Source organism: Rhizobium sp. Root1204 (assembly GCF_001424965.1).
GTDB lineage: Bacteria > Pseudomonadota > Alphaproteobacteria > Rhizobiales > Rhizobiaceae > Pararhizobium.
On the sequence record NZ_LMCZ01000040.1, the window covers coordinates 112,932 to 170,602 of the forward strand.

Annotated in this window: 54 protein-coding genes (2 of these 54 cut by a window edge); 24 read left to right on the forward strand and 30 right to left on the reverse strand. The window is 59.4% G+C overall.

The window, feature by feature from the left end:
• Positions 1–94, forward strand: the final stretch of a protein-coding gene (locus ASC96_RS24925; protein WP_060505769.1) for a HupE/UreJ family protein. It extends 485 nt beyond the left edge of the window; the window shows 94 of its 579 coding nt (coding positions 486–579); its start codon lies off the left edge, out of view; it ends in the stop codon at positions 92–94.
• A 52-nt stretch (positions 95–146) separates the two neighbouring features.
• Here ASC96_RS24925 and queF read toward each other — a convergent pair whose 3' ends face one another.
• The 7 genes from queF to ASC96_RS24955 all read right to left on the reverse strand — a co-directional run bounded on the left by queF (position 147) and on the right by ASC96_RS24955 (position 7,527).
• Positions 147–611 carry a preQ(1) synthase gene (queF, locus tag ASC96_RS24930; RefSeq protein ID WP_060505770.1) on the reverse strand — a complete coding sequence of 155 codons (465 nt, stop codon included), beginning with the start codon at positions 609–611 and terminating at the stop codon, positions 147–149.
• On the reverse strand, positions 608–1,528 hold the full coding sequence (locus ASC96_RS24935) for a cation diffusion facilitator family transporter (protein WP_060505771.1): 921 nt from the start codon (positions 1,526–1,528) through the stop codon (positions 608–610). The genes queF and ASC96_RS24935 overlap by 4 nt, the downstream gene beginning before the upstream one ends.
• A 184-nt stretch (positions 1,529–1,712) precedes the next feature.
• Positions 1,713–3,902, reverse strand: coding sequence for an anthranilate synthase (locus tag ASC96_RS24940; RefSeq protein ID WP_060505772.1), 2,190 nt, complete (start codon positions 3,900–3,902; stop codon positions 1,713–1,715).
• Positions 3,903–4,011: 109 nt separating this feature from the next.
• Positions 4,012–4,056, reverse strand: coding sequence for a trpE operon leader peptide TrpLE (gene trpLE, locus ASC96_RS33480; protein ID WP_197065633.1), 45 nt, complete (start codon positions 4,054–4,056; stop codon positions 4,012–4,014).
• Between the two features lie 89 nt (positions 4,057–4,145).
• Positions 4,146–4,889, reverse strand: a complete 744-nt coding sequence (locus ASC96_RS24945; protein WP_060505773.1) for an SDR family NAD(P)-dependent oxidoreductase — start codon at positions 4,887–4,889, stop codon at positions 4,146–4,148.
• A gap of 75 nt (positions 4,890–4,964) precedes the next feature.
• Positions 4,965–5,399 carry a MarR family winged helix-turn-helix transcriptional regulator gene (locus ASC96_RS24950; protein ID WP_060506059.1) on the reverse strand — a complete coding sequence of 145 codons (435 nt, stop codon included), beginning with the start codon at positions 5,397–5,399 and terminating at the stop codon, positions 4,965–4,967.
• Positions 5,400–5,478: 79 nt separating this feature from the next.
• Entirely contained in the window at positions 5,479–7,527 is a 2,049-nt protein-coding gene (locus ASC96_RS24955; protein WP_244482309.1) for a TonB-dependent receptor, read from the reverse strand.
• Between the two features lie 377 nt (positions 7,528–7,904).
• Between ASC96_RS24955 and ASC96_RS24960 the strand changes: the two genes are divergently transcribed.
• Positions 7,905–8,780, forward strand: coding sequence for an extensin family protein (locus tag ASC96_RS24960; RefSeq protein WP_060505775.1), 876 nt, complete (start codon positions 7,905–7,907; stop codon positions 8,778–8,780).
• Positions 8,781–8,897: 117 nt separating this feature from the next.
• Entirely contained in the window at positions 8,898–9,407 is a 510-nt protein-coding gene (locus ASC96_RS24965; protein WP_060505776.1) for a DUF1993 domain-containing protein, read from the forward strand.
• A gap of 54 nt (positions 9,408–9,461) precedes the next feature.
• On the opposite strand, the gene ASC96_RS24970 is transcribed toward ASC96_RS24965, so the two are convergent.
• The 10 genes from ASC96_RS24970 to ASC96_RS25015 all read right to left on the reverse strand — a co-directional run bounded on the left by ASC96_RS24970 (position 9,462) and on the right by ASC96_RS25015 (position 19,910).
• Positions 9,462–11,141 (reverse strand): formate--tetrahydrofolate ligase, encoded by a 1,680-nt coding sequence (locus ASC96_RS24970; protein ID WP_060505777.1) that lies wholly within the window; start codon positions 11,139–11,141, stop codon positions 9,462–9,464.
• Positions 11,142–11,323: 182 nt separating this feature from the next.
• Positions 11,324–12,451, reverse strand: coding sequence for a DUF2333 family protein (locus ASC96_RS24975; RefSeq protein ID WP_060505778.1), 1,128 nt, complete (start codon positions 12,449–12,451; stop codon positions 11,324–11,326).
• A complete protein-coding gene (locus tag ASC96_RS24980) occupies positions 12,444–13,745 on the reverse strand; it encodes a DUF6638 family protein (protein WP_060505779.1) in 1,302 nt (433 codons plus the stop codon). The genes ASC96_RS24975 and ASC96_RS24980 overlap by 8 nt, the downstream gene beginning before the upstream one ends.
• 21 nt (positions 13,746–13,766) lie before the next feature.
• Positions 13,767–14,036, reverse strand: coding sequence for a type II toxin-antitoxin system RelE/ParE family toxin (locus ASC96_RS24985; protein ID WP_060511745.1), 270 nt, complete (start codon positions 14,034–14,036; stop codon positions 13,767–13,769).
• Positions 14,020–14,253 carry a DUF6290 family protein gene (locus ASC96_RS24990; protein ID WP_060505781.1) on the reverse strand — a complete coding sequence of 78 codons (234 nt, stop codon included), beginning with the start codon at positions 14,251–14,253 and terminating at the stop codon, positions 14,020–14,022. Before ASC96_RS24990 ends, ASC96_RS24985 begins: the two co-directional genes overlap by 17 nt.
• 87 nt (positions 14,254–14,340) lie before the next feature.
• A complete protein-coding gene (locus ASC96_RS24995) occupies positions 14,341–16,257 on the reverse strand; it encodes an AAA family ATPase (RefSeq protein WP_060505782.1) in 1,917 nt (638 codons plus the stop codon).
• 3 nt (positions 16,258–16,260) lie between these two features.
• Positions 16,261–17,409: a hypothetical protein gene (locus ASC96_RS25000; RefSeq protein WP_060505783.1), complete on the reverse strand. Its 1,149-nt coding sequence runs from the start codon at positions 17,407–17,409 to the stop codon at positions 16,261–16,263.
• Between the two features lie 187 nt (positions 17,410–17,596).
• Positions 17,597–18,685, reverse strand: a complete 1,089-nt coding sequence (locus ASC96_RS25005; RefSeq protein WP_060505784.1) for a hypothetical protein — start codon at positions 18,683–18,685, stop codon at positions 17,597–17,599.
• A gap of 164 nt (positions 18,686–18,849) precedes the next feature.
• Positions 18,850–19,227 carry a cytochrome c family protein gene (locus ASC96_RS25010; RefSeq protein WP_060506060.1) on the reverse strand — a complete coding sequence of 126 codons (378 nt, stop codon included), beginning with the start codon at positions 19,225–19,227 and terminating at the stop codon, positions 18,850–18,852.
• 101 nt (positions 19,228–19,328) lie between these two features.
• The gene (locus tag ASC96_RS25015) at positions 19,329–19,910 is read right to left on the reverse strand and encodes a thymidine kinase (RefSeq protein WP_060505785.1); all 582 of its coding nucleotides are present in this window, start codon (positions 19,908–19,910) and stop codon (positions 19,329–19,331) included.
• Positions 19,911–20,153: 243 nt separating this feature from the next.
• On the opposite strand from ASC96_RS25015, the gene ASC96_RS25020 reads away from it, so the two are divergent.
• The 6 genes from ASC96_RS25020 (at position 20,154) to ASC96_RS25045 (ending at position 25,609) form a co-directional block, all read left to right on the forward strand.
• Complete coding sequence (locus tag ASC96_RS25020; protein WP_060505786.1) at positions 20,154–21,101, forward strand: choline ABC transporter substrate-binding protein; 948 nt, start codon at positions 20,154–20,156, stop codon at positions 21,099–21,101.
• A gap of 99 nt (positions 21,102–21,200) precedes the next feature.
• Complete coding sequence (gene choW / locus ASC96_RS25025; RefSeq protein ID WP_037098811.1) at positions 21,201–22,052, forward strand: choline ABC transporter permease subunit; 852 nt, start codon at positions 21,201–21,203, stop codon at positions 22,050–22,052.
• Entirely contained in the window at positions 22,049–23,098 is a 1,050-nt protein-coding gene (gene choV / locus ASC96_RS25030) for a choline ABC transporter ATP-binding protein (protein ID WP_060505787.1), read from the forward strand. Before choW ends, choV begins: the two co-directional genes overlap by 4 nt.
• 83 nt (positions 23,099–23,181) lie before the next feature.
• On the forward strand, positions 23,182–23,925 hold the full coding sequence (locus tag ASC96_RS25035) for a HugZ family protein (protein WP_060505788.1): 744 nt from the start codon (positions 23,182–23,184) through the stop codon (positions 23,923–23,925).
• A 120-nt stretch (positions 23,926–24,045) separates the two neighbouring features.
• Positions 24,046–24,387, forward strand: a complete 342-nt coding sequence (locus ASC96_RS25040) for a metalloregulator ArsR/SmtB family transcription factor (protein ID WP_060505789.1) — start codon at positions 24,046–24,048, stop codon at positions 24,385–24,387.
• A gap of 154 nt (positions 24,388–24,541) precedes the next feature.
• Positions 24,542–25,609 (forward strand): Gfo/Idh/MocA family oxidoreductase, encoded by a 1,068-nt coding sequence (locus tag ASC96_RS25045; protein WP_162246392.1) that lies wholly within the window; start codon positions 24,542–24,544, stop codon positions 25,607–25,609.
• Here the strand turns inward: ASC96_RS25045 and ASC96_RS25050 are convergent.
• Complete coding sequence (locus tag ASC96_RS25050) at positions 25,604–26,749, reverse strand: Gfo/Idh/MocA family oxidoreductase (protein WP_060505791.1); 1,146 nt, start codon at positions 26,747–26,749, stop codon at positions 25,604–25,606. The two genes, ASC96_RS25045 and ASC96_RS25050, sit on opposite strands and share 6 nt — an antisense overlap.
• Positions 26,746–29,013: a glycoside hydrolase family 9 protein gene (locus tag ASC96_RS25055; RefSeq protein ID WP_244482311.1), complete on the reverse strand. Its 2,268-nt coding sequence runs from the start codon at positions 29,011–29,013 to the stop codon at positions 26,746–26,748. Before ASC96_RS25055 ends, ASC96_RS25050 begins: the two co-directional genes overlap by 4 nt.
• 265 nt (positions 29,014–29,278) lie before the next feature.
• On the opposite strand from ASC96_RS25055, the gene ASC96_RS25060 reads away from it, so the two are divergent.
• From ASC96_RS25060 to ade, 3 genes are all read left to right on the forward strand, one after another.
• A complete protein-coding gene (locus ASC96_RS25060; RefSeq protein WP_060505792.1) occupies positions 29,279–30,607 on the forward strand; it encodes an aspartate aminotransferase family protein in 1,329 nt (442 codons plus the stop codon).
• 282 nt (positions 30,608–30,889) lie between these two features.
• Complete coding sequence (locus tag ASC96_RS25065; protein ID WP_060505793.1) at positions 30,890–31,996, forward strand: branched-chain amino acid ABC transporter substrate-binding protein; 1,107 nt, start codon at positions 30,890–30,892, stop codon at positions 31,994–31,996.
• A gap of 191 nt (positions 31,997–32,187) precedes the next feature.
• Positions 32,188–33,885 (forward strand): adenine deaminase, encoded by a 1,698-nt coding sequence (ade, locus tag ASC96_RS25070; RefSeq protein WP_060505794.1) that lies wholly within the window; start codon positions 32,188–32,190, stop codon positions 33,883–33,885.
• Positions 33,886–33,894: 9 nt separating this feature from the next.
• Here ade and ASC96_RS25075 read toward each other — a convergent pair whose 3' ends face one another.
• A complete protein-coding gene (locus tag ASC96_RS25075) occupies positions 33,895–34,509 on the reverse strand; it encodes a glutathione S-transferase family protein (RefSeq protein WP_060505795.1) in 615 nt (204 codons plus the stop codon).
• A 121-nt stretch (positions 34,510–34,630) separates the two neighbouring features.
• On the opposite strand from ASC96_RS25075, the gene ASC96_RS25080 reads away from it, so the two are divergent.
• Positions 34,631–35,104 (forward strand): Lrp/AsnC family transcriptional regulator, encoded by a 474-nt coding sequence (locus tag ASC96_RS25080; RefSeq protein ID WP_060505796.1) that lies wholly within the window; start codon positions 34,631–34,633, stop codon positions 35,102–35,104.
• A 77-nt stretch (positions 35,105–35,181) separates the two neighbouring features.
• Positions 35,182–36,243, forward strand: a complete 1,062-nt coding sequence (locus tag ASC96_RS25085) for a pyridoxal-phosphate dependent enzyme (protein ID WP_060505797.1) — start codon at positions 35,182–35,184, stop codon at positions 36,241–36,243.
• Between the two features lie 56 nt (positions 36,244–36,299).
• On the opposite strand, the gene ASC96_RS25090 is transcribed toward ASC96_RS25085, so the two are convergent.
• A complete protein-coding gene (locus tag ASC96_RS25090) occupies positions 36,300–37,943 on the reverse strand; it encodes an alpha-glucosidase (protein WP_037098837.1) in 1,644 nt (547 codons plus the stop codon).
• Between the two features lie 245 nt (positions 37,944–38,188).
• On the opposite strand from ASC96_RS25090, the gene ASC96_RS25095 reads away from it, so the two are divergent.
• The 3 genes from ASC96_RS25095 to ASC96_RS25105 all read left to right on the forward strand — a co-directional run bounded on the left by ASC96_RS25095 (position 38,189) and on the right by ASC96_RS25105 (position 39,815).
• The gene (locus ASC96_RS25095; RefSeq protein ID WP_037098840.1) at positions 38,189–39,109 is read left to right on the forward strand and encodes a sugar kinase; all 921 of its coding nucleotides are present in this window, start codon (positions 38,189–38,191) and stop codon (positions 39,107–39,109) included.
• A gap of 65 nt (positions 39,110–39,174) precedes the next feature.
• Positions 39,175–39,429, forward strand: coding sequence for a type II toxin-antitoxin system prevent-host-death family antitoxin (locus ASC96_RS25100; RefSeq protein WP_037098842.1), 255 nt, complete (start codon positions 39,175–39,177; stop codon positions 39,427–39,429).
• Entirely contained in the window at positions 39,426–39,815 is a 390-nt protein-coding gene (locus tag ASC96_RS25105; protein WP_037098844.1) for a type II toxin-antitoxin system VapC family toxin, read from the forward strand. Before ASC96_RS25100 ends, ASC96_RS25105 begins: the two co-directional genes overlap by 4 nt.
• 21 nt (positions 39,816–39,836) lie before the next feature.
• On the opposite strand, the gene der is transcribed toward ASC96_RS25105, so the two are convergent.
• The 3 genes from der to ASC96_RS25120 form a co-directional block, all read right to left on the reverse strand.
• A complete protein-coding gene (gene der, locus ASC96_RS25110; RefSeq protein ID WP_037098845.1) occupies positions 39,837–41,255 on the reverse strand; it encodes a ribosome biogenesis GTPase Der in 1,419 nt (472 codons plus the stop codon).
• A 67-nt stretch (positions 41,256–41,322) separates the two neighbouring features.
• Positions 41,323–41,994 (reverse strand): tetratricopeptide repeat protein, encoded by a 672-nt coding sequence (locus tag ASC96_RS25115; protein ID WP_060505798.1) that lies wholly within the window; start codon positions 41,992–41,994, stop codon positions 41,323–41,325.
• Between the two features lie 118 nt (positions 41,995–42,112).
• Positions 42,113–42,700, reverse strand: coding sequence for an NnrU family protein (locus ASC96_RS25120; protein WP_037098849.1), 588 nt, complete (start codon positions 42,698–42,700; stop codon positions 42,113–42,115).
• Positions 42,701–42,836: 136 nt separating this feature from the next.
• Between ASC96_RS25120 and ASC96_RS25125 the strand changes: the two genes are divergently transcribed.
• Complete coding sequence (locus ASC96_RS25125) at positions 42,837–43,844, forward strand: hypothetical protein (RefSeq protein WP_060505799.1); 1,008 nt, start codon at positions 42,837–42,839, stop codon at positions 43,842–43,844.
• Positions 43,845–43,868: 24 nt separating this feature from the next.
• Here ASC96_RS25125 and sbmA read toward each other — a convergent pair whose 3' ends face one another.
• The 5 genes from sbmA to glpK form a co-directional block, all read right to left on the reverse strand.
• A complete protein-coding gene (sbmA, locus tag ASC96_RS25130) occupies positions 43,869–45,137 on the reverse strand; it encodes a peptide antibiotic transporter SbmA (RefSeq protein ID WP_060506062.1) in 1,269 nt (422 codons plus the stop codon).
• Between the two features lie 121 nt (positions 45,138–45,258).
• Entirely contained in the window at positions 45,259–46,458 is a 1,200-nt protein-coding gene (locus ASC96_RS25135) for an MFS transporter (RefSeq protein ID WP_082512261.1), read from the reverse strand.
• Between the two features lie 82 nt (positions 46,459–46,540).
• Complete coding sequence (map, locus tag ASC96_RS25140) at positions 46,541–47,290, reverse strand: type I methionyl aminopeptidase (RefSeq protein WP_060505800.1); 750 nt, start codon at positions 47,288–47,290, stop codon at positions 46,541–46,543.
• Between the two features lie 78 nt (positions 47,291–47,368).
• On the reverse strand, positions 47,369–48,427 hold the full coding sequence (locus tag ASC96_RS25145) for an LLM class flavin-dependent oxidoreductase (RefSeq protein ID WP_060505801.1): 1,059 nt from the start codon (positions 48,425–48,427) through the stop codon (positions 47,369–47,371).
• A 149-nt stretch (positions 48,428–48,576) separates the two neighbouring features.
• Positions 48,577–50,067 (reverse strand): glycerol kinase GlpK, encoded by a 1,491-nt coding sequence (glpK, locus tag ASC96_RS25150; RefSeq protein WP_060505802.1) that lies wholly within the window; start codon positions 50,065–50,067, stop codon positions 48,577–48,579.
• A gap of 224 nt (positions 50,068–50,291) precedes the next feature.
• Here glpK and xdhA point away from each other — a divergent pair, with 224 nt between their 5' ends.
• From xdhA to xdhC, 3 genes are all read left to right on the forward strand, one after another.
• Entirely contained in the window at positions 50,292–51,767 is a 1,476-nt protein-coding gene (gene xdhA / locus ASC96_RS25155) for a xanthine dehydrogenase small subunit (protein ID WP_060505803.1), read from the forward strand.
• A 169-nt stretch (positions 51,768–51,936) separates the two neighbouring features.
• A complete protein-coding gene (xdhB, locus tag ASC96_RS25160) occupies positions 51,937–54,279 on the forward strand; it encodes a xanthine dehydrogenase molybdopterin binding subunit (protein WP_060505804.1) in 2,343 nt (780 codons plus the stop codon).
• Between the two features lie 11 nt (positions 54,280–54,290).
• On the forward strand, positions 54,291–55,097 hold the full coding sequence (xdhC, locus tag ASC96_RS25165; RefSeq protein WP_060505805.1) for a xanthine dehydrogenase accessory protein XdhC: 807 nt from the start codon (positions 54,291–54,293) through the stop codon (positions 55,095–55,097).
• A gap of 3 nt (positions 55,098–55,100) precedes the next feature.
• Here the strand turns inward: xdhC and ASC96_RS25170 are convergent, their stop codons facing one another.
• Entirely contained in the window at positions 55,101–55,685 is a 585-nt protein-coding gene (locus ASC96_RS25170; protein ID WP_060505806.1) for a TetR/AcrR family transcriptional regulator, read from the reverse strand.
• A gap of 83 nt (positions 55,686–55,768) precedes the next feature.
• On the opposite strand from ASC96_RS25170, the gene ASC96_RS25175 reads away from it, so the two are divergent.
• From ASC96_RS25175 to ASC96_RS25190, 3 genes are all read left to right on the forward strand, one after another.
• A complete protein-coding gene (locus ASC96_RS25175; protein ID WP_082512262.1) occupies positions 55,769–56,782 on the forward strand; it encodes an alpha/beta fold hydrolase in 1,014 nt (337 codons plus the stop codon).
• Complete coding sequence (locus ASC96_RS25180; RefSeq protein WP_060505807.1) at positions 56,767–57,060, forward strand: antibiotic biosynthesis monooxygenase; 294 nt, start codon at positions 56,767–56,769, stop codon at positions 57,058–57,060. The genes ASC96_RS25175 and ASC96_RS25180 overlap by 16 nt, the downstream gene beginning before the upstream one ends.
• Before the next feature lie 350 nt (positions 57,061–57,410).
• Positions 57,411–57,671: the 5' portion of a LysR substrate-binding domain-containing protein gene (locus tag ASC96_RS25190; protein ID WP_060505809.1), read on the forward strand. Its footprint extends 648 nt past the window's final position; only the first 261 of its 909 coding nucleotides appear in the window; its start codon is at positions 57,411–57,413; its stop codon lies beyond the right edge, outside the window.

Genomic DNA, 57,671 nt, shown 5'->3' on the forward strand with positions numbered 1-57,671 from the left:
CCTCGGCATCGGCCGCCTGTCGTCCGGCCGGATCATTTCACGGATTCTCGGCGGCGTCACCGCCTTTGCCGGACTGGCACTGATCGTTAGCTGATCCTCATCGCATCAACGAAAAACGGCGGGCCAAAAGCCCGCCGTTTTTCGTTTCAGCCGCGGCCGCGATAGGGCTGAACGCCCTGATCCGGCAGCCACAGACCTTCCGGCGGCGCACCCGTCTGCCAGAAGACATCGATCGGGATACCGCCGCGCGGATACCAGTAGGCACCGATCCGCAGCCATTTCGGCGCCAGCAGATCGACCAGCCGCTTGGCGATATCGAGCGTGCAGTCCTCATGGAACGCACCATGATTGCGGAACGAATGCAGATAGAGTTTCAGCGATTTCGATTCGACCAGCCATCCATCCGGCACATAGTCGATGACGATATGGGCGAAATCCGGCTGGCCGGTCATCGGGCAAAGCGAGGTAAATTCCGGCGCCGTGAAGCGCACGACGAAATCCGTGCCGGCATGGCTGGTTGGCACGCGTTCAAGCACGGCCTCTTCCGGGTTTTGCGGCGAAGCCACGTTCTGCCCGAGTTGTGACAGACCGGAGACGTCTGTTTTTGTCATGATCTCAATCCTTCAATAACTTTGACGCGAATGCCATGGGCCTTTTCGCCCTCTGGCTCGACGTGGATGGCAATCTTGGCTCCGGCGTGAACCACACGGATGGCATCTTCAAGGCGGTCGCAGATGTCATGGGCCTCGCCCACCGGCATGGCCGCCGGAACCACCATGTGGAAATCGACGAAGATCACAGCCCCTGCTTCACGGGTCTTCAGGTCGTGTACGCCAAGCGAACCCGTTGCATTTGCGGCAATCGCCTTCTTGATCGCCTCTTCTTCCTCCACAGGAACGGCCTTGTCCATCAACCCGTTGATCGAACGGGCGATCACCTTCCAACCCTGATAGAGAATGTTGCAGGCGACGATCACCGCAAGCAGCGGGTCAAGCACCGCATAACCGGTGAGAATGGCCAGCACAAGACCGACCAATACGCCGATCGAGGTGACCACATCGGAGAGAATATGATGGCCATCCGCGGATAGCGCGGGAGAACGATAAGCGCGCCCCGCACGGATCAGCACATACGCCCAGATGGCATTGACAATGCCCGCCAACAGGTTGATCGCAAGGCCGAGCGCCGGTGCATCCGGCAGCTTCGGCGCCCAGATTGCCGGCAGGGCTTCGGAGACGATCAGAAGGGCTGCAACGACGATCAACACCCCCTCGATAACCGCTGAAAAATACTCCGCCTTGTGATGACCGAAAGGATGGCTGGCATCCGCAGGCTTGGCCGCATAGCCAATCACCGCGAAAGCAACGATGGCGGCAACGACGTTGACGATCGATTCCAGTCCATCGGAAAGCAGCGCCACCGAACCGGTAAACCACCAAGCGAGCATCTTCAGCCCCAGTACGGCAATGGAGATCGGGATGCTCCAGAAGGCGAGGCGCTGCACCGTTATTGTCTTTTGCCCTACCATCATCATCTCCTTGCATATGCGAATGAATTGCAGAAATCAGGGTCCTAGAACGCCAAAACCGCCGGAGCGCGAGGAGCGCTTCAGCGGTTTTGGATAGTCTGCATATGGATCAAGGCTACGGCTTTGTCAAAGCGTCCGTAGCGGGTCGGGCCCGGAATTTCCGTCTAAACTGACGAAACGCCTCTTATGCGGCCTTGATCTTCGCTCGCTTGGCCAGATGCGCCACCACGTTCTCGATCATCCGCATGCCGGCATCGCCACCCAGCGTCATGATCGATTCCGGGTGGAACTGCACGGCGGCAATCGGTTCCTTGGTATGTTCGATGCCCATGATCGTGCCGTCGTCGCTCTCGGCCGTGATCATGAAATCCCGTGGCAAGGTCGAGGGGTCGGCGAAGATCGAATGATAGCGGCCCACGGTGACTTCCTTGCCAAGACCGGAAAAGACGATGCCGGGCTCCAGCACGCGGATGCGCGAGGGCTTGCCGTGCATCGGCACGGCAAGCTGGCGCAGATCGCCGCCATAGGCTTCGGCCAGTGCCTGCAACCCGAGGCAGACGCCGAAGATCGGCAGATCATGGGCACGCGCCTTCTTGATCGTCGCCTTGCAATCGAAATCCTTTGGCGTACCGGGTCCCGGCGACAGGACGACGAGGTCAGGCTTGACCCGGCCGAAAATCTCGTCTGAGACCGGCGAACGTACCGTCGTCACCGTCGCGCCCGTCTGGCGGAAATAGTTGGCCAGCGTATGAACGAAGCTGTCCTCGTGATCGACGAGCAGAATCTTGACGCCGGTGCCAACCGGAGCGACATCGCGGCGAGCGCCGCGGCTGTTGGCGGATTTTGCGTCGCGGATCGCTGCGATCATGGCGGATGCCTTCAGTTCGGTTTCGGCTTCTTCTTCTTCCGGGTTGCTGTCATTGAGCAGCGTCGCACCGGCGCGCACCTCGGCAATGCCGTCCTTGATGCGGATCGTGCGCAGGGTCAGACCGGTATTCATGTCACCGTTGAAGCCGACCATACCGATGGCACCACCATACCAGAGCCGGGCGCTCTTTTCATGGCTTTCGATGAAGCGCATGGCCCACAGTTTCGGCGCACCGGTGACGGTGACGGCCCACGCATGCGACAGGAAGCCGTCAAAGGCGTCCATGTCATCACGCAGGCGCCCCTCGATGTGGTCAACTGTATGGATCAGACGCGAATACATCTCGATCTGGCGGCGGCCGATGACCTTGACGGAACCCGGTTCGCAGACGCGACTCTTGTCGTTGCGGTCGACATCCGAGCACATGGTCAGCTCGGATTCGTCCTTCTTGGAGTTCAAAAGCTTGAGGATCTGCTCGCTATCGGCGATCGGATCGTCGCCGCGCTTGATCGTGCCGGAAATCGGGCAGGTTTCGATGCGGCGACCGGAGACGCGCACGAACATTTCCGGTGAAGCGCCAACCAGATATTCCTGATTGCCGAGATTGATGAAGAAGGAATAGGGCGACGGATTGATCGCCTTCAGCCGGTTGGAAATTTCCGATGGCTTGCTTTCACAGCGTTCGTAGAATTTCTGGCCCGGAACCACCTCGAACAGATCGCCGCGGCGGAAGCTTTCCTTGGCCTTGGTGACGAGTTCGGCATATTCCCCAGGACGATGATCGCCATGCGGCGGGATGCTGTCGACGGTCTGGAACGGTTCCGGCGCAATATCGCCCGCCTTGCCTTCGGTCGTTTCGCCGTCCTTGGCGAAATCATAGCGGTCGATCCAGGCCTTGGCCGAATAGTGATCGACGACGAGGATTTCATCCGGCAGGAACAACACCATGTCGCGCTGGTCGTCAGGACGCTTCAGCTTCAGTTCGATCGCATCGAACTGAAAAGCCAGATCGTAGCCAAAGGCACCATAGAGGCCGAGATTGGCATCTTCCTGCGAAAAGAACAGGTTGGTGACCGCGCGCAGAACGGTAAACACCGTCGGCATCTTCGAGCGCTCTTCCTCGGTGAACACCCGGTCCGGCATGTTGACCGTGAGATCAAGACGGCGAGCCGTGGCAGAACCGAGCGTGATATCGGCGACATCGGCAAGATGCTTTGAGACCATCGCCAACAGCGCTTCGCCGCGCTCGTTATAGGCTTCGATCCACAGGGCGCGGCCGAACGAGGAAATGGCAAGCGGCGGATCGATGATCGCCGTGTCCCAACGGGTGTAGCGGCCCGGATATTCGTAGTTGGAGGAAAAGACCGCGCCCCGGCGTTCGTCGAGCCTGTCGACATAGCTGGAAATCGCTTCGCCATAAGGGGCCTCGCGCCGCCTTCGGGTGACGGAAATGCCGCCCTTGGTGGTATAGGCTTCCGCACCGTCTGCAAGAATAGTCGTCGCCATCTGTCGCTCCGTTCAGGCCCGTCATTCCTGCGGCCCGAATACAAAAAAGCCGCCTCGAAACTTCCGGGCGGCTTGTCGTCTCAATCACGCATGACTGGTCAAGGCCGCTTCAGCGAGCCCACCACCAGATTGCAATGTTGCGTGCGTTTGTCATGGCGGAATTGTTAGCGTGAGACAAAGGATTGTGCAAGCGGGCGTCGGCGGAAAAATGGAGATGCGATTTCCGCCGCGCCCTTCTGCATCTTATGCCGGAAGCCGGGTGGACATATGCGCCTGCACGCCCTTCGGATCAGCCGCAAACGCTGCCGCAACCGAACGGGTCAGTTCGCCCGGGAAAACCTCCTCGATGCCAGCCTCGACCGCATCGAGCGTTTCGCTGACGACATCCAACGGCTTCAGGCGGGGCTCCGGCAAACTGCGGCCCATATCGGTATCAACCTGCACCGGCATGGTGACGACAACTTGCGTTCCCTGGCCAAGCAGCTCCGCCCGGATCGAGCGGCTGGCCGCAAGACCTGCGGCCTTCGATGCCGAATAGGTGCCGGCCGATGGCAGCGTCACCAGAGACAGAAAGGACAGGACGTTCACGATGCTGCTTTGAGAAACCTTAGCAAGGATGGGCGCAAAAGCCTTCGACAGAGACAGCACGCCGAAATAGTTCACGTCCATTTCCTGCCGGGCGATCGAAATATCCGGCGCAGAAATAACCCCCTGCCCGCCGGCAAAGCCGGCATTGTTGATCAGCAAGGTCACATCGGACGCCGCCTTGGCGGCTTCAGCCACATCGGCAGGGTTGGTCACATCCAGTTTCAGCGGTACGAGACGCGCGGGATCAAGTGCAACGAGATCCGCAAGCGAAGCCGGATCGCGGGCGCCGAGATAGATTTTTCTGGCTCCGCGGCGCAGCAGTTCGGCAACGAATTCGCGGCCGATACCACGATTGGCACCGGTGACGAGAGCGACGGCATTTTCGATTTTCTGAGGCATCATTTCTTCCTTTGATATGTGCATATGCACTATATTGCTTACTAAAAAAGCCGGAGAAAGCCCGGCTTTGGGTTATCAGGCGGCCTTTCCGGACGGGATGGCGAGAAGCATCTCCCGCAGATTGTTAGCGCGCTCGGCTCCGACCAATTCCACATACTCCGCCTGCGCGGCATGCCAGCATTCGACGCCTTCCGACAGCTTCTGCTGCCCGCTGGCTGAGAGCGCCAGCAAGAGCTTGCGCGATCCTTTGCCTTCCGGTTCGCTGGTGACATAACCGTCGCGTTCCAGCGGCTTCAGGGCGCGCACCAATGTTGTGCGATCCATCACCATCGCTTCGGCCATCTCTGCCATTCCGGCCTTTCCCGCTTCGGCGATGTAGACCAGCAAAGAGAATTGTGCCGCCGTGATCCCTGCCCGTGCATAATGCCGCTCATAAAGCTGCGACACGAAACGGGCAGCCTGGCGAATGGCGAAACAGTTGCAGACGGTGATGGACGATTGTGTTTTCATGACGAAAACGTATATGTGCATATGCACTTTGTCAATAAAAAAGAAGGCGGCCTTTCAAGCCGCCTTCTTCATTCAGAGATTAGAACGTTGCCTTTGCCGTCAGCAGGAAGGTCCGTCCACGACCGGTGTCGACCGTGATGCTCGGCGAAGTGCTGAGAGCCGGCGTATATTCCTTGTCAAAGACGTTCAGCACACTGGCGGTTACCTCGAAACCGTTCTTGAACTTGTAGTTGGTGAAGATATCGACCAGCTCGTAGCCGTCCTGATAAGGTGATTGACCCGGAGCGACATTGACTTCGCCGATATAGCTTTCACTGACCGCATACAGGCGGCCGCCGACCGTCAGGCGATGATCTTCGAGGAAGCGCGCGCCAAGCGTCGCCGTGAAGATGTCATCCGGCAAATAGCTCTGCGCACCAAAACCGTTCACCTGGGAAGGCAGATCGGATTCCGTGTGGGTGTAGGAAACGTTGGCGAACACGAAACCGGCGTCATAGGCGCCTTCCAGTTCGATGCCCTGCACCTTGGTGGTCCCGGGAACATTGGCGAAATGTGTACCACCAATGAAGTTTGCAGTGATGTAATTGTCGACATCGTTATTGAAGTAGTCGGCCCTGAAGCGGAAACTGTCGCCGGCTGTCAACAGGTCGTCCACCTTGATATTGGCGCCGATTTCCCAGCCCTTGGAGATTTCCGGTTCAAGGAACGGATTGGGGAAGAAGAACTGTGGTGCGCCGCCGCCCGGATGCGTTCCACCGACGAAGGTCTCATTGACGGTCGGGCCACGCGAGGTCTCGGCGTATTTGACATAGGGCTGCAGCCAATCCACCGGATTGAGCGCGAAGGTGACGCTCGGATTAAGACGGCCTTCGGAACTGTCTACCGAGTAAGGGCCAGCCGGCATGCCGAGGGGATTGCCGGCGGAAACCTGGCCATTGCCCTTGAGATCGAAACGATCGTAACGCAGGCCCAGCGTCAGATCGGCCATGCCATAGGTCAGCTTGGTCGAGTTGAAGACACTCGTCGTCGAACTCTTGCCGCTGCCGTTGACACCGGAACTCGGCGCCAGCCTGCTGTTCACCACATCGTAATCGTCGGAGAAATATTCAACGCCATAGTTCGATGTGACGGCGACCGCGCCGAGATCGAAGTTAGACGTATTGGAGACGTCAAAGCCAAAACCCTTGTCGTCGACGACACGGCCGGCCGCCGAACCACCGCCTGGGATCATCGGGCTTTGGTCATATTTCATCTTGATGTCGTTGTAGTAAATGTTGGCGCGGAAATCGATCAGGTCGTTGCCGGGTGTATAGGCATAATTGGCGCTGTAGGTCTGCGCGTTGATTGTCTGGTCATAGGAATTGGCGATGAAATCATTGTTGTAGAGAATGCCGCTGAGCTTCAGCGAATGCTCGTCGTTCGGCGTGATCTCGGTTTTGAAAATACCGGAGATCAGGTCGGATTCAGTGTAGGGGACGACCTCACCATTGCCGTTCTTGTAATTGCCGGGATCCTTCTTGCTGATGCCGCCGAGGAAGGCAATGCTGTCATTGACCCGGTAGGCGCCGAGCGCCGATTCCGACCAGCCGGACCGGTTGCTGCCGAAGGACGCCGTGGCAAAGCCGCCGTAGTTTTTGCCATCCGTCAACAGGTCTTCGATGTTATAGGTGCGCATATTGGCAGCACCTGCCAAGGCCCCTGCCCCACCAACGCCGGACACTGCACCACGCGAAATATCGATACCGCTGATGAACGCTGGATCGATATAGGCAAAGCCCTGAGCCTCATGGCCTGTGAACCGGAAATTCTGGCGTACACCATCGATCATCATATTGACGCGGCCGGATCCTTCGAGACCGCGAATATTGACGGCGAGACCCGGGTTCTGCGGGTTGTCACGGGTAAAAGTCCCCGGCGTTGCACGCAGGGCATCGTCGATGTTCCTGTTGCCGAACTGCTCGACTTCATCGGCAGTGATGGTGCTGGTGGCAGCCGGTGTCGAATAGGGGTCACGGCCCGTTTTGCCGCCCGTCGCGGTGATGGTCTTCAGATAAGTCGCCTCACCGGCCGGTGCGGTTTCCTCCGCCTTCTTCTTCAGCGCGGCCAACTCCTCTGGAGTTTGCGCCAAGACGTGGCCTGCAGGAGAAAGCGTCAAAAACGCCGCGCATGCCAAAAGAGCCGCGCAGTGATGCCGGGTAATCATGAATCAATCCTTTGATAAAGTCACCGGGCTGGCTGCTGAGGCATTCGCTCAAGGGGCTGGCTGGGTATGGCGTCGAAGCATTTGGGAGCAGTTGTAATGGGCTGCTTGTATGCATCGGTTAAAAAACATGACACTTATTGTCAACAAATAATTGTCTTACTTTTGTCAGATTCTGACTTGCCCACGATTATGTGTTTCGATTTGGCAACGATCCGGTCCCTGGGGCTTCCATGCAACCCTTTTGCAGCCGAATGCGTTGTGAATTCGAACCCCTGCCGTCCCGGCAGAACCGGAGACCGTCAATGCCTCTTCGTTTCCTCGCCCCTCTCCTCTCCGCCGTCCTGCTGGCAAGCGCCGGTCTTCCTGAAAAAGGTCCGCTCCCAGAGGAAAAACCAGCAGCGACTGAAACTAAACAAGGCGGGAAGGTTGTGATACCGCAGGAAAAACCCGAAGCGAAATCCGAGGTGACCCCAGAGGTCAAACCGGAGAAAAAACCGCAGGCAAAGATTGATGAAAAGGCGCCAGCCGGTGAGGAAATTCCTGCAGACATAAAGCCTGAAACCGTTCAACCGCAGGTGAAACCGGCGCCGGAACCCGTTCTGACCATCAAGCCCGAGGACGACAAGGAATATGCCACCTGCCTTGCCGACCTGAAGGCCATTGGCGCCGTCTTCAAGGAAGAACCGCGAATAGACGATGGCAAGGGGTGCGGTATCGACAAGCCATTGACGCTATCGGCCGTACTGCCGGGCATTACGTTGAAACCGGAAGGCAAGATGCGCTGTGAAACGGCGCTGGAACTGGCGCGATGGACCAAGGACGCAGTCTTGCCCGCAGCCAGGGTTGCACTCGAAAGCGAGGGAGAGCTGACCACCATCAACCAAGCCTCGAGCTATATCTGCCGCCTGCGCAACAATGCGGCGACCGGAAAGATTTCCGAACATGCACGCGGCAACGCCATCGACATCGCCTCCTTCACGTTCAAAAACGGAAAATCGATCGAGATCCAGCCGCGTGACGAAGATTCGACATTGGCCGGCGCCTTCCAGCGGGCGGTGACGGCAACCGGCTGCCTCTATTTCGAAACCGTGCTCGACCCAGGCAGCGACGAAGCCCACGAAAACCACCTACATTTCGACGTGATCGAGCGCAAGGGCGGGTACCGTTACTGCCGTTAAGCGCACCCTTCAAAATTGGCCGGAGATCAGCAATGCAGCATCTTGCCCAAGGCTTCGTCCCGCCCCATCTGCTCAGGATATCCGGACCATCAACGGCACCCGTTCAAAGGATTTCTCATGTCCGTTTCCATGTTCAAATTGTCCGTCCCCGTCTTCATTCGCGGGCTTAACGTTCTCGCCGGCCTGCTCGACAAGGCCGAATCCTACGCCGCCGAGAAAAAGATGCCGCTGGACAACCTGTTCAACGCCCGCCTCGCGCCGGACATGCTACCGCTTTCCGCCCAGATCCAGCGTGTCAGCGATACGTCGAAAAATACCATCGGCCGCCTGATTGGCGTGGCAGCGCCCAGTTTCCCAGATAACGAGACAAATTTCGGCGAACTTCGCGAACGCATCGCCAAGACGATCGCCTACCTGGAAACAGTAAAGCCGTCGGATCTCGAGGCCAGCGATACCAGGGAAATCACTGTCACGTTCGGCAAGCTCAGCTTCACGTTTCCCGGTGACGACTATGTGCTGAAATTCGCCCTGCCGAATTTCTTTTTCCATGTCACGACAGCCCACGACATCCTCCGCAACCAGGGCGTGGCCGTCGGCAAGGTCGATTTTCTCGGCCCTTACAGCTGACCAGAGAATGGCCTGGCGGATCGCTGCAGGGAGCAACGGTCCGCCGGATTTTCGCTAGAAAAGCCCCTCGATATAGCCGTCTTCATTGAGAAAGATTTTCTCTGAAGAAGGCACTCTCGGCAGGCCTGGCATGGTCATGATCTCGCCAGTGATGACAACGATGAAACCCGCACCTGCGGACAACCGGACCTCGCGGATGGGGACGGTATGGCCGGTCGGCGCGCCACGCAGGTTCGGGTCTGTCGAGAACGAATACTGGGTCTTGGCCATGCAGACCGGCAGGTGGCCGTAGCCCTGCTCTTCCCAGGTTCGCAATTGGTCGCGCACCGATTTGTCGGCGATGACGGCATCGGCGTGATAGATATCCTTGGCAATCGTCTCGATCTTCTTGAACAGCGACATATCATCGGGATAGAGCGGCGAGAACTGCGAATGGCCGCTCTCGGCCAGCGCCACGACCCTGCGGGCCAGATCTTCGATGCCGGCAGAGCCCTCCGCCCAGTGCCTGCACAGAACCGCCTCGGCACCGAGCGTCGCGACATAGTCCTTGATCGCCTTGATCTCGGCCTCGGTATCCAGTGTGAAATGGTTGATCGCCACCACCACCGGAACGCCGAATTTCTTGACGTTCTGGATATGGCGGCCGAGATTGGAGCAGCCCTTCTTGACGGCCTCGACATTCTCCTGCCCGAGATCCTCCTTCTTGACGCCGCCATTCATCTTCATTGCGCGGGCCGTTGCAACAATCACCGCAGCATCCGGCTTCAACCCTGCCTTGCGGCACTTGATGTCGAAGAATTTTTCGGCCCCGAGGTCAGCGCCGAACCCGGCTTCGGTGACGACATAATCGGCAAGCTTCAGCGCCGTCGTCGTCGCCACCACCGAGTTGCAGCCATGGGCGATATTGGCGAACGGGCCGCCATGGACAAAGGCCGGGTTGTTTTCCAGCGTCTGGACGATGTTCGGCTGCATCGCATCCTTGAGCAACACGGTCATTGCCCCATCCGCCTTGATATCGCGGGCAAAGACCGGCGTCTTGTCGCGCCTATAGGCGATGATGATGTCGCCAAGGCGTTTTTCAAGGTCCTTGAGATCGGTGGCAAGACACAGGATCGCCATGACTTCCGAGGCAACGGTGATGTCGAAGCCGGTCTCACGTGGAAAGCCGTTGGCAACGCCGCCAAGCGAACCAACGATATGGCGAAGGCCACGGTCGTTCATGTCCATCACGCGGCGCCAGGCAACACGGCGGATATCGATATTCTGCTCGTTGCCCCAGTAGATATGGTTATCAATCAACGCCGACAGAAGATTGTGGGCCGACGTGATGGCGTGGAAGTCGCCTGTGAAATGCAGGTTGATGTCCTCCATCGGCACCACCTGCGCATAGCCGCCGCCGGCAGCTCCACCTTTGACCCCGAAACACGGACCAAGCGATGCTTCGCGGATACAGACGACCGCCTTCTTGCCGATACGGTTGAGGCCGTCACCAAGGCCAACCGTGGTGGTGGTCTTGCCCTCACCAGCCGGCGTTGGATTAATCGCCGTCACCAGGATCAGCCGGCCATCCGGGCGGCCTTTCTGCTGCGCAATGAACTCGGCGCCGATCTTTGCCTTGTCGTGGCCGTAAGGAAGCAGATGTTCGGGTGGAATTCCAAGCTTGGCGCCGATTTCGAGGATCGGTTTTTTCGTCGCTGCGCGGGCAATTTCGATATCAGACTTCACATCGGCCATATGGTGTCTCTCCCGTTCCACCTTTTTCTTGGTCTGAGAGCATATGAGCGTGAACCGAAGGCGCTTTCCATCATTTTGTTGAGAAATGGCGGCGAAAAACGCAAAATCTGGCGATTTTCTGAAAGAACAAACGAAAAAGACGGAGGAACAGCGTTCCTCCGTCTCCAAACAAGTGAAAAGGCTCAGCGCGCCAGAATGTCGCGCATTTCAACGAGGTTCGAGCGAACCCTGAGAACATAAAAGCCGAGCGTTGCCAGATGGGTCGGCATGATCCAGCCATCTTCCTGGCCATTGGAGATGATCAGCGGCTGGATGCGCAGGGCAGCACGCATCTGCTTGATGCTTTCATTCCAGATTGGCGCCAGACCGCGCTGGTTGATCACCCCGTCAAAGTCTGCGCCGGTTGCCGTCAGGATGCCGTAGTAGCCGTAAAGCTGACCGTAGGCGAACCAGAACCGGTCGTCGGCCCGCGTATCGAACCAGCCGCCGTTGAAGTTCTCGGAACGCTCGCGCAGCATGGCAGACGTGCTGCCGATCGAGCTCGAAACGCGGTCCATGAATTCGAGGAAATTGTCAGCGCGGGCATCGAAGGTGGCAGCGCACGTGGCCAGCTGATCGTTGAACCCGCGAAGGTCCTTCAAGGCAGCACGATACTGCGTCGGCGTCGGCGTCAGGAAGCCGAAGGGTGACAGGCCGAAATACCAGTTGGTTTCCTCGTACTGCATCTTGCTGCGCACGCTCTGCAACTGCGGATTGATGCCGGAGGTACCGCGCATACGCACCAGTGAATCGACCAGTTCGACAGTGGTGCGGCGGACGGCTTCATTGACGCCGCGCTGGAACGACGCCTTGTTGTCGAGCCATGGCGTGCGGTCCCAGTCCATCCCGAACAGGCCGGCTTTGTAGAGCACCATGGACGAGATCCACGCATTCTGGTTGACATTGTAGTCGATCAGATCGGCGGTGACATCGACGATGGCCGAACGCTCGCAGGCATTGGCCGGCGCCGTCTGGCCAGCGGCGACCTTGACCGGAAGGCCTGCATCATTCTTGCGCTCAGCAAGATTGTACCGGTTGGGATAGTCAGGATCGAAATTGGTCCAGACCTGCGTCTGCCAGATGAAATAGCCGTAGAGTGCGATCAAAACCAGGAGACCAAGACCGATCGGACCCTTGATGATCCACGCGCGCCCTCTGTACCAATTTGCAACCGCCATGAAGGGAAAAAGAATCCAGGACACCGCCAGGCCAATACCCCGGCCGATCGCTGCAAACACACGCTGGAAAAACGCAACGATCGGATCAAGCATTCGTGTTATCCTCCTTGAGGCCATAAAGGCGTTTGCGGAACGCCACCTTGTCCATGAGATATGTGCTGGTCAGTGTCGCGACAACATATTCCCTGAACTTTTCGCTGTAATGTTCATAGGCCGTATAAAACCCCTGCTTGTCAAAGACGAAGCGGGAAACGAAATCACTCGGGCAGAGCTGCGAGATCAGCCGGTTGGTCAGCCATTGGTCCGGATGATTGGGCGAGGCTCGCACCAGCAGAAAGCGGTTCTCAGGGCTTACATCCTGCATCTTGATGCTGCCCGACGCCGAAATCGTCCGGATCATCGTTTGCAGGAACGGATAGGTTCCATCCGAGGCGACCAGCGCCGAATTGCGGTGGAGCCAGGTCTGCAACCAGATTGAATCGATCGCGTTGATATCCGTCGTTGGGTCCGCCTGATTAACCAGGCTGCGCAGGATCATGTCGGCCCGATGCTGATAGAGGCCGGAATCCTGTACCCAGGACGCTTGCGGCAATTGCAGCCGGTTGGTGGAGGCCAGGAACTCATAGATGCGCTGATGGTCGGACAGGCTGATATAACCGACCTGCCACGGACGTGAACGGCGAAAGCCCGGCACCGAAGGATCGCAGATCACGGTCGTGGTCTTTTCATCCAGGAAGACATAGACGCCGCCGAAATGATTGGCCCAGAATGCATCGTGGCGGAACACCAGCTTGTCCGGCACAAGCGCATTCTCACGGATATCGCCGGTCACCTTTGCCAGTTCGACCATCCGGTTAAGCAGCGCATCATCGGCCCAGGCCGTCGGCACCGTCTTCAACCGGTCGACAAGCGAGCGCAATTCGGCCGCCTTGCCGAGCATGTCCTCGGCCGACAGGACGCGAAAACGGACCTCATTGATCGACAAGAGGTCATCGATATCATTGACGACCGATACGGAATCCTCGATCTCGCCGTACAGCGCATCCTTGATCGTCACCGCATTGATCGCCCGCCGGTTGGCGCCGAAAAACTCGTGCATCAATCCAGCGGTGTTGGAAAAGCTGGTATGAACGACCGGCAGTTCTTCCTGGTCCGGCGTCATGATGATGAAGCGGCGGTTGACGCGGTTGGGGTCGAGATAATCGCGGTCGCCAAGTTCATCGGCGATTTCAGGCGAAAACCCGGTCATGTCGATCTGGAAGGACGGCAGAGACGTCGGGCGCAGGCCAAAGCCCTGCAACGCCTTGTTATAACGCGCAATCAGATGCGGCTCGGAAATATCGAGCAGGCGTCCGTAAATCAGTTCGGCTTCGAGGAGGCGTTTCATGCGGTCAAGACCATGGGCTGATCACCTGTAAATTTCACGTCGATGCCCAATCTCAACAACGAGGACAATAAGCTGCGTGTCTCGCAGCTCGCACAAAATCCGGAAATCACCAACCCTGTATCGCCAGAGATGGCCAAGCGCACCACCTTGCAACGGTTTTCCCAGCAAGCGCGGATTATCGAGCGTTGCAACACGCTTTCGCAAATACTCCCGGATTCGAACAGCATTGGAACGTCCCATCTTTTCAAGCTGCCGGAGCGCCTCGTCCGTCAGCTCAATCGTCCAAGCCAAGTTTCCTCTCAACTTCTTCCAGAGTGTAGGTGCGTGTCTCACCGCGCGCTAATTTTCCCAACACCTGTTCTGCCATATAGATATCTTCGAGATCTTCGAGATGTTCCTCGATCGCCTGCCGGATGTAAAACGTCGCCGTCCGCCCTGTGCGAGCCGCAAGCGCCTGCAATCTTTCGTAAGTCTCGTCAGGAAGACGGATTGCTGTTTGCTTAGCCATGATGAATTTCCATATGGGATACGTGTATACCATGTAGCACGACTATGTCTTAATTGCCATAACGAGCAAAACGTGGTTGCATTTCGCCTATCCCTGCCAGCGCCCGTCAGCCTTCATGGCCTCGATCTCACGGATGGCCTTCTCCCTTTGGCGTTCGCGGCGGATGATGTCGGTGACAGCTGCATCGTCGGATTTGTCGGTGTAGCGGAACTCGCTGTCGGCATAGCGGTTGATTTCCTGCATGACCATCTCGAGCGTGATCGGGCCGCGGAGGGTTTCGATCATGGCTTTCTTCTCGTCATAGGCTTTGTGCATGAAGGCTTCCGGCGTCGCAAACCAATCGTCCGGCAGGTCCACGTCCATCGCCCGCATCTTGACTGCATCGGTGATGTTCTTGATCGCCCGGCCGGTGAAGCGCGGCTCGGCCTCCTTGATCATGTGCAGATAGGAGCCGACATCGGCCAACGTCTCGATCTTGCCCTCTTCCTTTTCGTGGCGTTCCCAGACGGCCAGCAGCCCCTCCTCCTTCGGGCGGGCATGTTCGGCATAGGATTGTGACACGGCCTTCTTGATTTCCTGCCCGGCAAACAGCTGGTGTTCACCCAGCGGGATCTTGTGGTTCTTGCCAACCAGCATGGCGAAGATGTCGATATAGTCGCCTTCCGACTGCGGCCCATCCACCAGCCAGCGGGCACCGGCGCGCTGGCGCAGCGCGTCGTCGACATTCTCCGGATAGTTGGAGAACATGCCGAAGGTGCAATTGCCGCGGATCACCGTCGAGGCGCCCGCAAAGCTCTCCATCAACACCGCCGTCACCTCGTGCTGTCCGGCCGAGGCGCGATCATCGGAACGCTTGGCGGCCACCTGATCGACATCGTCGATCGTGCCGAAGCCGATGGCGCGCGGATTGATGACATTGTTGACGAAGGCCTTGCAGTTCTGGCCGGATTTTCCCTGATAGGAGGAAATCTGGTCGACGCCGAAATTCTCGTAGTGGAAGGCGTAACCGGCGATCTCGCAGTAGTCGTTGAGCAGACCCGCCAGCATCTGGATAAGAATGGTCTTGCCAGTGCCCGGCATGCCGTCGCCGATGAAGGTGAAGAGAAAGCCGCCAAGCTCGACAAACGGGTTCATCTGCCGGTCGAAGTCATAGGCCATCAGCATCTTGGCAAGCTTCAGCGCCTGATACTTGGCAATATGGTTGCCGATGATCTCTTCCGGCTTCTTGAAGGTCATCACCAGCGGCGCGCGCTTGGCGCCTGGCGCAACATCGAAACCGTTCAGCGTGAAGTCGTCCTGATCGAGACGGATATGCACATTCTCGAAGCTGGCAAGCCCGGTGAACCGCGCCTTGCGGCCGATCAGGCCTTCGATGGCAACACGGGCAAAGGCGCGCGCCCGGCTGGTCAGGGCGACATCATCCGGCGCCCCGGCAATCGTCTTGTCGAGCGCAGAGATCATGCTCTTCAACGCATCCTGCGGCGTATCGAACAGAAAATCCGGCTCGTTGCCATCCTCGACCGGCTCGCCCTCACCGGCAAGCGTCGCGCCGAGATAGGCGGCGAAAGTGAAGGCGGCGATATAGGCGGAAGCAGACAGAAGCGCCTTGAACTGGTTGGCGTCCTCGCCGGATAGCGGTGCTGTCGCATTGCGCGACTGCAAGCCTTCCAGATTGGTCTGGCGGGCAAACACGTCGGCAACCGCCAGCGCCACCTGCAATCCGCGCCGTGAACGATAGAGCAAGGCGTGCTGCGCGGGAGACATCAGCGGGTCAGCGGAGCGGATCGACTGGATGGTCTTCGTCAGCTCGACCTCGCGGGTGCGGCGCTGTCCGCCGGTTGAAACGGTCGAGACAAAGCGGCGGCCCGTTCCAGCCAATGCCGTAGCCGCAGCCGGATCGTCTGCCTCCAGAAGAATGAGCCGGGTGACCAGACCTTGTGCCACCGCCAGATGTTTGGCGATGTCGTCCTCGTGCAGCGTCGTCAAGCCCGCGTTCAGTGACATTGTCTAGACCTCGCTGATGACCTGGTTTCCGGAAATCACATGCACCTTGTAGTCACCAAAAATCGCTGCAGCGTCTCCGGCAGCATAAAGCGCCTGATAGGCGTCGTGCGGCACCAGTGCGTGTTTCTCGTAGGAACTGACACCCATGCGCGTCGCCTCGAGATTGTCGGTATCGATATGGAATTCTTCCGATGCCGGCGTCGATGAGAAGAAGCCCCTCTGGGCCGGCCGTTCCGCCTTGGAGAACACCTCCTGCACCGTCCACGTCAACAGCCACGCATTTTCGGTCTTGCGGACCTTCGACAGGATGTCGTTGATCTTGGCATTGTTCTCGGTAATTCCGGCCGAATAGAACGGCCCAAGCACGATGCGCCGCAACTGCTTGGGATGCAGCTCCTCGAAATCCTTGTCGAGATTGGTGGCGATCGTCACCGGTGTCAGCGAATAGGCGCTGTTCTTCAGCGCGAAATCGTCGAAACGGCTGGCAAGATCCGGATTGAGCAATCCGCCGATCGGCAGCGGGATATCCGTATCGGGATTGAGCTTGCCATCCGGCGTCACCAGAAGCTTGATGATCTTTTCCGACGAATCCTCGATCACCGACATATAGACCATCGGCAAGGTGCTTGTTCCGTCAAACGCGCCCCAACAGACGACATAATAGGGCCGCATGGTCTTCGGATTGACGCCGACACGGATGGTCTCAGGCATGATGAAGGGTGAAAAAATATCGCCCTTGCCGATCTGCTCGAGATAGAGCCGCTCGGCCATGCGTGACTGCAGTTCACCCGGAAAGGCCTTCTGCCGCAGGATGAAATCGGCCATTTCCTGGCGCAGTGCATCGGCCGCGGGAATACCGGCCAGCCGCTTTTCCGCCGACTGCCTGTCGTTTTCCAGTTCCAGGACATTCTGGAACACCGGAAAGCCGCTTTCGGCCCGCGAGATCCGGAACTGCTCGATGAAACCGATCCGGTTTTCCCAGCAGGAAAAGGACGCCTTCAGCCGTGACAGGTAGGGAATGACGACCTCGCCGACCACCGTATCGCGATAAAGCGGCGAGTTGCGGTCCCCGAGGAAGATTTCAAGGCCAGCGAGCGCTGCCCGGATGGACGCGAAGTACTGGCCGACGGGACCTTCGGATGCGGCATTCATGATGGTTGTCTCAACAACAATGCTCTTTGTGCGGCGTAAAGCCCCTCATCCGGCCTGTCGGCCACCTTCTCCCCGTTTACGGGGAGAAGGGATAAGCGGCAAACTCCGTAGTCCCCTCTCCCCGCGTGCGGGGAGAGGGTTAGGGTGAGGGGCTTGATGCCATGGTGAGCAGCCGGCATGCGCTGCACTACTGCTTCACGTAATTCGCCGAATTGTGCTTGTCCATCACGGCCTGGAACCGGCGCGCAAAGGCATCGTCGGCAAGCTTCTTGCGGCGCTGGATGTCCTGGGTCGAGAGCATGTTCTTCTCGTGCATTTCCAGGAGATCGCCGATATGGCGCTGCGAGGCCGAGCCGATACCGGCCATGGTTTCTTCCGCCGCCGTATCGACCTGGCTGCCAAGCGTGTTGATCTTGTGGGCAACATCCTGCTGGGCAGCCGTCTTCAAGGAATCTTCCAGCGCCTTGTACAGCACGATGCGCTGCTCGGTATCGATGGTCAGCTTGTTGATCAGCGTGTTCTGCGCGGCGATCTGGTTATTGAGTGAATCGACGAAAGTCTGGAACATCGAGGTGTAGCGCTCGTATGTCTGGCTTTCCGCCAGCAGTTCCTGCTCCTTCGCCTGCTTCTCGTTATATTCCGTCGCCAGAACCGAACGCTCGCCCTCAAGCTGGGTGCGGGAGATCTGGTCGGTCGAGGCGGCAATCTTGTTTTCAATGTCCATCAGCATCGGGTTGAGTTCCTCGATGCGCTTCTGGGTTTCCTGCAGGTTGGCCATCGTGGCCTTGCGCCGCTCGATCACCTGCAACAGGCTTGCCTCCGAAGTCTTGTAGCGCTGGTCGAGAACGCTCTTCTGTTCCTTGAGGATGCCGACGATGGTGTCGGACTTGGCCAGCAATTCCTGCAGGTTTCCGGCCAGCGACATGTTGCGGACACGGTCGGTGCGCATGCGCTGGGCACTCTGCTTGGAAAAGATGCCGATGAATTTCTCATAGCCGGTATAGCTCTTCATGCTCTCGAATTCGGAGCCGAAGGCATTGGTGGCGTCTTCCAGGCCGATGATCAGGTCGGCAATATTGCCTTCCATCACCTTCTGCTGGTTGATGACGTCCTGGATGCGGGCATTCTCGATGTCGAAATTGGCGTCGCCCAGTGTGGTGTCGGATTTGGCGAACTGGTCGAGCACGACGGCCGACTGGTTCATCTTGCCGCGCATCTGCTCGACGATGCCGCGGGTTTTCTCGATTTCGCTCTCAAAATTCTGAAGTGTCGCCATCGGTTCCCCCTGGTTGCTCCGGTGCAGACGCGCCGCGTCGCCAAATTATTCAGTCATGACATCAGCTTATATAATGGGAGCGGCAATTTGAAGAACAAGTGTACAATCGACGGATTTTAAACCGTAAATCGCTTTGAAGCGGGACAATGGCCGGAACGCCGCTCCTATTGCGCCACTGCGGTCTTCAGATAGGCAAGGATGTCCTCGATCTCCTGCGGCTTTCTCAAACCGGGGAAAGACATCTTGGTACCCGGCACCATTGCCTTCGGGCTAAGCAGATATTCCGACAGCCTCTCCTCGTCCCAGACTTTGCCATCCGCGCCAAATGCCGTCATGGCGCTGGAATAGCTGTAGCCCGCAAAGGCAGCGACCGGACGGCCCACGATGCCCATCAGGCTTGGGCCGACACGGTTCATCGGCTCGGTCGCGGTGTGACAGGCGCCGCATTTCTTGAAGACCTGAGCGCCGGCCTCGGCATTGCCTGCGGCCTGCGCGACACTTGTTCCAAGACAGAGAAAGAGGCCGAATGAAGCGAAACGCATGGACAAGGGAAGAGACTGAGAGAGAAGCATGGACGATTTCCCGGAACGCTAAGGCAAGGATGCCATCATGGCACGCCGCCCCCGCCCGGCGATAGTCCGCCTCACGCTTCGTTCATCTTGTCTTCCCAGTGACGGCGGCAATAGACGACATATTTTTCATTGCCGCCAACTTCGACCTGCGCGCCCTCCCGGACGACATTTCCGGCCCCATCCAAACGCACCACCATGGTCGCCTTGCGGCCGCAATGGCAGATGGTTCGCACTTCGCGCATTTCGTCGGCGATGGCGAGCAACGCCATCGAACCGGGAAACAGCTTACCCTGGAAATCGGTGCGCAGACCATAGGCCATCACGGGAATGCCGATCCGGTCTGCAATGCGCGCCAACTGCCAGACCTGATCCTCGCCGAGAAACTGCGCTTCGTCGACAAAGACACAGGCGATCGTTTCCTCGGCATGCAGGCGTTCGATCAGAGCGTAGAGGTCGTCGGAATGGGTGAAGGCAATGCCGTCCTCGCTCAATCCGATCCGCGAGGACACCCGGCCCTGGCCGGCCCGGTCATCAAAGGCCGCAATCAGGATCACCGTGCGCATGCCACGTTCGCGATAATTGTACGACGCCTGCAGGAGCATGGTCGATTTGCCTGCGTTCATCGTGGCGTAGCTGAAATACAGTTTTGCCATGGCGTCCTCTTCTGTATGCTGTTGGTTGTTCATGAACAGACAAAGCGGGGAAGACCAGAGCGCAAGCGCGAAAGTCACAGAAAATCGACGGCGGGCGCCAGAACATGAGCAATGCGACATATCACGTCGCTTTAGGCGGGCGTGTCCAGCGAATGTCCCAATACACTCAAGGCAACACCAGGGCGCTTGAATTGGCGGACATTTGGTGATTGGCTAAAATCAAAAGGCAGGGGAATAATCACAATGAGCAGACTGACATTGAAATTCATGCTGACCGCAGCCGTATCGCTGAGCGCGCTGACATCGGCCTATGCCGCCGAGCCCGAAAGCTGTGGCACCGTCCGTTTCGCCGATGTCGGCTGGACGGATATCACCGCGACCACGGCGACCGTTTCCTCCGTCCTCAAAGGCCTTGGCTATCAGACGGACATCAAGGTTCTCTCCGTTCCTGTCACCTATCAATCGCTCAAGAACAAGGACATCGACGTCTTCCTCGGCAACTGGATGCCGACACAGGAAGCCGACGTCCGCCCCTTCCTCAACGACAAGTCGGTCGAATCGTTCGGCCCGAATCTTGAGGGCGCCAAGTACACGCTGGCGACCAATGCCAAGGGTGCCGAACTCGGCATCAAGGATTTCAAGGATATCGCCGCCCACAAGGCCGAACTTGACGGCAAGATTTACGGTATCGAGCCCGGCAACGACGGCAACCGCCTGATCATCGACATGACCGACAAGGACACATTCGGCCTGAAAGGCTTTGAAGTCGTCGAATCCTCCGAGCAGGGCATGCTGGCGCAGGTCGCCCGTGCCGAAAAGGATGGCACACCCGTCATTTTCCTCGGCTGGGAACCCCACCCGATGAACTCCAACTTCAAGCTGACTTATCTCACGGGTGGCGACGACATCTTCGGACCAAACCTCGGCGGAGCGACCATCTTCACCAACGTGCGCGCCGGCTACGCCACCGAATGCCCGAATGTCGGCAAGCTGATCACCAACCTGAAGTTCTCGCTACCGATGGAAAACGAGATCATGGGCAAGATCCTCAACGACGGCAAAGATCCGGAAACAGCGGCCAATGAGTGGCTGAAGGCCAACCCGACAGCAATCGACCCCTGGCTCGCAGGTGTCACCACCAAGGATGGTGCTGAAGGATTGCCGGCGGTCAAGACCGCGCTCGGTCTCTGACCGGCATATATAAGGCGGGGCTTCGTCCCCGCCTTTTTTTAAGCGCAAACCACGCGCTTCCGCTCCTATCATTGGCACCAAGAACCAGGCGATTTTCCCGTGGAATGGCTAACCAACCCTGATCGACGCATCCCCATCGGCGGCTGGGCGAAGAGTTTCTTCACCTGGCTCACCACCAATTTTACCGGCTTTTTCGACCAGGTATCCGCGATCCTGGCCGGCGTGGTGAATGCGATCCTTTGGGTTCTGCAGACGCCACATCCGCTGATCGTCGTGGCCATCGTCACCGCCCTTTCCTACTATTTCCGCCGCTCGATCGGCGTTACCCTGTTCACGCTGTTCGGCCTGCTGTTGATCATCAATCTCGGCTACTGGAAGGCAACGACGGAAACGTTGGCGCTGGTGCTGGCCGCCAGTGCCGTCTCAATGGCCGTCGGCATTCCGCTCGGCATCGCCGCCGCCCGGCGCGCCTGGGTCTACGCGGTGATGCGGCCGATCCTCGACCTGATGCAGACCATCCCGACCTTCGTCTACCTGATCCCTGCCCTCGTGCTGTTCGGCCTCGGCATGGTGCCGGGCCTGATCGCCACTGTCATCTTCGCCATTCCGGCGCCGATCCGGCTCACACGCCTCGGCATCATTTCCACCCCGCCCTCGCTGGTGGAAGCGGCTGTCTCGTTTGGCGCGACGCCATCGCAGGTGCTGCGCAAGATCGAATTACCCTTTGCCATGCCGCAGATCATGGCTGGCCTCACCCAGACCATCATGCTGTCGCTGTCGATGGTGGTCATCTCGGCGCTGGTCGGCGCTGCCGGTCTTGGCGTACCGGTCGTGCGGGCGCTGAACACCGTCAACATCGCCATGGGTTTCGAATCCGGCCTGTGTATCGTCATCCTCGCGATCATTCTCGATCGCCTGTTCCGTTCGTCCGATGAAGGAGAAGGCGCATGACCGAGGCCGTCGTTTTCAAGAATGTCGATATCATCTTCGGCAACAAGCCGGAAGCGGCCATCGCCATGGTCGATCAGGGCAAGACGCGCGACGAGATCGGCGCTGCGACCGGATTGGTGCTCGGTGTCGCCGATGCGTCGCTGACGATCACCGAAGGCGAAATCCTGGTGCTGATGGGGCTCTCCGGCTCGGGCAAATCGACCCTTTTGCGCGCCGTCAACGGACTGGCGCCAGTGGTGCGCGGTGAAGTCCAGGTAAAGACCCGGCACGGCGGAATCAATCCGTATAAAACCAGCGCGAAATCGCTGCGCGACTTCCGCATGCACGATGTCTCGATGGTGTTCCAGCAGTTTGCTCTCCTGCCCTGGCGCACAGTGGAAGACAATGTCGGCTTCGGGCTGGAATTGGCCGGCGTGCCGGACAAGGAACGCAAGGAGCGCGTTGCCGAACAGCTGGAACTGGTCAACCTGACGAAATGGGCCGGACGTCAGGTCAAGGAGCTTTCCGGCGGCATGCAGCAGCGCGTCGGCCTTGCCCGGGCCTTTGCCACTGGTGCGCCGATCCTGTTGATGGACGAGCCGTTCTCGGCACTCGATCCGCTGATCCGCACCCGCCTGCAGGACGAGTTGCTGGAATTCCAGCGGCGTCTGAAGAAGACCATCCTGTTCGTCAGCCACGATCTCGACGAAGCCTTCCGCATCGGCAACCGCATCGCCATCATGGAAGGCGGACGCATCATCCAGTGCGGAACGCCGCAAGATATCGTCAAGAATCCGGCCAACCAGTATGTTGCCGATTTCGTCCAGCACATGAACCCGATCACCATGCTGACGGCGATGGACGTCATGAGCCAGGGCGTCAGCCGCACGGCGCCTGCGGCCGGTGTCTCGGCAACAGCCAAACCGACCACCCCGCTGATCGACATCCTCGATGCGATGTCGCGCCAGCCCGGCAGCATCGGCGTCGTCGACAACGGCGCCATCGTCGGCACAATCAATGCGCAGAACGTCGTGGAAGGCCTGACACGGCATCGCAACAAAAGTTGACTGTTCTGCTCATGATGTCGCTATAAAGGACGCCCGGGCAACACATGTCCGGGCGTTTGGCATTCAAGACAAGAGGCAACCTTATGGCCGACAAACCTTCCGTTCTGCGCGAAACCGATGACGAGGCGCGCAAGCTTGCCCGCATCATCCTGCGCTCCGCGCGCAGTGCCGCCATTGCGGTGATCGAGCCAGACAGCGGCGGTTTCCCCTTTGTCAGCCGTGTGCTTGTCGGTATCGATACCGATGGCACGCCGGTCATCCTGGTTTCCGCCCTGTCGGCCCACACGCAGGCCCTGTCCGCAGACCAGCGCTGCTCACTCTTGACCGGCGAAATCGGCAAGGGTGATCCACTCGCCCATGCGCGGCTGACGGTTCAATGTGAAGCGGAAAAGGTCGAGCGCAATGGCAACGCTCACGCCCGTATCCGCGAGCGCTTCATCCGCCGCCATCCGAAGGCCCAGCTCTATGTCGACTTTCCAGATTTCGCATTCTTCCGCCTCATGCCAATCAAGGCCAGCATGAATGGCGGCTTTGGCCGTGCCTATGTCCTGAGTGGCGAGGATCTGATGATCCGTTCCCCGGCAATCGACGATCTCGCCGCAATGGAAGCAGGCGCGATCGACCACATGAATTCCGACCACTCCGATGCAGCCAGCAAGTATGCCGCGCTCTATTGCAAGGCAAAAGGAACCGGTTGGAAAATCTGCGGTCTCGATGCCAGCGGGGTCGATCTGGTGTCGGGCGATCAACTCAAGCGACTGGAATACGACGCCCCACTGCAATCCAAAGGGGAGTTACGGGACACACTGGTAAAACTTTACCGTTAAATACGGGAACTTTTACCCCGATTTCTTGCAGTAGGCAGTTGTCCTTTTATTCATCACGTCTAATTATCCCTTATTCACATTCATAACCAAGCGTGATGTGAACTTCGCATGGAGTATGGAATGCAAACGATCTCTCCTCAGAAACACGGCAAGGCTGAAATAGCTGCGGAGTTTCTGTCGGCTATGGCCAACCCAAAGCGTCTGCTGATTCTCAGTTCACTTGTGAACGAAGAGATGGCCGTTGGCGCCTTGGCAAACCAGGTCGGCCTCAGCCAATCTGCCCTGTCGCAACATCTCTCGAAGCTGCGTGCCCAAAATCTCGTGACTACCCGTAGAGATGCTCAGACGATCTATTATTCAAGTTCTTCGGATGCAGTACTGAAAGTTCTGAAAACCTTGAAGGAAATCTACGGCGACGATACCAGCGCGGTTGAAAAGGTCGCGCAGCGCCGTACCGCCTGATACGGATCGGGGCCGCTTGCCGGCCCCGTCCTGTCTCGCCGCTCGCCGGCTTGTCATCTGGAAGCGCTTGCCTCCGGAGTATGGATCGGTTGCGATCGTCATATGACGTTTACGCGACTTTGAGACTTGGCGTTGCAGTATCGGCGCCATGACCATGACTGCCCAAAATCCACCTTCCGCAACTTCCCTCAAATGGGCCGTCTTTGGTACGGGTTCCATCGCAACGACGTTTGCCCAAGACATACGGCTGACGGATAATGCAACACTGGTTGCCGTTTGTTCGCGCACGCTTGAGGCCGCCACCGTTTTTTCAAACCGCTTCGGCGGACTGCGCATCATCCCGGATATCAATACCCTCGCCACTGATCCATCGATCGATGCCGTCTATCTCGCAACGCCAAACACCACTCATTTTGATCAGACTCGGGCGCTACTCAACGCCGGAAAGCCCGTACTGATCGAAAAGCCGCTCGTGGCGACTGCAGCCGAGGCGCAGGCACTCACCGACCTGGCCGCGGAAAAACAGACCTTTGCGATGGAAGGACTCTGGACTGTCTTCCTGCCCGCGATCAATCATCTAAAGCAGCTTCTGGCCGATGGGACGATCGGCGCCATCGCCGGCATCCGCGCCGAACTCGCCTATGCCAAGACCTTCGATGCCAGCAGTCGGTTTTTTGCACCGTCGCTCGGCGGTGGCTCGCTGCTTGATCTGGGTGTCTACCCGATCGCCCTCACGCTCTCGCTGTTCGGCTCGCCGCAGACGATATCGGGGCGCTGGTCGGCCGCACCCACGGGTGTCGATATGACAGCGGATGTCGCGCTCGGTTATGACGGTTTCCAGGCAAGGCTGTCCTGCGGTTTCGACCGCAATGGGACCAATCGCTTCATCATCGAAGGCGAAACCGGCAGCCTGGTGATCGATGCTCCGTTCCTGCGGGCAAACCGGATCATCCTGACGAGAAACCGCATCGCCCATCACCTTGCAGTTCCTTCCGGGTCGAGCCGCCTGTCACGCGCAGCCGGGAAGTTGGCCCGCCGGCTGCCCCTGCCCGGCCTCACGGTCTATCGGCATGGCTTTCCCGGCGATGGGCTACAGTTCGAGATCGCGGCTGTGAGCCGTGCCATCCTGGCAGGGCAACAGCAGCAATCGGAAATGCCGCTCAGCGCCAGCGCCGAAGCACTCCGCATCATCGAAACTATCCGGTCACTGCCGCCTTCATAGCGCCGTCGGTGTATGGTCCCGCTTGCCGGCATTGAGCGCAAGCACGATATCCGTCAGATGCAATGCCGTTTCGCCGGAAAACAGCGGCCGGTTGCCAGCCTTGATCGCGTCCGCCTGCGCTGCAATCCCGCGGACAAAATCGATCTGTGAGGGATAGGCCGGCAGGCTGTTCTTCTGCGCTGCCTGCGGATAGACGACCGGTTTTCCGGCAGTGAGCCGAAACGGGAACTTTCGCTGAAACTGCCACTCGATGCGCTCGACCAGCCGATGCAGCAGCGGCCGCTTGCCACCACTCAGTTCGACATGGACCGGCGAGCGATTGTCCCAGAGATCGCGCACGACGATCGTGCCCTTGTCGCCGACGATCGTCAGCGACCGGTCCCGTGGCGCCGCCAGACCGCTGGTCAAACGAGCGACAAGCCCCGACTTGAAGGTCAGGCAGCCAACGGAAAAATCAGGGCCAAGGTCAAGGCCTTCGGTGCCCGGGCCTTTGTTGGGAAAGGTGAGCGCGGAAAAAGCCGCGACATTCGACACTGGTCCGAACAGCGACACCAGCCAGCTTGCGGCATAGCCGGCATGCTCGAGCGTGCAGCCAATTTCGAATTCGTGCACTGCCGGCCATTTCGCACCAGAGCGGCTGCGCCATTCCTGCCATTTGTCGCGAAAGACGGGTCCGTCCTCCATCTCGGCATAGGCAAGACGTGGCGTGCCGATGACACCGGAGCGGAGGATTTCGGCGCAATGACCACAGGCATCGCTGAGCGCATTGGCCGGTGCGCCGGCAAGGATAAGACCTCGCTCCGCAGCAAGCGATACCAACTCCCGCGCCTCATCGACCGTCATGGCCAGAGGCTTCTCGCAATAGACATGTTTGCCTGCCAGCAGCGCCGCCCGGTTGACGGCATGGTGGTTTTCCGGCGTCGTCAGGTTGACGATGATGACGACAGCAGGATCGGAAAGCGATTCTGCTTCAGAGGCATAGGCGCGAACGTTCCAGTAGTTGCAAAACTGCTTTAAGCGATCGGGGTCGACGTCCCAGACACCCGCCAGCTGCAGTTGCGGGTGGTTGGCCAGCGTCGTCATGTAGTAATCGGCGACGAAGCCCGTGCCGATGAAAGCGATGCCCGTCTGTCCGTTCATCGCGCATCCGCCAGGAACGAGGCGATATAGACCAGCGGTGCATTCCAGTTGATCGTCATTTCGTTGGTGCCCCAGGCCATGATGTCATCGATATAGCAGGTCTGTGGTGCGCAGCCCTTCAGGCGCGCGCGCGCGACATCATCGACCAGTGTCGAATTCGGCCCGCCGGCCAGCGTACCGACAGGCGGATTGGGCAGCGTTTTATCGACCTGATGGGCATACCAGCGGCTATGCTGGTTCTTGGCAAAGACGCTGCCGTAACCGGTAACATAGGATGTGTTCATCGCGTTGCGCCCGAGGATGTAGTCGATACTTTCCCGCACGCCATTGAGAAACGGCAATTCGCCCGTGAGGTCATAGCCGGCGGAAACAACGATCATGTTCTGCAAAATGAGCTGGTTTGATCCCCAGTCGTAGCGATTGTTGGCCGGCCGGTAGATATGCCCGAACGGCTCCTTTGCCTGCAGGCTGAGGAAATTCCGCGCAGCTGATACAACGGATGCCATCACCATTGCCTTGTCATCGGGCTCAAGATTGTCGCCATAAAGCGCCAGATCGAGACGGCCGAGACCCGCTACGCTGCGCCAATCGAACGCGCCGACGGCGGGAAAGACCGGTCCGGCCCAATGCGGCGAAGCTTTCAGCGCCGTGAGATAGCGGGCTTCTCCCGTGGTGATATAGAGCTCGGCGGCCGCCCAATAGGTTTCATCGGAAATGTCGTCGTCGCCATAATCGCCACCGCCCTGCAAGCCGTCGGAACCCGGCGCGAAGAGAGCGGGATGGGCGGCGGCGGCCAGCCATGCCTTCTGACCGGCAGCGAGCAGGCGTTGCGCAAACTCCCTGTCATAGGTCGCAAACAGCCGGGCGCCCTGTGCCGCTACAGCAGCGAGATTGAGCGTTGCCGCCGTCGAGGGGCGGTGCAGCACGCGCAGTTCCGGATCGAGATGTGGCAGCATTGGCACCCCGGTCCATTTGATATCGTGAACCTTGTGATGCACCATGCCGGCCAGCGGCTGACCGTCAGGCACCATCATTTTCATCAGGAATTCAAGTTCCCAACGTGCTTCGTCGAGGATATCGGGAATGCCATTGCCGTTTTCAGGAATGCGCGACAGGCTGTCGCTCAAAACCGGCGAAGCCCCATCGCCGAAAACCAGCCCGCGTTCGAACGTACTCAAGAGCTGCGACACGGCGATACCGCCATTGACCACATATTTCCCCTGGTCGCCCGCATCATACCAGCCGCCAGAGACATCCAATGTATAGTCGCAGGTCCAGTCCTTGCCATAGAGCTTGGTGGCGACCTTGCCTGTCAGGCAGGTTACCTTCGTATCACCGTGGTTCGGGCTTTCCTGCACATGTCCGGCCGGCCGTGCATAGGCCTCGCCAGCGATATCGCCCTTGATCTCGATGCCGCTGCGCTGCGGATAGAACCAGGACAGCGCATCGACGCGCAGTTTGCCATAGATATCGTGGCCGACCGAAAACGGCAGGCTTTTCTTCCCGCCGAGGACCAGGCGGTAGCCCTCGCCTGCCGTTGCAAAAGCCGAAAAATCAGCGATCTGTGTGTTGGCCTCGACCGTCGGATCGAAACCGGCAGGCGCCGTCATCCCCTCGCCGATTGCGGCACCATTTTCGTCTTCCAGCTTGAACGGCAACGGATCGGTCGCCTCCGACAAGATCGTCGCCCGCTTCGGCCCATCGAGAAAATAGCCGGTTTGATTGACCAGTGCCGGTAGCGCGTACATCGTCTTTCGCGCGGTTGCCTCGAGCCTGTCAGGCTTTGTTTCGCGCAGTGCCACATCATCCAGGCAAACGCGCCAAGTTTTTTGCGCTCCGCCCAGTTGGAAGATGATCTGGGCCGGATCTTTCTCCGTTGCCGTGAAAGCGGCCGAAAACTCCACCTTCCCGGCCTTGGTCCCGGCTTCGAAGGTTGCCTGCGCCGTCCAGGGTTCGGCATTCCGCTGGATCGTGACCGGGAATGTGTGCGCGTCCTTGGCTTCGAGCACCATTGTCAGGCGATAGGATTTTCCCGGTTCGAACTGAAGATCGTTGAGACCGAGCAGCCGGTCCCAAGGGGTACCGCCCGCCTCGACATCGGCGCACAACTTGCCATGCTCGCGCGCCAGCGCGACTCCACCAGCCGCCCAGAAGCCATCATGCCCCTTTTCAAAGGCGCCATCGGCAATCATGTCTGCTGCTTCTGCTTGCGCTGGTAGACTGACGAAAAGCGCGAGCATCAGGCTGGCTGCAAATTTTGGCAAAATATCTATCCTGAGCGCGTGTTGCGGGAACGCGGCGCCACTCTGCTGCAAACAGGTTAACCTTCGGAAAAGATTGGATGCAAGCCCTGTTTCCAAATGTTTCCGGGCCGCCGAAACTTGGGCATTGCCGATCTGCGCCAGGTTCTGACGTCGTCAGGCCGAGGCTTGACCGCGAAAAGCGCCCTGATAGTTTGACCATCAGGTAAAGATTTAACCGAAACCCACTGGATTTGGCCGCCAGACCGTACGCGCCACGGAGAACATGATGTCGAACCGCCTCAATGCCACGCCGAACGATCTCAGCGCCTTCTGGATGCCGTTCACTGCCAACCGGCAGTACAAGAAAGAACCGCGCATGTTCGTCAAGGCGAGGGACATGCACTACACGACCCATGACGGCCGCCAGGTGCTCGATGGCACGGCCGGCCTCTGGTGCGTCAACGCCGGCCACTGTCGCCCGCAGATCACCGAAGCCATCCAGCAGCAAGCTGGCGAGCTTGACTATGCTCCCGCCTTCCAGCTTGGCCATCCGAAGGCTTTCGAACTGGCAAACCGCCTGATCGATATCGCGCCAGAAGGCATGGAGCATGTGCTCTACACCAATTCCGGTTCTGAATCGGTCGAAACAGCGCTGAAGGTGGCGCTTGCCTACCACAAGGTGAAGGGCCAGGGCTCGCGCACCCGCCTGATCGGCCGCGAGCGTGGCTATCACGGCGTCAATTTCGGCGGCATCTCGGTTGGCGGTATCGTTTCCAACCGCAAGATGTTCGGCACGCTTCTGACCGGCGTCGACCATATGCCGCACACCCATTTTCCAGACAAGAACGCCTTCACCAAGGGCGAGCCGGAGCATGGCGGCGATATCGCTACCGAACTGGAACGCATCGTCACACTGCATGACGCCTCGACCATCGCGGCCGTCATCGTCGAACCCGTCGCTGGCTCGACCGGCGTGCTCATCCCGCCGAAAGGCTATCTGCAGAAACTGCGCGACATCTGCACGAAGCACGGCATCCTGTTGATCTTCGATGAAGTCATCACTGGTTACGGTCGCCTCGGCACACCGTTCGCAGCCCAGTATTTCGACGTCAAGCCGGACATGATCGTCACCGCAAAGGGCCTGACCAACGGCGTCATCCCGATGGGCGCCGTGTTCGTCACTGGCGAAATCCATGACGCCTTCATGAGCGGCCCGGAGCACATGATCGAATTCTTCCACGGTTATACCTATTCCGGCAACCCGATCGCCTGCGCCGCAGCGCTTGGCACACTCGACACCTATCGCGATGAAGGCCTGCTCACCCGTGGCGCCGAGCTTGCGTCCTACTGGGGCGATGCGCTGCATTCGCTGCGCGACTGCCCGCATGTGATCGACATCCGCAATATCGGCCTGATTGGCGCGATCGAGCTGGCACCGATCGCCGGAGAGCCGACGAAACGCGCCTTCTCCGCCTTCCTGAAGGCCTATGAAAGCGGTTATCTGATCCGCACCACCGGCGACATCATCGCCCTTTCGCCGCCGTTGATCATCTCGAAGGCCGAGATCGACGAACTGGTCGACGGCATCCGCAAAGTGCTGATCGCCAACGCATAAACGAACAAGATACGATCGTAAAATCATCCAGACGGGGCCGGACCAGAGGTCCCGGTCCCGTCTGGCGCAATATCTGAACAATTATTTTGCACTTTGCCCAAAAAATCGCCTTGCGGAATCCGGGCGGGGTTCATAGACGAGAAGCATGGGATCGATCCGTTCACAGAAGGCGGACACCTCAACAGAACTGACGTTGCTTTCCGGCTGGCAGGTCTCACCCGCCCAGCCCGGCAGCCGAAGCGCTGGCACTGCGGGGAACAAACCCACCAAAGGAGACGCAAGATGAAATTCAAGACATTGTCGGGCGCCACGCTCGCGGCCTCGCTGGTCTTTGCGCCGCTCGCCCATGCCGAGATCGTAATCGGCCTGATCGCGCCGCTGACCGGCCCCGTCGCCGCCTATGGCGACCAGGTCAAGAACGGCGCCCAAGTTGCCGTCGATCAGATCAACAAGAATGGCGGCATTCTCGGCGAACAGGTCGTCCTGAAGCTGGCTGACGACGCCGGCGAACCCAAGCAGGGTGTTTCGGCAGCCAACCAGATCGTCGGCGAAGGCATCCGCTTTGTCGTCGGCCCGGTCACCTCGGGCGTTGCCATGCCGGCATCCGACGTTCTCGCTGAAAACGGCATCCTGATGGTCACTCCGACAGCGACGACGCCGGACCTCACCAAGCGTGGCCTCGCCACCATCCTGCGCACCTGCGGCCGTGACGACCAGCAGGCAGAAGTCGCAGCAGCCTATGTCCTGAAGCAGTTCAAGGACAAGCGCATCGGCATCCTCAACGACAAGGGCGCCTACGGCAAGGGTCTGGCCGATTCCTTCAAGGCAACGCTGAACGCCGGTGGCGTCACCGAAGTCTTCAACGATTCGCTGACACCCGGCGACAAGGATCTCAGCGCGCTCACCACCCGCCTGAAGGCTGAAAAGGTCGACGTACTCTATTTCGGCGGCTACCACCCGGAAGCCGGTCTTCTGGTGCGCCAGCTGCATGATATCGGCGCTCAGATCCAGATCATCGGCGGCGACGGCCTGTCCAACACCGAATTCTGGGCTATCGGCGCAGACGCAGGTGCCGGCACGGTCTTCACCAACGCGGCCGACGCTCTGAAGAACGACAGCTCGAAGGCAGCCGTTGCAGCCCTTCAGGCCGTCAACATCCCGCCGGAAGCTTTTACGCTCAACGCCTATGCAGCCGTTGAAGTGATCAAGGCCGGTATCGAGAAGGCCGGCAGCGCCGAAGACGCCGCAGCCGTCACCGCTGCCCTGAAAACCGGCGAACCGATCAAGACCGCCATCGGCGACGTCACCTATGGCGAAACCGGCGACCTCACCTCGCAGAGCTTCTCGCTCTACAAGTGGGAAGCTGGCAAGATCGTTTCTGCCGAGTAAGCAGAGCAATCAATGACGGATCGGGCGCTTCGGCGCCCGATTTCGTTTGTTGCGGGGTTCGTCGGCCACAGCGCAGCCACCATCCACAGTCACAATCACCGATCTGGTATATCCCGGTATGCAATGATGGCGATCAGCCTCTATGCTCCGGTGAGCAATATTTCAGACAAGCACCCAAGAGGCAGGCACCCGTGAGCGAAAAACTTGAACAGCTGATCGATCAGGGCACCGGCCGTATTCCGGCCGATATCGTGCTCAAAGGCGGCCGTTTCTTCGATCTGGTGACCGGCGACCTCGTTGCCTCCGATATCGCCATCTGCGGCGATCGCATCGTCGGCACCTACGGCACTTACACCGGCACCACCGAAATCGATATCACCGGCAAGATCGTCGTACCGGGGTTCATCGACACGCATCTGCACATCGAATCCTCGCTGGTCACCCCGCATGAATTCGACCGCTGCGTGCTGCCCTATGGCGTCACCACCGTGATCTGCGATCCGCACGAGATCGCCAATGTGCTCGGCACCACGGGCATCCAGTATTTCCTCGATTCCGCCTGCGAAACCATCATGGATATCCGCGTGCAGCTCTCGAGCTGCGTGCCGGCCACCCATCTGGAAACCTCCGGCGCCAACCTGCCAATCGAAAAGCTTCTGCCCTTCCGCAACCACGAGAAGGTCATCGGCCTTGCGGAGTTCATGAATTTCCCCGGTGTCATTCACAAGGACCCCGTCTGCCTTGCCAAGCTCGACGCCTTCCAGGGCGGCCATATCGATGGCCACGCGCCGCTGTTAAGCGGGCTTGATCTCAATGGCTATCTCTCCACCGGCATTCGCACCGATCACGAATGCACCACTGCGGCTGAGGCGCTGGAGAAGATCCGCAAGGGCATGCATATCCTGGTGCGCGAGGGCTCCGTCTCCAAGGATCTGCACGCGCTGATGCCGATCCTGACCGAGCGGCTGTCGCCGTTCCTGGCACTCTGCACCGATGACCGCAATCCGCTCGACATCGCTGAAGAAGGCCATCTCGACTACATGATCCGCGAAGCGATCGCCAAAGGGGTAGAACCGCTCGCCGTCTACCGCGCCGCCTCGATCTCGGCTGCGCGCGCCTTTGGCCTGCGCGACCGCGGCCTTGTCGCACCCGGCTGGCGCGCCGATCTGGTGGTCGTCGACAGCTTGGAAAACTGCAAGGCCGAAGCCGTGCTTGCCGGTGGCCGTCTCGTCAACGATGCCCTGTTTGCCACCCGCCGCCCCGTCGCACCGGTCGGTCTCGATAGCGTCAAGGCTGGCCATATCAATGCCGCCGATTTCGGCGTGCCCTACGCCGAGGGAGAGACGTCCGTCATCGGCGTACTGCCGGGAAAAATCATCACCGAACACCGCCGCTACAAGCTGCCCGCATCCGGCAATCAGGCCGGCGTCGATCTTGGCCGTGACATCATCAAGGTCGCCATCATCGAGCGCCACGGCGTCAACGGCAACCATGCCAACGGCTTCGTCCAGGGTTTTGGGTTGAAGAAAGGGGCGATTGCCTCCACTGTCGGCCATGACAGCCACAATATCTGCGTCGTCGGCGTCAACGAGGACGACATGGCACTGGCCGCCAACCGGCTCGGCCAGATCAAGGGCGGCTTCGTTGTCGTCGAGGATGGCAAGGTCACCGGCGAAATCTCGCTGCCGGTCGCTGGCCTGATGAGCCTTGAACCCTACGAGAGCGTGCGCGACACGCTGCATCATCTGCGCCAGGCCGCGTTCGCGCTCGGGGCAACGCTGCAAGAGCCCTTCCTGCAACTGGCGTTCCTGCCCCTGCCCGTTATCCCGCATCTAAAGATTTCGGACATGGGGCTGGTGGATGTCGACAAGTTTACGCTGATCAGCTGAGGCGGCTCTCTAGTCCCGGGTCTCGCCGGAAAGCGGTGTCTTCAGCATCGACGGCCGCTGTGCAAACGCATCGAACCAGCGAGTAAGATTGGCGTGTGCCCGAAACGGTGGCAGGTGCCGGAAGGCAAGCCAGTCCAGTGTCGTTGCAACGGCGATATGGCCGATATGCAAAGGCTCGTCACTCTGGATTTCCCGATCCAGCCAACGATAGCTTTCAAAGAGCTTTCGTTCGTAGCCTGCCTGTAGCTCGGGATAGCGCAGATGTTCGGGACGCCGGGCCGTTTCCCAGCGGATGCCGATACCCGCATAGGCCATGTCCTGAGCCAAGGCTTGCAAACGCAGTGCCGCCCATCGACGTTCGGTGTCGGCAGGGAAAAGCGATGGCCCCTCGTGCAATGTATCGAAATAGGCGCAAATGACATCGGAATCGAACAACGGCGATACGCCGTCGCGCAGGAGAACAGGCACTTTTCCGAGCGGATTGCGATTGAAAACCTCGGCGTTGGGGTTTGTCGGGCTGGTTTCGTGATGCTCGACAACCAGTTGATGAGCAATCCCCACTTCATGCGCGAAGACCAGCGTCTTGCGGGCAAAGGGCGAATGAGTCTGATAAAGAAGCTTCATTGACATAATTCCAAAGTATCTGGTCCACTCGGGTAGGTTTAAGGCATCGCCGCGCCGTCCTGCCGCGTTGAGTGACGCAAGATCGCTTTTTATCCGCGTTTCGGGGCTGTACTATGCCTCCATGAACCTCGACCGCTTCGACCGACATTTGCTCAACCTGGTGCAGGAAGATGCCTCTCAGACCGCCGAACAGCTTGCTGCGGTGGTGCCTCTCTCCGTTTCCGCGATCCAGCGGCGGTTGAAGCGGCTGCGCGAAACGGGCATCATCCAGCGCGACATTGCGGTGGTGGACCCCAAACAGGTGGGCAGGCCGACATTCTTCATCGTTGCGCTGGATGTCGAGCGGGAACGGCCGGAGCTTCTTGCCCAGCTGCGCCGCTGGCTGGCGAACGAACCGATGATCCAGCAGGCCTTTTACATCACCGGCGGATCGGACTTCGTGCTGATCGTCACCGCACCTGATGTGGATGCCTATGATACGTTGATGTCACGGCTGATCGCCGAAAACGCCAATGTCCGCCGCTTCACCACCAATGTGGCGCTCGGCGTCATCAAACGCGGCTTGGTCATTCCCGTTGCTCTGGATGATGACTAGTCGCAAAAAACAGTTTTTCAGCGCCTATGCGACTATCTCTGCGGTTTTACCGCATGGCAATGCACCATACTCTGCCCATGACACATTTTCCCCCTCAGGTTCCCGCCGCCGCAACGGCGCTCGCGGACTGCCCGTCCCTCGCCCAACGCGCCGGTGTCGGGCGCGTTCTCGTCAAGATCGAAAGCAGTCGACCCTTTGGCAATTTCAAGATTCTGGGCGGCATGACGGCGGCGCTGCGCGCCTTGGCCCGCGTGACTGGAACGCCGATTGCCCAGTTGCGGAAACGCGGCGATCTGCCCCGCCTGATCTGTGCCAGCGATGGAAACCATGGATTGGCTGTCGCGGCAGCGGCCAAAATCGCTGGCGCGCCTGCAACAATATACCTGCATCACAGCGTTCCACGCTCGCGGGCAGAGCGCATCCTGGCGCTCGGCACGTCGGTTTACTGGGTCGCGGGAACCTATGACAATGCGGTGGATGCCGCCGCTGAGGCGGCCCGCGTCGATGGCGTCCTGGTGCCGGATACCAGTGCCGATGTGAACGACCCGATCGTTCGCGACGTGATGTCCGGCTACGCAACGATGACCAGCGAGATCAATGCTCAACTTGCAGCCATCGGCATGACCGTCTCCCATCAGTTCGTCCAGGCGGGTGTGGGCGGCCTTGCCGCCGCCATGGCGGAAGGGCTGCCGGCGGCCAGGCTTGCCATTGTCGAGCCAGAGCAGGCAGCGTGCGTGGCACCGGCCCTTGCGGCCGGACACGTGGTGCGCATCGCCGGATCGCTGCACACATGCGCCGAGATGCTGGCCTGTGGCGAGGCATCGGCGCCGGCACTGGCGATCCTGCGGCGGCATGATCCCCTGCCGGTGCTTGTCAGCGAAGCTGCACTTTTGCAGGCAGCCACACTTCTGCATGAGGAAGCGGGCATCCAAACCACGCCATCCGGCAGTGCCGGTCTTGCAGGGTTGCTACATGTGGCAAACAAGGAGGGTCTCCGGGAGTTGGCAGGCCTTACCGCCTCCAGCACCGTGCTTCTGGTGGCGACGGAGGCGCATCCCGACGCCATCGTCCTTGACCGTGCCCTCGACCTCGCCGCTGCCCGCAGTCTGGTAGCCCGCCTGCTGCCGGATGAAGGATAACCGGTGCCACGGATGGCATCTCTCGATGTCATCCCGTATCCATAGCAAAGCCGTGTCTATCCCAGCCGCCCGCAAAACACGTCCATCGCCTCCAACAGGATCTCGCCGCCATCGAACTTCGGCGCGAATCCCGGCATCGGCATAACATCGGCAATCACCATGCCCTTCGGGACGCTGACGGTCTGCGGGCCACGGTGCAGGTTGAAGATGAACAGCAGCTTCTCGCCGCCCTTATCCCGCGTGAACGCCAGTATGTCCTGATTGGTGTCGAGGAATGTCAGCGCACCATCGAGCAACGGCACATACGCTTTGCGGAAGGCCAGTGTCTGGCGGTAGTGATCGAGAACGGAACCGGTTTCCTGCTGCTGATCGACGGCAAGCGCAAGATGTTCGGCCGGCACCGGCAGCCATGGCTTGGCGCTGGAGAAACCTGCATGAGCGGCTTTCCTTTCCCAGACCATCGGAGTGCGGCATCCATCGCGCCCCTTGAAGGCCGGCCAAAAGCGGATGCCGTAGGGATCGCGCAGATCCTCAAGCTGCAGTTCCGCTTCCGGCAGGGCCAGTTCCTCGCCCTGATACAGGCAGATCGAGCCGCGTAGCGCCGCGAGCACTGAGATCGCCAGCTTGGCAATCCGCTCGCGCTCATCGGCCGTCTCAGCAAACCGGCTGATATGGCGCGTGACGTCATGATTGGAAAAGGCCCAGCAGACCCAACCATCCGTGACCGCGTCCTGAAACGCCTGAACGCAGCGGCGGATATGCGTGGCGGTAAAATCCGGTCCCAAGAGGTCGAACGTGTAGCACATATGCAGCTTGTCGCCGCCGCCGGTATAGGCAGCCACCGTCTTCAACGATCGCGCACCATCCCCCACCTCACCTACCGAAGCCCGGTCACCGAACTCGTCCAGCAAGGCGCGAAAGCGCTGCAGGAAGTCGATATTTTCCGGCTGCGTCTTGTCATAAAGGTGGTTCTGCATGCCGTAGGGATTGACGTCCGGAGCATCGAGCCCAATCGCATCCGGGTCATAAACCAGCGGCGGATTATCGCGCAGTTCCTTGTCGTGGAAATAGAAGTTGACCGTGTCGAGCCGGAAGCCATCGACACCGCGTTTCAGCCAGAAGCGCACCGTTTCCAACAGCGCTTCCTGCACCTGCGGATTGTGGAAATTGAGGTCCGGCTGCGAGCCGAGGAAATTGTGCATGTAATACTGTTTGCGCACCCCGTCCCATTCCCAGCCGGGTCCGCCAAAGATCGACATCCAGTTGTTTGGCGCGGTGCCATCCGGCTTCGGATCGGCCCAGACATACCAATCGGCTTTCGGATTGGTGCGGTCCGAGCGGCTTTCCTTGAACCAGGGGTGCTGGTCGGACGTGTGCGAAATCACCTGATCAATGATGACCCGGAGGCCAAGCCGGTGCGCCGTCGCCAACAAGGCGTCGAAATCGGCGAGCGTTCCAAACATCGGATCGACATCGCAATAATCCGAAACGTCATAGCCCATATCGGCCATTGGCGAGGTGAAGAACGGCGACAGCCAGATGGCATCGACACCGAGGCTGGCAATATGCGGCAGCCGCTGCGTCACCCCTTTGAGATCGCCCAGGCCATCCCCTGTCGTATCCTGGAAAGAGCGTGGATAGACCTGATAGATCACCGCGCCGCGCCACCAGTCGGGATTGGACGTCAAGGGAGATGCCATCAAAAAGCTCCGCGATCACAAGGATATGTTGAAAGATGTATCGTTGCCGCAGGAGCGAGTAAACGGCCTTCCCGGCCGTTTGTGGCGATTGCGGTGGGCCGAGGCAAAAATGATCATACAGGGCATGAAGCACCGCAAGATTTTCCGGACCTTATATCAACTCGCAACCAGCGGCATCCGCTTGCCTTCCCCGCCGGTAAGCCGTATCTCGGCTCTCGCAAAGCATGAAGAACGGGGAGAAGTTCATGACAGGCAGGCTGCTTTCGATCGGCGAATGCATGGTGGAACTGATGCAGGCAGAGGGTGATCTGCTGCGCAAGGGCTATGCCGGCGACACGTTCAACACTGCCTATTATGCCCGGCTGTTCCTTCCACACGACTGGTCGGTCGATTACCTGACCGCCGTCGGCACCGATACGGTTTCCGATGAGATGCTGGCCTTCATCGAGAAGACCGGGGTCGGCACTAGCGCCATCCGCCGCGTTGAAGGCCGTTCTCCCGGGCTCTACATGATCCATTTGAAAGATGGCGAGCGCAGCTTTTCCTACTGGCGCTCGGTCTCGGCCGCCAAGACCTTGGCCGACGACGCCACCCATCTGCGCGCCGCCATCGAAGCCTCCGATATCATCGTCTTTTCCGGTATCACCCTTGCCATTCTCGCCCCTTCAGCCGTCGAAACGCTGCTGTCCGAACTGCGCCGCGCCAAGGCTGCGGGCAAACTTGTCATCTTCGACCCCAATATCAGGCCGCGCCTGTGGGACGACAAGACCTATATGCGCGAAACGGTCTCGGCCGGCGCCCGCGCCTCCAGCCTCGTCATGCCGAGCTTTGACGACGAACAGGCGCATTTCGGCGATGCCGACATTGCGGCAACCATCGCCCGCTATCGCGGCCTTGGCGTCGATAATATCGTGGTGAAGGATGGACCAAAGGGCGTGACGCTGAGTTTTGGTGATACGCCGCTCCAGTTCGTCCCCTCCGCCAATGTCGAAAAGATCGTCGACACGACCAGCGCCGGCGACAGTTTCAACGGCGCCTTCCTTGCCCGCTATGCCGTCGATGGTGACGCCAGCGTTGCGGCGCGGTTTGCGGCAGAAGCAGCAGCGACGGTCATTCAGCATCACGGAGCCCTTGTTTCCAGAGACAAGTTCGAAGCGAGCCTGTAGGCTCATCGTTGCAATTCCGGGCTTCCGGCATTACCTTTGGTCAACCTTAGCCAAGGGGAGATGCGATGACGATCGTCAATATGCTGGAAGCCAAGACGCGCCTTTCCCAACTTGTCAGCGCCGTTGAAAGCGGCGCCGAAGACGAGATCATCATTGCGCGCGACGGCAAACCGGCAGCGAGACTGGTTCCGCTAGCCGCCAATGAAAAGCCGCCAAGACGGCTTGGTCTTCTTCAAGGGCAATTTCCGGACATGTCTCTCGAGGACTTCAATGCGCTGGATGACGAGATTGCCGAACTCTTCGGCGTCAAGCCGGAATGAGGCTGCTGCTCGATACCCATGTGGCCATATGGAGTCTGACGGCGATACACCGCCTACCGTCAGACATACGCCAAATTCTCTCAAACCGGAGCAACGATGTTTTCGTCTCCGCAGCCAGTATATGGGAAATCGCGCTGAAATTCCGGCTCGGACGCAAGGACAGTCCTCCCTTCGATGGGGAGGAAGCAATCCGGCATTTCACCAATGTCGGATATGATTTCTTGAACCTCACCGTTGCCCACGCCGCAGCACTGGGAAATCTGGACACCACTCACCCTGATCCATTCAATCGCCTGCTGATCGCGCAGGCGATCACCGAGCCGCTGATCCTCGTCACCCGCGACAGCAAGATTGCGGCCTATAGCCCGACCTTCATCACGTGGTAGGGCAATGCCCAGTCCCGGAGTCTACCGCTTCTTCCTGTTCTCAAACGGATTTTCCGACGCGCGCAAGTGAATGCGGATCGGTACGCCCGGCATTTCGAAATCGGCGCGCAGGCCGTTTGTCAGATAGCGGATATAGCTTTCCGGCACAGCATCCGGCCGTGTGCAGGAGATCATGAAGCCCGGCGGGCGGGCCTTGACCTGGGTCATGTATTTCAGCTTCAGGCGGCGGCCCGAAACGGCCGGTGGCGGGTGCTGGATCTGCTGCGATTCCAGCCACTTGTTGAGCCGCGCAGTCGAAATACGGCGGTTCCAGACCTTGTCGGTGTCGATGATCGACTGCATCAGCTTGTCGAGACCGTAGCCGGTCTGGCCGGAGATCGGCACGGCGCGGATGCCACGGACCTGCGGTAGCAGCCGCTCGGTCTTTTCGCGCAGATCGGCCAGCAGCGCCTGGGTATCCTCAACCAGATCCCACTTGTTAAAAGCAAGGATCGCGGCGCGGCCTTCGCGGGCAACAAGATCGACCAGTTGCAGGTCCTGCTTTTCAAACGGAATGGTCGCGTCAAAAACGATCACGACCGATTCGGCAAAGCGGATGGAGCGCAGGCTGTCGGCGACGGAGAGCTTTTCCAGCTTCTCCTGCACCCGCGCCTTCTTGCGCATGCCGGCGGTGTCGAACATCTTGATGGTGCGGCCGCGCCAGTCCCATTCGACGGAAATGCTGTCGCGGGTGATGCCGGCCTCGGGACCGGTCAAAAGGCGGTCTTCGCCAAGGAAGCGATTGATCAGCGTCGACTTGCCGGCGTTCGGGCGGCCAATGATCGCCACACGCAGCGGCTTGGTCTCGTCGTATTCCGGCTCAAAATCTTCGTCGTTCAGGTCTTCGTCGCCGCGCAGGTCGACATTGGTCTCCGGCTCGTCGATCTCAGGCGGAAAGGCGCGGTCTTCGCCAAGCGCTGCGACGATGGCGTCACGCAGGTCGATCATGCCCTGGCCATGTTCGGCCGAAATGGCGACGGGTTCGCCAAGTCCCAGCGTAAAGGCATCGTAATAGCCGCCGTCGGAGCCCTTGGCTTCCGACTTGTTGGCAACCAGCACGACCGGCTTGCCGCGGCGGCGCAGCATCTTGCCGAGTGTCTCGTCGGCCGGCGTCAGGCCGTATTTCGCGTCGACAACGAACAGCGTCAGGTCGGCTTCTTCAATGGCCGCTTCCGTCTGCAGCCACATACGGCCCTGCAGGGTTTCCGGCCCGGATTGCTCGAGGCCGGCGGTATCGATGATGGTGAAGCGCAAGTCGACAAGCTTGGCATCGCCCGGACGGCGGTCGCGGGTAACGCCCGGCGTATCGTCAACGAGCGCCAGCTTCTTGCCAACCAGACGGTTGAAAAGCGTCGACTTTCCGACATTGGGGCGCCCAACGATGGCGACGGTGAAGTTCATCGAATAATCCTGTCTTCAGAGCACCCGCAAACGGTCACGCTCCAATGTTGTTTTCTCGGGCGCCCGTTCAGGCAGCCTTTCCGCTGGCGGTAATCAGGTCAAGCAGCATCTGGGCGCGGTTTGCCAGATTGCGCGGTGTCTCGGCATCATCGACGATCTGCTGGAACCAGGTCTTGGCCTTGGGCATATCGCCAGCCTTGTAGGCTGCAAGACCGAGCACTTCACGGGCCGAATGACGCATGCCATTACCAGGAACGGCAAGCTGTTCAGCTTCTGCCGAAACCTGTTCATAGGTGCCGGTATCGACCAGCAGATAGGCGGCACGCAGGCGGGAAGCATCGCGCATTGCCTGCGGCAGGCTGGCATCCTTGGAGATGTCGGAGAAGACCTTGACGGCGCCTGCCGTATCGCCCTTCTGCGCCTGCAAGGTTGCTGCCCGCATTTTCGCCAGAACCGGATAGGCGCCGTAGCCATCCTTTTCGAGCGTGGCGAGGGCGGCCAGCGCTTCATCCGTCTTGTTTTCCCGCGACAACGTCAAGGCTGCCAGGAATTCGTCGCCCGATTGCGAGGCCGATGTCTCGTGCCAATACTCGTAACCGACCTTGCCGATCGTGCCGACAACAATGAGAATTGCGATCCCGATGATGACGCTGCCAAACCGCGTCCAGACGGCTTTCACCTGTTCAGAGCGCAATTCTTCGTTGACTTCGCGGATAAAGCTGTCGTCCTGGTTCGCCATTCCTAAGTTCCGGTTTCCCGGCCTTCCCTGCAAAGATGGATGTAAAGATTTCCGCGCTTCTACCGTATTTTGAGGCCGTTGTAAGGGGGCAGCGCGATTTAGCCCCGATTAGCGCCATTTACCCCATTACAATCGGCGCAACGCCGATCAGCAGTTCGTGCAACTTCCAGATAAACAACACGTAGACAACAAGGGCGATAAGCGCGGCGATGGCATCGTATTTATAAGACACGAACACCGGATGCTTGATCTCGCCTGCACGCCAGCGGCGCTTCATCGAGATGCGCAAGATCACGCCCCAGATAAGGAACGTGCCGAACAGCAGCACCGAGTTGACCTCGCCATTGGCCATCAGATGCGCCAGTGCCCAGATCTTGATGGCCAGGATCGCCGGGTGTTTGGTGGCAGCCTTGATTTTTCCGGCAGGCAGGAACGCAGCTGCCAGACAGACGAAGGAGATCAGCATCAGCGTCAGGGCGATATGGGTGAGAAACTTCGGCGGCGTGTAGAGCATGCCGGTCGTTGCCCGCGACAGATCGAAACCATAGGCGATCAGACAAAGCCCCAGAAGAGCACAGAAACCATGAATGGCATGCCAAAGCCCGGTGCCGCCCTGCTCGACGACCGCAGCGCGAAGACCGGGCGCAAAGCTCTTCACCAGATGGATGCCGAGGAAGATGACGATACCGAGAATGAGAAAGGCCATGAAGGATACCCGCAACTGTTATGAATTCAGAACTATCGCATAGCGGTAATGCGGCTTGTTTTCCAGTCCGATCAAAGGATTGCCGCATTCTTGGCTCAGGGAACGCAATCCCGCATTCGCCGCCCAAGGTTCCCGCATGCCCAGAATTTCCGCAGCCCCCTGTCTTGCTTTCGCAATGGCACTCGCCCCTGCCGCTGCCCACGCCGTCGAGCCTCCAGCACCGGCGGAACGCAAGCAACTCGTCATCATCTCGTTCGATGGCGCGCACGACAACAAACTATGGGAAAAAAGCCTGGATATGGGCAAGCGCACCGGCGCGCAGTTCACGTATTTTCTCTCCTGCACCTTCCTCATGACCCGAGCCGAAGGCGGCAAGAGCTATCAGGCGCCGGGCCACAAGGCCGCACGCTCCAATGTCGGCTTTGCCCAGAGCCGCGAAGAGATTCAGTCCCGCGTCCGCCATATCTGGGCAGCCCACGAGGCCGGCCATGATATCGGCAGTCATGCGTGTGGCCATTTCGACGGCAAAGGCTGGAGTACTGCGGACTGGAAACAGGAATTCTCTGCGTTCAATATGGCACTGGCCGGCGCCTGGAAGGCCGCCGGCATTCCAGGTGAGGAGCCACAGGGCTGGGCCGATTTCGCCGCCCACGATATCAAAGGTTTTCGCGCACCCTATCTGTCGCTCAGCGATGGCCTGCTCCCCGCCTTGAAGCAGGACGGCTTTACCTATGATGCCAGCCTCGTCACCAAGGGACCGGGCTGGCCGTCGGATGCTGATGGATTGCCACGCTTCGGCCTGCCACTCATTCCCGAAGGCCCGCAGCAGCGCCGGGTGATCGGCATGGACTACAATCTGTTCGTTCGCCACTCCATGGGCATCGAAAACAAGAAGGACAGCGCCGTCTTCGAAGAGCGCACGCTCGATGCCTACCGCAAGGCCTTCCAGAAAGAATATGACGGCAGCCGCATTCCGCTACAACTCGGTTTCCATTTCGTCGAGATGAATGGCGGCGCCTATTGGCGCGCGCTCGACCGGTTTCTCACCGAAACCTGCGGCAAGCCCGACGTCGCCTGCGTGAGTTATGCGGAGGCTTTGCCGATGATCGCCAAACAGAAAAAGGCGGATCGCTCCGCCTTTTAAAAAGTATCCCAAGCCTGACGAAACTCAGGGGCGGTTGGCTGCCAGCTCGCCGTCCGTATCTTCGCGCCGGAGAAAACGTTGGTCGATATCCGGCAGTGGCTCGTCGTAGATCGTGGCCTCAAAAGCCTTCAGACGTTTGTAAATGGACATCAGCTCGACAATTGTCGTCCAGGAATTGATTAGATACTGGAATGATGACCGCACCTGATCAAAAACATTGCTGACCTGCGTGAAGATGCCCAACGTTACCTTCCCGGCGGCGACCGATGGGATCAGCACCAGCAGGCTGTAGAGGTCATCCGCGCGGAGATAGAAAAAGCGGGCAATATTGAAATAGAGATAGTGGAAATAGAGCCGGAAGTAGTTCTTCCGAACGTTGGCGAAGAGTTCCGCCACCGTCGCCGGCTGGGCTCTATCCTCATGGTCTTCACCATAAACAAGTTCCTTGCGATAAGCTGCTTCGACGCGCTGGTTGCGGAATTCCAGACCGGGCAGTTTGATGCCGACAACGGCCAGGAAAAAGGTCCCGAACAGTGCCCATAGGATCGCCGCCCAAACCAGCGCATGCGGGACTTGCCCAATAATCGGCAGCTCGTTGATTTTGTCTGAAAAAGTGAAAAGCACCGGCATGAAGGCAATCAGCGTCATGATCGCCCTGACGAAACCGACGCCGAGGCCCTCGACCGTACCGGAAAAACGCATCGTGTCTTCCTGCACACGCTGCGAAGCACCTTCGATGTGGCGAAGCTTCGACCAGTTCGCCATGTAGAATTCGTTCATCGCAGTGCGCCACCGAAAAATGTAGTGGCTAACGAAAAACAGGTTCAGCACGCTGACCGTTATGGATACGAAAGCAATACCCGTGATCCCGAGAAGCCCAGTATAGAGTTGCTCCACCGTTACCGGTGCCGTCCTTGCCATAGCCTGCTGCAGGAGGTCGTAGTAGGGACCGTACCACGCATTGAAGGCGACACTAACCTGCACCGAGAAATAGGTGACGAACACAATCAAAGAGCTTCCCAGCACCGACCAGTATTGCCAGCGGTGGGGAGCGTACCAGAACCAGAAGGCAGCAAAGACCGCGGTTGCCAGGGCGTAATAAATGTAAAACCACAGAAACGCCCCCGACCAGAAAAGCGAAATGTCCACGCCGGCATTGGGATCACGCGCCGTAAAACCGAGCGTGGGGCCGAGCGCCCCCCCGCCCGCATACCAGGATCCGATGACGAGGATGGCCCACAAGAAAGCCGAGATAAAAAATGGTTTCGGCCGGGGAAAGAAGGAATGGAACAAGGCGGCACTCACGTTTTCTGCGGGCGCGAACACCCTGCTTCGATGTGGCGAACCTAGGGCAAAAGCCCTCACCTGCCAATCACGTCAAGCTAATGTTACCGTTATTTAATCGCGAGACTGTTCAGGCCGTCATGGCAGCAACCATCCGGCGGAACTCCATTGCGATCAGGCCAGCGCAGAACAGGAGCACGGCTGCCGCAACCAGCGTCGGCGCATTGAAATTCCCATTGCCTTCGGCCAGCCAACCGGCAACGAGAGGTCCGATGATCTGACCGACGCCAAATGCGGCCGTCATGAAGGCAAGCGCCTTGCGCGGGCTTTCCGGTGCCAGCGCCCGGCCGATCTGCAGGCCGTAAGCCGTCACCATGATGAAGGTCAGCCCGAGCATCAGGCCGCCGATAAGCGGCGCATAGGGCGATGGCAGGGTGACGACGAGGATAAGACCGATAGCCTCGACAACAAGGCCAGCCAGATAGACACCGGTGATCCCAAGCCGTGGCACAGCACGGCGCCACAGATGTACCGAGATCGCCGCACTGAGGCCGGTGATCAGCCAGGCGAGGAACTCGACCGTATGATCGCTTGCCCCTTGCCGCGCCATCGCAACCAGAAAGGTTGCGGTGATGATGTAACCAAAGCCGAACAGGCCATAAGTCAGCGTGACGATCACGAGCGGCCGTGTCCACACCAGCGGCTTTTCCCGCTCGGCACTTTTACCGGAAGCAGGGCCAGACGGCAGGAGGAAAGCCACCGCGATCGTGCCGAGACACGCGATTGCAGCGCCACCGAACCACGCTGCCTGCCAGCCGGCAAAAGTCCCGAAGCCGCCGGAGGGCAACACAAAGACCATCAGCGACGACACCGCGATGCCGATGCCCACACCGCCGAAATGGATGGATTGCACATGCGGATTACCGGCCGCCAATCCCCGGCTGAGCACAATCGCCGAAGTGAAGATCATCGTGAACGCGCTGGCGACACCGGCAAGAAACCGGATGACCGAAAACAGCAGCAGTGACGACGTCAGCCCCATGGCAAGCAACAGAACCGTGGTTGCAACAAGCGCCGACAGACTGACCGCCCGCTCGCGCCCGGCCGCCCAGCCGTAACCAGCAGCGACCGCGCCAACGAGATAACCGATGAAATTAGCCGACGCGATCAACCCGGCATCGGCCGGGCTCAAATCAAGGCCGCTCATCATGCCGGGCAGGATCGGCGTATAGGAAAACCGCCCAAACCCCATCGCGACCGCCATGGCGATGGCGCCGGCAAGGGCAGTCGGGACGAGGTTCTGGTGTGATGGCAGATTGGGCTTGGTCATGCCCTACCTATTGCAATGCAGCATGACGATGACAAACGACAAAATCTGATGATGCCGTTCAGCCGCGCGAATGGAACAACCGTCAGCCCGGCAATGTAACGACCAGCGGACCGTTGCGAGTGACGATCACCGTGTGCTCGTACTGCACGGTCAGCGCCCGCGGTTCGCTGTAGAGCGTCCATTCATCGTCGCCACCCTCCGCCCATTGCGCCCCAAGCGACAGAAACGGCTCGACGGTGAAAACCATGCCGTCGGTCATCCGCCGCTTCTCGTGCTTGTCGGGCCAAGTGGAGATTTCGGTCGGCTCTTCGTGCAGCGAACGGCCGACGCCGTGGCTCGCCAGGTTGGTGATCAGCGTGTAGCGGTTCTTCTTGGCGAAGGCGCCGATGGCATTGCCGATCGCGGCCAGCGGCTTTCCCGCCTTTACTTCGTTCAGCCCCACCCACATGGCGCGTTTGCCGTCACGGCAAAGACGCTCAACCTGCGGCTTGACCGGCGGCACGGCAAAGGACGCGCCGGTATCGGCAAACCACCCGTTCTTTTCAGCGGAAACGTCGATATTGACAAGGTCGCCTGCCTGAATGATACGGCTGCCCGGAATGCCATGGGCAACTTCCTCGTTGACGCTGATACAGGTTGCGCCCGGAAAATTGTAAGTCAATTCCGGAGCGGAGCGCGCGCCAGATTCCTCCAGGAGTTTGCGGCCGATCGTATCCAATTCCGCCGTCGTCATGCCCGGCTCAAGCGCTGCCGCCATGATCTGGATCGTATTGGCGCAGATACGACCGATTTCCTTCAGCCGCTCCAGGTCTTCGTCGTTGTTGAGTGTCATCGTCTCTCGCTTTCGGCTGTTTATGTAACTCGCCGAAAGCGGCCAATCCAGACGCAGACCAGAGGAAAATCACTGCCGTCAGGTGGTTTCTGTCTGTTTCTTCTCCTTAGCCAACGCGGCGCGCACCAACGGCGCCACCTTCGTGCCGTAGAGTTCGATGCCGCGCAGGATCTGGTCATGCGGCATCAGGCCGATCGCCATCTGCAGCAGGAAACGGTCATTCTTGAAGATCTTCTGGTGCCGGATGATCTTTTCCGCCACCGTATCTGGGTCCCCGAGGAAGAGATTGCCGTTCGGCCCGATCGACTGGTTGAAATGCGCCCGGCTGGTCGGTCCCCAGCCGCGCTCCCGCCCAATCCGGTTCATGACCTCTGCCTGCGGACCATAGAACTGATCACCGGCCCTTTCATTGGTATCGGCAATGAAACCATGGACATTGATGCTGGTTTTCAGTTTCGACGCATCCTGCCCTGCCCGGCGCGCAGCTTCGCGGTAGAGATCGAACAAAGGTGCATAACGCGCCGGTTCGCCACCGATGATCGCCAGTGCCACCGGCAGGCCGAGGACGCCAGCCCGCGCCACCGATTGCGGCGTGCCGCCAACCGCGGCCCAGACCGGTAGCGGATCGTTGACGGGCCGCGGATAGACACCTCGGCCGTTGATCGGAGCCCGCTTCTCGCCAGACCAAGTGACGACCTCGCCATCGCGGATCGCCAGGAGCAGATCCAGCTTTTCCGAAAACAGCAGATCGTAATCTTCGAGATCATAGCCGAACAGTGGGAAGGATTCGATGAACGAACCCCGCCCCGCCATGATCTCGGCACGACCATTGGAAATCAGGTCGAGCGTTGCAAATTGCTGGAACACCCGGACAGGATCATCCGAACTCAACACGGTGACGGCGCTGGTCAGCTTGATGTTTTTCGTCCGCGCGGCGGCAGCCGCGAGGATCATAGCCGGCGCCGACGCGACATAATCCGATCGGTGATGCTCGCCCAAGCCGAAGACATCGAGCCCGACCTGGTCGGCCAGCTCGATTTCCTCGATCAGATGGCGCACGCGCTCCTCGCCCTCTCTGCCACGCCCCTGTGGTGCCTGCGGATGAACATCGCCGAATGTGTAAAGACCGAGTTCCATGATGTCCTGCCTGTCTGATCAGCCCGATTTGGGGCGAAGCTATTGTTTGGCATCACAAATAGTCACGTATCGGGCGATGGCACAGGCCTTCCGTTGAAACGGTGTGTTTCATGCTGCAGGATAGTTTGCAAAATCCCGGCAAGCCAGAATTATTCGCTCAGGGTCCGCCGCACGGCATCCTTCCAGCCCTTGATCTTGGCCTTCCGTGTTGCCTCGTCCATCTCCGGCTCGAACCGTCGGTCCCTTGCCCAGGACTTGGCGAAATCCTTCTGGTTCGGCCAGACCCCTGCCCGGCTGCCGGCAAGCCAGGCAACGCCGAGCGCCGTTGTTTCCAGAATGGTCGGCCGGTCGACCGGCGCATCGAGCAGATCGGACAGGCGTTGCATCGTCCAGTCGGAGGCAACCATGCCGCCATCGACACGCAGCACGGTTTCTCGGCCGTCGCTCTTCCAGTCCTTGTGCATCGCATCGAGCAGGTCGCGCGTTTGGTAACAAACGGCCTCAAGGGCTGCGCGGGCAAACTCGGCTGGGCCGGTATTGCGCGTCATGCCAAAGATGGCGCCCCGCGCATCGGGATCCCAATGCGGCGCGCCAAGGCCGGTAAAGGCAGGAACGAGATAAACTTCCTGCGAGGGATCAGCACTTGCAGCCAGCGTGCCTGTATCGGGCGCTGCCTTGATCACTTTCAGACCATCCCGCAGCCACTGCACGGCGGCACCGGCAACGAAGATCGAGCCTTCGAGCGCATAGGTGGTTTCGCCGTCAAGGCGGTAGGCGATGGTTGTCAGAAGCCGGTTCTTTGAGCGGACGATGTCCTTGCCGGTGTTCAAAAGTGCAAAGCAGCCAGTGCCATAGGTGGATTTCATCATGCCGGGCTGGAAACAGGCCTGGCCGATGGTTGCGGCCTGCTGATCGCCGGCGACACCGAGGATCGGAATTTCAGCGCCGAAGATAGAAGCGTCCGTCACGCCGAAATCGGCAGCGCAGTCGAGAACCTGCGGCAGCATTGCTTCCGGCACACGCAGAATGTCGAGCAGTTCGCGGTCCCAGTCATTGGTGGCGATGTTGAACATCAGCGTGCGCGAGGCATTGGTCGCGTCGGTGACGAAGGATTTGCCGCCGGTCAACCGCCATATCAGGAAAGTATCGACGGTGCCAAAGCAGAGATCGCCCCGGGAACCACGCGTGCGGGCACCTTTGACGTTGGCCAGCATCCAGGACAACTTCGTGCCGGAAAAATACGGATCGAGCAGCAGGCCGGTCTTCTTGGTGAAGGTCTTCTCCAACCCCTGACGTTTCAGCTTGTCGCAATAGGATGCGGTGCGCCGGTCCTGCCATACGATGGCATTGTGAATCGCTTTGCCGCTGTCGCGCTCCCAGACGACGACGGTCTCGCGCTGATTGGTAATACCGATGGCCGAAAGATCGCTGGCCTGGATACCGGCCTTGCTGATCGCTTCCTTGATTGCCCAGACGACGGTCTCCCAGATCTCCTCCGGGTCATGCTCGACCCAGCCGGATTTCGGAAAATGCTGTTTGAATTCCTTTTGTCCGGAGCCCGCAATTTTCTGGTTCTTGTCGAACACGATCGCACGGCTCGATGTCGTGCCCTGATCGATTGCGAGAACATATCCGGCCATGCTGCCCCTCCCGGCGTTTCTTATCTCCACGGCCCCTCCTCGGAGGCCGCGAGCCATTTCAAAAACTTCAATACGATACAAAAACGAATGTCAAACGAAAACAAAACGCAAATCCAGATGTCCGCGCTCACCTGAAAGACCGGGCGGAAAACGGCAAAAACACAATTGTCAGGGTGCCGGTTTTGGGCATAGTTTCAAGAGTCGAAATGAAAAGAAGAGACAGAATGACACAGTCGTCCGGCAGCATCCGTTTTATCCTGAACGATCGGGAGATTGCGCTCACCACCGTGCAGCCAACCGCGACGCTGCTCGATTTTCTGCGCCTCGAAAAGCGTATGACCGGCACCAAGGAAGGCTGCGCCGAAGGAGATTGCGGCGCCTGCACCGTGTTGGTAGGACGGCTATCGGCCGGTGAACTCGTTTACGAAAGCGTCAATGCCTGCATCCGGTTCACCGGCTCGCTGAACGCCACTCATGTCGTCACCGTCGAACATCTGGCGGCAAAGGATGGAACGCTGCATCCGGTTCAGCAGGCGATGGTTGACTATCACGGATCCCAATGCGGCTTCTGCACGCCCGGTTTCATCATGTCGCTCTATGGCCTCTGGCTATCGAAGGACAATCCAGGCCGGGCCGATATCGAAAAGGCGCTGCAAGGCAATCTCTGTCGATGCACGGGCTACGAGCCGATCGTCAAGGCGGCGGAAGCCGTGGCGAAGGCCAGACCCGATGCCGTGTTCGACCCGATCGTCAAGGCCCGGAACGAGATCATCACCAAGCTGACCGCAATCCGCTCGCCACAAACGATCCGCATGACAAGCGGTGATGCCACTCTGATCGTGCCCGGCACCGCAGCCGATCTTGCCGATACGCTGGCGGATCATCCGCAGGCGACCATCGTTGCCGGGTCCACCGATGTCGGGCTTTGGGTCACCAAGCAGATGCGCGCGCTCAATCCGGTCATTTTCATCAACGGCCTGGAAGATTTGCAGTTCATCCGAGAAACGGCGGATGGCATCCTGATCGGGGCCAGCGTCAGCTATTCCACCGCCTTTTCAGCCATTTCCGCCCGTTATCCCGCCTTTGGCCGCATGCTCGACCGGCTGGGCGGCGAGCAGGTGCGTAACATGGGCACGATCGGCGGTAACGTCGCCAACGGCTCGCCGATCGGCGATACGCCGCCGCCACTGATCGCGCTTGGCGCCAGCGTCAATCTGGGTTCGAAAACCGGGCAGCGAACCGTGCCCCTCGAAGCCTATTTCATCGAATATGGCCGCCAGGATCGTAAACCCGGCGAATTCGTCGAAAGCATTTTCGTGCCGCATTTGCCTGCGGACGATCATTTCGCTGTCTACAAGATCTCCAAACGCCGTGACGAGGATATCTCAGCGCTCTGCGGCGCTTTCCGCCTTTCGCTCAACAGTGACAACACCGTCGCCTCCGCCCGGATCGCCTTCGGCGGCATGGCCGGGACACCAAAGCGGGCCTCCAATGTCGAAAAAGCGTTGGTCGGGAACCTCTGGAACGAGGAAACCGTTAAGACCGCTCAGGCCGCATTTGATGCCGATTACCAGCCTCTGACGGATTGGCGGGCCACGGCCGCCTATCGCATGCTGACGGCGAAGAACCTTCTGTTGCGGTTCTTTTTGGAAACTTCGGGACAAAAGGCGGAACTCGTCCGCTTTGAGGTGACGGCATGAGTGCGGGCGGCGGTTTTCCTCTTCTCCCCAGCGGGGAGAAGTGGCGAGTGGAACGAGGTGATGAGGGGGTCTTGCGGCAAAGTCCAGTTTGTGCGGCTCCCCCTCATCCGGCCCTTCGGGCCACCGTCTCCCCGCTGGGGAGAAGAGAAAGAAGCGAAGGAACCTACTGATGGACAACTCCACCTTCGAGGAACGCAAGACCATCGCCGGTTCCATGCATTCGAATTTGCGCCACGACAGCGCCCACAAGCACGTCTCGGGCACAGCCGACTATATCGACGACATTCCGGAACCGGCAGGTACGCTGCATGGCGCTTTGGGCATGACCGACCGCGCCCATGCCGAGATCGTTTCGATGGACCTGTCCGACGTCGAGGCAACGCCCGGCGTCGTCTGTGTTTTGACCGCAAAAGACATGCCGCATTCCAACGATATCAGCCCCAGCCATCTCGATGACGAGCCGGTGCTGGCCGAAGGTCTGGTGCAATTCCACGGGCAGCCCACATTTGCCGTAATCGCCGAGACACGTGACATTGCCCGAAGGGCTGCCCGCAAGGCAAAAATCATCTATCGCGACCTGCCGCATCACACAGATATTCTCGACGCACTGGAGAACGGCGCCGAGCTTGTCACCAAGCCGCTGACATTGTCGCGGGGCGATGCCGAAGCGGAGCTTGAGCTCTCCCCGCACCGCCTGGCCGGCCGGATGCGGATCGGCGGACAGGAGCATTTCTATCTCGAAAGCCATATCGCCATGGCCATTCCGGGCGAGGACGACGAGATCACCGTCTGGTCGTCCACCCAGCACCCGAGCGAAGTGCAGCATATGGTTGGCCACGTGCTTGGGGTCCCATCCAACGCCGTGACCGTGCAGGTCCGGCGCATGGGCGGCGGTTTTGGCGGCAAGGAGACACAAGGCAACCAGTTTGCGGCACTCGCCGCAGTGGCCGCGAAGAAACTGAAGCGCGCCGTGAAATTCCGGCCGGACCGCGACGAGGACATGACCGCGACCGGCAAGCGGCACGACTTCCTTGTCGATTACGATGTCGGCTTCGATGACGACGGCCGTATCCATGCGGTCAAGGCGAACTATGCCGCCCGCTGCGGTTATTCCTCGGACCTGTCCGGCCCGGTCACCGACCGTGCGCTGTTCCATGCCGACAGTTCCTATTTCTATCCGCATGTAAAACTGACCTCGCAACCCCTAAAGACCCACACCGTCTCCAACACCGCCTATCGCGGGTTCGGCGGGCCGCAGGGCATGGTCGGCGGCGAGCGAATCATCGAGGAGATCGCCTATGCGCTGGGCAAGGACCCGCTCGATATCCGCAAGGTGAATTTCTACGGCGAAAAAGGCTCCGGCCGTGACCTGACGCCCTACCATCAGCAGGTTGAAGACAACATCATCCACCGCATTGTCGCGGAGCTGGAAGAGAGCGCCGATTATCAGGCGCGGCGCAAGGCGGTCATCGACTTCAACAAGACCAGCCGCATCATCCGCAAGGGTATCGCGCTGACACCGGTCAAATTCGGCATTTCTTTCACCATGACCGCCTTCAACCAGGCGGGCGCGCTGGTGCATGTCTATCAGGACGGCTCGATCCACCTGAACCATGGCGGCACCGAAATGGGCCAGGGGCTCTATACCAAGGTGGCGCAGGTTCTGGCCGACAGTTTTCAGGTCGACATCACCAACGTCAAGATCACCGCGACCACCACCGGCAAAGTGCCGAACACGTCGGCAACCGCCGCCTCCTCCGGGTCGGATTTGAACGGCATGGCGGCCTATGATGCCGCCCGGCAGATCAAGGAGCGGCTTGTCGATTTCGCCGCCGAACGCTGGCAGACCGAGCGAGAAAACATCACTTTCGTACCCAATCATGTGAAGATCGGCGATGAGTTGGTGCCCTTCCCAGCCTTCATCAAGCAGGCCTATTTTGCCCGCGTACAACTCTCGGCGGCAGGCTTTTACAAGACACCGAAAATCCACTGGGACCGCAATACCGGCCGTGGGACGCCGTTCTATTATTTCGCCTATGGCGCCTCGGTCTCAGAAGTTTCTATCGATACGCTCACCGGCGAATATATGGTCGACCGGGTCGATGTGCTGCACGATGTCGGCAAGTCGCTCAATCCGGCGATCGATATCGGTCAGGTCGAGGGCGCTTTCGTGCAGGGCATGGGCTGGCTGACGACCGAGGAATTGTGGTGGGATGCCAAGGGGCGACTGCGCACCCACGCGCCATCGACCTACAAGATTCCGCTCGCCTCCGACCGGCCAAAGATCTTCAACGTCAAGCTGGCGGAATGGGCCGAAAATGCCGAGATGACCATCGGCCGCTCGAAAGCTGTCGGCGAGCCGCCATTCATGCTGCCGATCTCGGTTCTCGAAGCCCTGTCGATGGCGGTTGCCAGTGTCGCCGATTACCGCGAATGCCCGCGGCTCGATACACCGGCCACTCCGGAACGCATCCTGATGGCCGTCGAGCGCCTGCGGACAGGAAGAGCATAAAGAGCCTTGAAATGAACTTTGCAATCGACAGCCTCGAAGCGTTCCTTGCGCGCGAATACAAGCTGGTCATCGTCGAGATCAAGCAGACCTTCGGATCGACACCCCGCGAAGCCGGCACGGTCATGCTGGTCTCTCCGGCAGACACGCATGGTACGATCGGCGGCGGCCAGATGGAGCATATGGCGATCGACCATGCACGAGCATTGCTCGCAGGTGTGAATGACCAGTTGGAGATGGACATCCCGCTCGGCCCCGATATCGGCCAATGCTGCGGGGGCCGCGTGGTTCTGACATTCCGGATCGGCGATGACGCCACCCGCGCAGCACTCGACCGGAAACTGAGGCAACGATTGCAGGCCCTGCCGGAGGTCTGGCTGTTCGGGGCCGGCCATGTCGGGCGCGCACTGGCAGACGCACTCCTGCTTTTACCGCTGAAGACCTACGCGGTGGAAACCCGGAAGAATGAACTCGACCTGATGTCGGCCGGTGCCAGCCATCGCCTGGTTGCCATGCCGGAGGCGATCGTCAAGGAGATCGCGCCGGGTTCTGCCGTGGTTATCCTCACACATGATCACGCGCTGGATTTCCTCATTGCCAGGGAAGCACTCGCCCGCGACGACCTTGCTTACGTGGGCATGATCGGCTCCAGGACCAAGCGTGCAACGTTCTCAAACTGGGCGAAGAAGGACGGCCTCGGCGACGAGGCGATCGGCAGGCTCGTCCTGCCCATCGGCGGCAAGGCCGTCAGCGACAAGCGCCCCTCGGTGATCGCTGCCATGACTGCGGCAGAGATTCTCGTCGCGCTGCATGCGCGGTAGCCTCTACGGACGCGGCATGGAGGCACGGATCAGCGCATGTGCGGCCTCGCCCGCTGTTTCCATATAGGAGGGGTCCCGATGCAGGAGGACGACGGCAAAAGAGCCGTCCAGCAGCAGGATCGTCTGCCGGGCAAGCATCCGCGCCTGCGCACCCAATTCCGCCGCCTCGAAGGTGCTGTTCAACCAGTCCTCAACCCGCCGCTTGTGCGCGGCACCGATCTTCATCGCCGGATGACCGGGCATATTGGCAAGCTCGGCCGACGTTCTCAGAAACCCGCAGCCCTTCCAGCGCGGATGCCGGGCTGCAACCGCCAGATTGAAGAAGATACCTCGCACCTTGTCGGCGACATCGCCTTCCGTTTCTGAAAACCATCGCTTGAACAGGGCCAGATTTGGCTGGTCACGCTCTTCCAGATAAGCGGCGATCAGGTCGTCCTTGCTGTCAAAATGGTAGTAAAGCGTGCGCTTGGTCACTCCCGCCTTTTCCGCCACCGCATCGACGCTGACGGCACGGATGCCCTCGCTGTAAAACAGCTTTGAGGCAGCGGAAACAATACGGTCGCGGGTGGGAAGTGCCGATGTGCTCATACTTCAATGTATACCGACCAGTGAATATACACAAGCAATGCTCTCGCCTACGATAAAGCCATCGAAACCGCCGGAGAACGATCATGCTGGAGATGGACGGCTGGCCCGTCGGGATTGTCTGCGCAGACGGCGTCCGGCTTGGCGGCCATGTCTGGAGAGGCACGGGTAACGGCGATTTCGGCAGCGTCATCATCAATCCGGCAACCGGCGTGCTGGCGCGCTACTATCACGCCTATGCGCGGTTTCTTGCCGGTCACGGTTTCACGGTGCTGACCTATGATTATCGCGGCATTGGCCAGTCGCGGCCCGCCACACTGCGCGGCTGCACCTATCGCTGGGCGGATTGGGGTGAACTGGATTTCGTTGCAGCCCTCGCCTTTCTGGACACCCATAGACAGGATGGCCCCAGGCTCGTGGTCGGCCACAGCATCGGCGGGTTCCTGCCCGGCTTTGCGGAAAACGCGCCGCTGGTCGACCGCATGCTCACTGTCGGCGCCCAATATGCCTATTGGCGCGACTATGCCGGAGATCAACGCCTGCGCCTGTTTTTAAAATGGCATCTCGCCATGCCGCTCCTGACGGCGATATGCGGATATTTCCCCGGCAGGATGCTCGGCTGGCTGGAAGACCTTCCGGCAGGGGTGGCGAGAGACTGGAGTTTTCGCCGCGCCCGCATGGAACTTACCCATCGGCGCGAAGACCGGCCGGATATTTTGAGGCGGTTCTCTGCCGTCACCGCCGACATTCTGGCGATCGGAGTGACGGATGATGACATCGGCACCTCGAATGCCATTCGCCGGGCGCTCAAGTATTATGAAAATGCCAGTCCTGCCGAAGCCGCCTTGTCACCGACAGATCTTGGCTTCGACCGCATCGGCCATTTCAGCCTCTTTCACAAACGCCACGCCGCCGGCTTCTGGCTGGATAGCCTACTCTGGCTGCGCGACGGCATCAATCCCTGGCCGGACAAGCCGTTGAAGAGGGCGTCCCCTGCAAACAAATACACGCCGTTCCAGAGCCAATGCTACATTCACGGCAAAGGCATGATGCGACGCTCCCTCCAATCCATCGAAGGAAAACCATGCCCTACGTTCTGATCATCCATGAGGTCGCCGATTACCCCGCCTGGAAGGCAATTTTCGACGCCGCTGCCGGCATCCGCCGCGAGGCCGGTGAGATCGCCTATCAAGTGCTGAAATACGATACCGACCCCAACCGGATCGTCCATTATGCGTTATGGAGTTCACTCGATGCGGCGAGAGCATTTTTCGAGTCCGACCGGTTGGTCGAGATCCGCGCCAAGGCCGGGGTCGAGGCGCCGGAATTCATCTATCTCGAACAATTGGAACGCGGCGAACTGGGCGTACCACGCTGACATCACACCGCCGGACCTTCTGAATATGTCCGGCGGCAAACAGGGTCTATCGCGTCATATCCGAATCCTCACGCGGGTCGCGACCGTCCATGAATCCCAAGTCTCTCTTCATGTATTCGGACATCACTTCGAGATCGAGCCTCGGGTAGCGTGGTTGAAACCCGCAGAGCAGTCTTGCCAGCACGGAGCGCCATCCCTCGCTGCGCTTGCGCGACATTGGTTGATATCTTTCAATTGCTTGGCAATCCATGACGGCACCTGTTGTTTTCGTGAATGTGATTGCAGCATGCGCGCAAACATGCTCCAATTCCAATCGAACAACCGTCAGCATGCATTAAGAGAACTTATCCATGAAAATGTCGAAACAGTTTCCGCTCAATGCGCTTCGCGTGTTCGAAGCGGCGGCAAGGCTGGGCAGCTTCACCAAGGCAGGCGCTGAACTCGGCATGACGCAGACGGCGGTCAGCTATCAGATCAAGCTGATCGAGGAGAATGTCGGCGAGCCGCTGTTCCTGCGGCGGCCACGGCAGATTGTGCTGACCGATGTTGGCGAGCAACTCGCACCACGTGTTACCGAAGCTTTCGAGATGCTGCAGGAAGCGGTGCTATCG

Coding starts and splice junctions, on each gene's coding strand:
- queF (WP_060505770.1), bottom strand. CDS start 611: ATGACAAAAACAGACGTCTCCGGTCTGTCACAACTCGGGCAGAACGTG.
- ASC96_RS24935 (WP_060505771.1), bottom strand. CDS start 1,528: ATGGTAGGGCAAAAGACAATAACGGTGCAGCGCCTCGCCTTCTGGAGC.
- ASC96_RS24940 (WP_060505772.1), bottom strand. CDS start 3,902: ATGGCGACGACTATTCTTGCAGACGGTGCGGAAGCCTATACCACCAAG.
- ASC96_RS24945 (WP_060505773.1), bottom strand. CDS start 4,889: ATGCCTCAGAAAATCGAAAATGCCGTCGCTCTCGTCACCGGTGCCAAT.
- ASC96_RS24950 (WP_060506059.1), bottom strand. CDS start 5,399: ATGAAAACACAATCGTCCATCACCGTCTGCAACTGTTTCGCCATTCGC.
- ASC96_RS24960 (WP_060505775.1), top strand. CDS start 7,905: ATGCCTCTTCGTTTCCTCGCCCCTCTCCTCTCCGCCGTCCTGCTGGCA.
- ASC96_RS24965 (WP_060505776.1), top strand. CDS start 8,898: ATGTCCGTTTCCATGTTCAAATTGTCCGTCCCCGTCTTCATTCGCGGG.
- ASC96_RS24970 (WP_060505777.1), bottom strand. CDS start 11,141: ATGGCCGATGTGAAGTCTGATATCGAAATTGCCCGCGCAGCGACGAAA.
- ASC96_RS24975 (WP_060505778.1), bottom strand. CDS start 12,451: ATGCTTGATCCGATCGTTGCGTTTTTCCAGCGTGTGTTTGCAGCGATC.
- ASC96_RS24980 (WP_060505779.1), bottom strand. CDS start 13,745: ATGAAACGCCTCCTCGAAGCCGAACTGATTTACGGACGCCTGCTCGAT.
- ASC96_RS24990 (WP_060505781.1), bottom strand. CDS start 14,253: ATGGCTAAGCAAACAGCAATCCGTCTTCCTGACGAGACTTACGAAAGA.
- ASC96_RS24995 (WP_060505782.1), bottom strand. CDS start 16,257: ATGTCACTGAACGCGGGCTTGACGACGCTGCACGAGGACGACATCGCC.
- ASC96_RS25000 (WP_060505783.1), bottom strand. CDS start 17,409: ATGAATGCCGCATCCGAAGGTCCCGTCGGCCAGTACTTCGCGTCCATC.
- ASC96_RS25005 (WP_060505784.1), bottom strand. CDS start 18,685: ATGGCGACACTTCAGAATTTTGAGAGCGAAATCGAGAAAACCCGCGGC.
- ASC96_RS25010 (WP_060506060.1), bottom strand. CDS start 19,227: ATGCGTTTCGCTTCATTCGGCCTCTTTCTCTGTCTTGGAACAAGTGTC.
- ASC96_RS25015 (WP_060505785.1), bottom strand. CDS start 19,910: ATGGCAAAACTGTATTTCAGCTACGCCACGATGAACGCAGGCAAATCG.
- ASC96_RS25020 (WP_060505786.1), top strand. CDS start 20,154: ATGAGCAGACTGACATTGAAATTCATGCTGACCGCAGCCGTATCGCTG.
- choV (WP_060505787.1), top strand. CDS start 22,049: ATGACCGAGGCCGTCGTTTTCAAGAATGTCGATATCATCTTCGGCAAC.
- ASC96_RS25035 (WP_060505788.1), top strand. CDS start 23,182: ATGGCCGACAAACCTTCCGTTCTGCGCGAAACCGATGACGAGGCGCGC.
- ASC96_RS25040 (WP_060505789.1), top strand. CDS start 24,046: ATGCAAACGATCTCTCCTCAGAAACACGGCAAGGCTGAAATAGCTGCG.
- ASC96_RS25045 (WP_162246392.1), top strand. CDS start 24,542: ATGACTGCCCAAAATCCACCTTCCGCAACTTCCCTCAAATGGGCCGTC.
- ASC96_RS25050 (WP_060505791.1), bottom strand. CDS start 26,749: ATGAACGGACAGACGGGCATCGCTTTCATCGGCACGGGCTTCGTCGCC.
- ASC96_RS25060 (WP_060505792.1), top strand. CDS start 29,279: ATGTCGAACCGCCTCAATGCCACGCCGAACGATCTCAGCGCCTTCTGG.
- ASC96_RS25065 (WP_060505793.1), top strand. CDS start 30,890: ATGAAATTCAAGACATTGTCGGGCGCCACGCTCGCGGCCTCGCTGGTC.
- ASC96_RS25075 (WP_060505795.1), bottom strand. CDS start 34,509: ATGAAGCTTCTTTATCAGACTCATTCGCCCTTTGCCCGCAAGACGCTG.
- ASC96_RS25080 (WP_060505796.1), top strand. CDS start 34,631: ATGAACCTCGACCGCTTCGACCGACATTTGCTCAACCTGGTGCAGGAA.
- ASC96_RS25085 (WP_060505797.1), top strand. CDS start 35,182: ATGACACATTTTCCCCCTCAGGTTCCCGCCGCCGCAACGGCGCTCGCG.
- ASC96_RS25090 (WP_037098837.1), bottom strand. CDS start 37,943: ATGGCATCTCCCTTGACGTCCAATCCCGACTGGTGGCGCGGCGCGGTG.
- ASC96_RS25095 (WP_037098840.1), top strand. CDS start 38,189: ATGACAGGCAGGCTGCTTTCGATCGGCGAATGCATGGTGGAACTGATG.
- ASC96_RS25100 (WP_037098842.1), top strand. CDS start 39,175: ATGACGATCGTCAATATGCTGGAAGCCAAGACGCGCCTTTCCCAACTT.
- ASC96_RS25105 (WP_037098844.1), top strand. CDS start 39,426: ATGAGGCTGCTGCTCGATACCCATGTGGCCATATGGAGTCTGACGGCG.
- der (WP_037098845.1), bottom strand. CDS start 41,255: ATGAACTTCACCGTCGCCATCGTTGGGCGCCCCAATGTCGGAAAGTCG.
- ASC96_RS25115 (WP_060505798.1), bottom strand. CDS start 41,994: ATGGCGAACCAGGACGACAGCTTTATCCGCGAAGTCAACGAAGAATTG.
- ASC96_RS25120 (WP_037098849.1), bottom strand. CDS start 42,700: ATGGCCTTTCTCATTCTCGGTATCGTCATCTTCCTCGGCATCCATCTG.
- ASC96_RS25125 (WP_060505799.1), top strand. CDS start 42,837: ATGCCCAGAATTTCCGCAGCCCCCTGTCTTGCTTTCGCAATGGCACTC.
- ASC96_RS25135 (WP_082512261.1), bottom strand. CDS start 46,458: ATGACCAAGCCCAATCTGCCATCACACCAGAACCTCGTCCCGACTGCC.
- map (WP_060505800.1), bottom strand. CDS start 47,290: ATGACACTCAACAACGACGAAGACCTGGAGCGGCTGAAGGAAATCGGT.
- ASC96_RS25145 (WP_060505801.1), bottom strand. CDS start 48,427: ATGGAACTCGGTCTTTACACATTCGGCGATGTTCATCCGCAGGCACCA.
- glpK (WP_060505802.1), bottom strand. CDS start 50,067: ATGGCCGGATATGTTCTCGCAATCGATCAGGGCACGACATCGAGCCGT.
- xdhA (WP_060505803.1), top strand. CDS start 50,292: ATGACACAGTCGTCCGGCAGCATCCGTTTTATCCTGAACGATCGGGAG.
- xdhB (WP_060505804.1), top strand. CDS start 51,937: ATGGACAACTCCACCTTCGAGGAACGCAAGACCATCGCCGGTTCCATG.
- xdhC (WP_060505805.1), top strand. CDS start 54,291: ATGAACTTTGCAATCGACAGCCTCGAAGCGTTCCTTGCGCGCGAATAC.
- ASC96_RS25170 (WP_060505806.1), bottom strand. CDS start 55,685: ATGAGCACATCGGCACTTCCCACCCGCGACCGTATTGTTTCCGCTGCC.
- ASC96_RS25175 (WP_082512262.1), top strand. CDS start 55,769: ATGCTGGAGATGGACGGCTGGCCCGTCGGGATTGTCTGCGCAGACGGC.
- ASC96_RS25180 (WP_060505807.1), top strand. CDS start 56,767: ATGCCCTACGTTCTGATCATCCATGAGGTCGCCGATTACCCCGCCTGG.